This is a genomic window from Saccharopolyspora ipomoeae, from assembly GCF_029952525.1.
GTDB classification, from domain to species: Bacteria; Actinomycetota; Actinomycetes; order Mycobacteriales; family Pseudonocardiaceae; genus Saccharopolyspora; species Saccharopolyspora ipomoeae.
Map to the genome: position 1 here is coordinate 1 of NZ_JASAOF010000015.1, position 54,516 is coordinate 54,516.

The 54,516-nt window shown below is 68.7% G+C and carries 65 protein-coding genes and 1 tRNA gene (1 of these 66 only partly in view); 34 read left to right on the forward strand and 32 right to left on the reverse strand.

Annotation, left to right across the window (positions count from 1 at the left end; translation table 11 throughout):
• Positions 1–123: 123 nt before the first annotated feature.
• Positions 124–312, reverse strand: a complete 189-nt coding sequence (locus QFW96_RS20715; RefSeq protein WP_093419982.1) for a DUF3073 domain-containing protein — start codon at positions 310–312, stop codon at positions 124–126.
• Positions 313–558: 246 nt separating this feature from the next.
• Between QFW96_RS20715 and QFW96_RS20720 the strand changes: the two genes are divergently transcribed.
• Entirely contained in the window at positions 559–1,437 is an 879-nt protein-coding gene (locus tag QFW96_RS20720; RefSeq protein ID WP_281457356.1) for a DUF8083 family protein, read from the forward strand.
• A 191-nt stretch (positions 1,438–1,628) separates the two neighbouring features.
• Here QFW96_RS20720 and QFW96_RS20725 read toward each other — a convergent pair whose 3' ends face one another.
• The 5 genes from QFW96_RS20725 to QFW96_RS20745 form a co-directional block, all read right to left on the reverse strand.
• Positions 1,629–2,435, reverse strand: coding sequence for a methyltransferase domain-containing protein (locus QFW96_RS20725; RefSeq protein WP_281457357.1), 807 nt, complete (start codon positions 2,433–2,435; stop codon positions 1,629–1,631).
• A 165-nt stretch (positions 2,436–2,600) separates the two neighbouring features.
• A complete protein-coding gene (locus tag QFW96_RS20730) occupies positions 2,601–3,533 on the reverse strand; it encodes an asparaginase (RefSeq protein WP_281457358.1) in 933 nt (310 codons plus the stop codon).
• On the reverse strand, positions 3,530–4,090 hold the full coding sequence (locus QFW96_RS20735; protein ID WP_093419992.1) for an RsiG family protein: 561 nt from the start codon (positions 4,088–4,090) through the stop codon (positions 3,530–3,532). The genes QFW96_RS20730 and QFW96_RS20735 overlap by 4 nt, the downstream gene beginning before the upstream one ends.
• 212 nt (positions 4,091–4,302) lie before the next feature.
• The gene (gene ygfZ, locus QFW96_RS20740) at positions 4,303–5,445 is read right to left on the reverse strand and encodes a CAF17-like 4Fe-4S cluster assembly/insertion protein YgfZ (protein ID WP_281457359.1); all 1,143 of its coding nucleotides are present in this window, start codon (positions 5,443–5,445) and stop codon (positions 4,303–4,305) included.
• Between the two features lie 38 nt (positions 5,446–5,483).
• Positions 5,484–5,912 carry a Fur family transcriptional regulator gene (locus QFW96_RS20745; protein WP_281457360.1) on the reverse strand — a complete coding sequence of 143 codons (429 nt, stop codon included), beginning with the start codon at positions 5,910–5,912 and terminating at the stop codon, positions 5,484–5,486.
• A gap of 84 nt (positions 5,913–5,996) precedes the next feature.
• Between QFW96_RS20745 and QFW96_RS20750 the strand changes: the two genes are divergently transcribed.
• The gene (locus tag QFW96_RS20750; protein WP_281457361.1) at positions 5,997–6,851 is read left to right on the forward strand and encodes an aminodeoxychorismate lyase; all 855 of its coding nucleotides are present in this window, start codon (positions 5,997–5,999) and stop codon (positions 6,849–6,851) included.
• Positions 6,852–7,102: 251 nt separating this feature from the next.
• Here QFW96_RS20750 and QFW96_RS20755 read toward each other — a convergent pair whose 3' ends face one another.
• Positions 7,103–7,744 carry a heme-binding beta-barrel domain-containing protein gene (locus QFW96_RS20755; protein ID WP_281457362.1) on the reverse strand — a complete coding sequence of 214 codons (642 nt, stop codon included), beginning with the start codon at positions 7,742–7,744 and terminating at the stop codon, positions 7,103–7,105.
• A 257-nt stretch (positions 7,745–8,001) separates the two neighbouring features.
• Here QFW96_RS20755 and QFW96_RS20760 point away from each other — a divergent pair, with 257 nt between their 5' ends.
• Entirely contained in the window at positions 8,002–8,745 is a 744-nt protein-coding gene (locus QFW96_RS20760) for a class I SAM-dependent methyltransferase (RefSeq protein WP_281457363.1), read from the forward strand.
• Between the two features lie 112 nt (positions 8,746–8,857).
• Here QFW96_RS20760 and QFW96_RS20765 read toward each other — a convergent pair whose 3' ends face one another.
• The 7 genes from QFW96_RS20765 to QFW96_RS20790 all read right to left on the reverse strand — a co-directional run bounded on the left by QFW96_RS20765 (position 8,858) and on the right by QFW96_RS20790 (position 12,828).
• Positions 8,858–9,157 carry a DUF1416 domain-containing protein gene (locus QFW96_RS20765; RefSeq protein ID WP_281457364.1) on the reverse strand — a complete coding sequence of 100 codons (300 nt, stop codon included), beginning with the start codon at positions 9,155–9,157 and terminating at the stop codon, positions 8,858–8,860.
• A 33-nt stretch (positions 9,158–9,190) separates the two neighbouring features.
• Positions 9,191–10,030 (reverse strand): sulfurtransferase, encoded by an 840-nt coding sequence (locus QFW96_RS20770; RefSeq protein ID WP_281457365.1) that lies wholly within the window; start codon positions 10,028–10,030, stop codon positions 9,191–9,193.
• Positions 10,031–10,065: 35 nt separating this feature from the next.
• On the reverse strand, positions 10,066–10,509 hold the full coding sequence (locus QFW96_RS20775) for a DUF4395 domain-containing protein (protein WP_281457366.1): 444 nt from the start codon (positions 10,507–10,509) through the stop codon (positions 10,066–10,068).
• A gap of 132 nt (positions 10,510–10,641) precedes the next feature.
• Complete coding sequence (locus QFW96_RS30235; RefSeq protein WP_363786369.1) at positions 10,642–10,707, reverse strand: putative leader peptide; 66 nt, start codon at positions 10,705–10,707, stop codon at positions 10,642–10,644.
• Positions 10,708–10,797: 90 nt separating this feature from the next.
• Positions 10,798–11,235, reverse strand: coding sequence for a TlpA family protein disulfide reductase (locus QFW96_RS20780; protein ID WP_281457367.1), 438 nt, complete (start codon positions 11,233–11,235; stop codon positions 10,798–10,800).
• Positions 11,232–12,035, reverse strand: coding sequence for an LmeA family phospholipid-binding protein (locus QFW96_RS20785; RefSeq protein WP_281457368.1), 804 nt, complete (start codon positions 12,033–12,035; stop codon positions 11,232–11,234). Before QFW96_RS20785 ends, QFW96_RS20780 begins: the two co-directional genes overlap by 4 nt.
• 31 nt (positions 12,036–12,066) lie before the next feature.
• Positions 12,067–12,828, reverse strand: a complete 762-nt coding sequence (locus QFW96_RS20790; RefSeq protein WP_281457369.1) for an alpha/beta hydrolase — start codon at positions 12,826–12,828, stop codon at positions 12,067–12,069.
• 185 nt (positions 12,829–13,013) lie between these two features.
• Here QFW96_RS20790 and QFW96_RS20795 point away from each other — a divergent pair, with 185 nt between their 5' ends.
• The 6 genes from QFW96_RS20795 (at position 13,014) to pstB (ending at position 18,963) form a co-directional block, all read left to right on the forward strand.
• Positions 13,014–13,769 carry a winged helix-turn-helix transcriptional regulator gene (locus QFW96_RS20795; protein WP_281457370.1) on the forward strand — a complete coding sequence of 252 codons (756 nt, stop codon included), beginning with the start codon at positions 13,014–13,016 and terminating at the stop codon, positions 13,767–13,769.
• A gap of 79 nt (positions 13,770–13,848) precedes the next feature.
• A complete protein-coding gene (gene mshD, locus QFW96_RS20800) occupies positions 13,849–14,796 on the forward strand; it encodes a mycothiol synthase (RefSeq protein WP_281457501.1) in 948 nt (315 codons plus the stop codon).
• Positions 14,797–15,018: 222 nt separating this feature from the next.
• Complete coding sequence (gene pstS / locus QFW96_RS20805) at positions 15,019–16,134, forward strand: phosphate ABC transporter substrate-binding protein PstS (protein ID WP_281457371.1); 1,116 nt, start codon at positions 15,019–15,021, stop codon at positions 16,132–16,134.
• Between the two features lie 203 nt (positions 16,135–16,337).
• Positions 16,338–17,264, forward strand: coding sequence for a phosphate ABC transporter permease subunit PstC (pstC, locus tag QFW96_RS20810; RefSeq protein WP_281457372.1), 927 nt, complete (start codon positions 16,338–16,340; stop codon positions 17,262–17,264).
• Entirely contained in the window at positions 17,261–18,175 is a 915-nt protein-coding gene (gene pstA / locus QFW96_RS20815) for a phosphate ABC transporter permease PstA (protein WP_281457373.1), read from the forward strand. Before pstC ends, pstA begins: the two co-directional genes overlap by 4 nt.
• A gap of 11 nt (positions 18,176–18,186) precedes the next feature.
• On the forward strand, positions 18,187–18,963 hold the full coding sequence (pstB, locus tag QFW96_RS20820) for a phosphate ABC transporter ATP-binding protein PstB (RefSeq protein WP_281457374.1): 777 nt from the start codon (positions 18,187–18,189) through the stop codon (positions 18,961–18,963).
• 255 nt (positions 18,964–19,218) lie between these two features.
• On the opposite strand, the gene QFW96_RS20825 is transcribed toward pstB, so the two are convergent.
• The 7 genes from QFW96_RS20825 to QFW96_RS20855 form a co-directional block, all read right to left on the reverse strand.
• A complete protein-coding gene (locus QFW96_RS20825; protein ID WP_281457375.1) occupies positions 19,219–20,076 on the reverse strand; it encodes a helix-turn-helix domain-containing protein in 858 nt (285 codons plus the stop codon).
• A 133-nt stretch (positions 20,077–20,209) separates the two neighbouring features.
• Complete coding sequence (gene phoU / locus QFW96_RS20830; protein ID WP_281457376.1) at positions 20,210–20,857, reverse strand: phosphate signaling complex protein PhoU; 648 nt, start codon at positions 20,855–20,857, stop codon at positions 20,210–20,212.
• Positions 20,858–20,960: 103 nt separating this feature from the next.
• Complete coding sequence (locus QFW96_RS20835; protein WP_281457377.1) at positions 20,961–23,306, reverse strand: LCP family protein; 2,346 nt, start codon at positions 23,304–23,306, stop codon at positions 20,961–20,963.
• 253 nt (positions 23,307–23,559) lie between these two features.
• Positions 23,560–24,414, reverse strand: a complete 855-nt coding sequence (locus QFW96_RS20840; protein ID WP_406688472.1) for a GGDEF domain-containing protein — start codon at positions 24,412–24,414, stop codon at positions 23,560–23,562.
• A 320-nt stretch (positions 24,415–24,734) separates the two neighbouring features.
• Positions 24,735–25,136, reverse strand: coding sequence for a hypothetical protein (locus tag QFW96_RS20845; protein WP_281457378.1), 402 nt, complete (start codon positions 25,134–25,136; stop codon positions 24,735–24,737).
• Positions 25,137–25,139: 3 nt separating this feature from the next.
• Positions 25,140–26,294, reverse strand: coding sequence for a tRNA dihydrouridine synthase DusB (gene dusB / locus QFW96_RS20850; protein ID WP_281457379.1), 1,155 nt, complete (start codon positions 26,292–26,294; stop codon positions 25,140–25,142).
• Positions 26,295–26,416: 122 nt separating this feature from the next.
• Complete coding sequence (locus QFW96_RS20855) at positions 26,417–27,046, reverse strand: superoxide dismutase family protein (RefSeq protein WP_281457380.1); 630 nt, start codon at positions 27,044–27,046, stop codon at positions 26,417–26,419.
• Between the two features lie 427 nt (positions 27,047–27,473).
• On the opposite strand from QFW96_RS20855, the gene QFW96_RS20860 reads away from it, so the two are divergent.
• A complete protein-coding gene (locus QFW96_RS20860; protein ID WP_281457381.1) occupies positions 27,474–27,773 on the forward strand; it encodes a hypothetical protein in 300 nt (99 codons plus the stop codon).
• 2 nt (positions 27,774–27,775) lie between these two features.
• On the opposite strand, the gene QFW96_RS20865 is transcribed toward QFW96_RS20860, so the two are convergent.
• Together QFW96_RS20865 and QFW96_RS20870 are read right to left on the reverse strand one after the other, a co-directional pair.
• Positions 27,776–28,147 carry an ArsC/Spx/MgsR family protein gene (locus QFW96_RS20865; protein WP_281457503.1) on the reverse strand — a complete coding sequence of 124 codons (372 nt, stop codon included), beginning with the start codon at positions 28,145–28,147 and terminating at the stop codon, positions 27,776–27,778.
• Positions 28,148–28,429: 282 nt separating this feature from the next.
• A complete protein-coding gene (locus QFW96_RS20870) occupies positions 28,430–28,828 on the reverse strand; it encodes an NUDIX hydrolase (RefSeq protein WP_281457382.1) in 399 nt (132 codons plus the stop codon).
• A gap of 131 nt (positions 28,829–28,959) precedes the next feature.
• On the opposite strand from QFW96_RS20870, the gene QFW96_RS20875 reads away from it, so the two are divergent.
• The 8 genes from QFW96_RS20875 to QFW96_RS20910 all read left to right on the forward strand — a co-directional run bounded on the left by QFW96_RS20875 (position 28,960) and on the right by QFW96_RS20910 (position 35,637).
• A complete protein-coding gene (locus QFW96_RS20875) occupies positions 28,960–29,796 on the forward strand; it encodes an undecaprenyl-diphosphate phosphatase (RefSeq protein ID WP_281457383.1) in 837 nt (278 codons plus the stop codon).
• A gap of 42 nt (positions 29,797–29,838) precedes the next feature.
• Positions 29,839–30,702 (forward strand): dihydropteroate synthase, encoded by an 864-nt coding sequence (gene folP / locus QFW96_RS20880; protein WP_281457384.1) that lies wholly within the window; start codon positions 29,839–29,841, stop codon positions 30,700–30,702.
• Entirely contained in the window at positions 30,702–31,445 is a 744-nt protein-coding gene (locus QFW96_RS20885; protein WP_281457385.1) for a pyrimidine reductase family protein, read from the forward strand. The genes folP and QFW96_RS20885 overlap by 1 nt, the downstream gene beginning before the upstream one ends.
• A 210-nt stretch (positions 31,446–31,655) precedes the next feature.
• Complete coding sequence (locus tag QFW96_RS20890; protein ID WP_281457386.1) at positions 31,656–32,213, forward strand: hypothetical protein; 558 nt, start codon at positions 31,656–31,658, stop codon at positions 32,211–32,213.
• Between the two features lie 37 nt (positions 32,214–32,250).
• Positions 32,251–32,823: a hypothetical protein gene (locus QFW96_RS20895; RefSeq protein WP_281457387.1), complete on the forward strand. Its 573-nt coding sequence runs from the start codon at positions 32,251–32,253 to the stop codon at positions 32,821–32,823.
• 41 nt (positions 32,824–32,864) lie between these two features.
• Entirely contained in the window at positions 32,865–33,203 is a 339-nt protein-coding gene (locus QFW96_RS20900; protein WP_281457388.1) for a hypothetical protein, read from the forward strand.
• Positions 33,204–33,274: 71 nt separating this feature from the next.
• Positions 33,275–33,805, forward strand: a complete 531-nt coding sequence (locus QFW96_RS20905; RefSeq protein WP_281457389.1) for a hypothetical protein — start codon at positions 33,275–33,277, stop codon at positions 33,803–33,805.
• Between the two features lie 1,031 nt (positions 33,806–34,836).
• A complete protein-coding gene (locus QFW96_RS20910; protein WP_281457390.1) occupies positions 34,837–35,637 on the forward strand; it encodes a DUF4118 domain-containing protein in 801 nt (266 codons plus the stop codon).
• 591 nt (positions 35,638–36,228) lie between these two features.
• Here QFW96_RS20910 and QFW96_RS20915 read toward each other — a convergent pair.
• Positions 36,229–36,429, reverse strand: a complete 201-nt coding sequence (locus tag QFW96_RS20915) for a hypothetical protein (protein ID WP_093421299.1) — start codon at positions 36,427–36,429, stop codon at positions 36,229–36,231.
• Positions 36,430–36,524: 95 nt separating this feature from the next.
• Between QFW96_RS20915 and QFW96_RS20920 the strand changes: the two genes are divergently transcribed.
• Positions 36,525–36,716, forward strand: a complete 192-nt coding sequence (locus tag QFW96_RS20920) for a helix-turn-helix domain-containing protein (RefSeq protein WP_281457391.1) — start codon at positions 36,525–36,527, stop codon at positions 36,714–36,716.
• Between the two features lie 61 nt (positions 36,717–36,777).
• On the opposite strand, the gene QFW96_RS20925 is transcribed toward QFW96_RS20920, so the two are convergent.
• On the reverse strand, positions 36,778–37,683 hold the full coding sequence (locus QFW96_RS20925; protein ID WP_281457392.1) for a glycosyltransferase: 906 nt from the start codon (positions 37,681–37,683) through the stop codon (positions 36,778–36,780).
• Positions 37,680–38,531 carry a GntR family transcriptional regulator gene (locus tag QFW96_RS20930; protein ID WP_281457393.1) on the reverse strand — a complete coding sequence of 284 codons (852 nt, stop codon included), beginning with the start codon at positions 38,529–38,531 and terminating at the stop codon, positions 37,680–37,682. The genes QFW96_RS20925 and QFW96_RS20930 overlap by 4 nt, the downstream gene beginning before the upstream one ends.
• Positions 38,532–38,663: 132 nt before the next feature.
• Between QFW96_RS20930 and QFW96_RS20935 the strand changes: the two genes are divergently transcribed.
• The 10 genes from QFW96_RS20935 (at position 38,664) to QFW96_RS20980 (ending at position 45,652) form a co-directional block, all read left to right on the forward strand.
• Positions 38,664–39,023 (forward strand): hypothetical protein, encoded by a 360-nt coding sequence (locus QFW96_RS20935; RefSeq protein ID WP_281457394.1) that lies wholly within the window; start codon positions 38,664–38,666, stop codon positions 39,021–39,023.
• Positions 39,024–39,315: 292 nt separating this feature from the next.
• Entirely contained in the window at positions 39,316–39,549 is a 234-nt protein-coding gene (locus QFW96_RS20940) for a hypothetical protein (RefSeq protein WP_281457395.1), read from the forward strand.
• Positions 39,550–39,652: 103 nt separating this feature from the next.
• Positions 39,653–39,901, forward strand: a complete 249-nt coding sequence (locus tag QFW96_RS20945) for a hypothetical protein (protein ID WP_281457396.1) — start codon at positions 39,653–39,655, stop codon at positions 39,899–39,901.
• On the forward strand, positions 39,901–40,080 hold the full coding sequence (locus QFW96_RS20950; protein ID WP_281457397.1) for a hypothetical protein: 180 nt from the start codon (positions 39,901–39,903) through the stop codon (positions 40,078–40,080). Before QFW96_RS20945 ends, QFW96_RS20950 begins: the two co-directional genes overlap by 1 nt.
• An 81-nt stretch (positions 40,081–40,161) precedes the next feature.
• A complete protein-coding gene (locus QFW96_RS20955; RefSeq protein WP_281457398.1) occupies positions 40,162–41,637 on the forward strand; it encodes an FtsK/SpoIIIE domain-containing protein in 1,476 nt (491 codons plus the stop codon).
• A gap of 25 nt (positions 41,638–41,662) precedes the next feature.
• The gene (locus QFW96_RS20960; RefSeq protein WP_281457399.1) at positions 41,663–41,848 is read left to right on the forward strand and encodes a hypothetical protein; all 186 of its coding nucleotides are present in this window, start codon (positions 41,663–41,665) and stop codon (positions 41,846–41,848) included.
• Positions 41,849–41,856: 8 nt separating this feature from the next.
• Positions 41,857–42,783, forward strand: a complete 927-nt coding sequence (locus QFW96_RS20965) for a hypothetical protein (protein ID WP_281457400.1) — start codon at positions 41,857–41,859, stop codon at positions 42,781–42,783.
• A gap of 115 nt (positions 42,784–42,898) precedes the next feature.
• Entirely contained in the window at positions 42,899–44,272 is a 1,374-nt protein-coding gene (locus QFW96_RS20970; RefSeq protein ID WP_281457401.1) for a replication initiator, read from the forward strand.
• A gap of 2 nt (positions 44,273–44,274) precedes the next feature.
• The gene (locus QFW96_RS20975; protein ID WP_281457402.1) at positions 44,275–44,454 is read left to right on the forward strand and encodes a helix-turn-helix transcriptional regulator; all 180 of its coding nucleotides are present in this window, start codon (positions 44,275–44,277) and stop codon (positions 44,452–44,454) included.
• Between the two features lies 1 nt (position 44,455).
• On the forward strand, positions 44,456–45,652 hold the full coding sequence (locus tag QFW96_RS20980) for a tyrosine-type recombinase/integrase (protein ID WP_281457403.1): 1,197 nt from the start codon (positions 44,456–44,458) through the stop codon (positions 45,650–45,652).
• A 52-nt stretch (positions 45,653–45,704) separates the two neighbouring features.
• Here QFW96_RS20980 and QFW96_RS20985 read toward each other — a convergent pair.
• Positions 45,705–45,780, reverse strand: a tRNA-Lys gene (locus tag QFW96_RS20985).
• Positions 45,781–45,875: 95 nt separating this feature from the next.
• Between QFW96_RS20985 and QFW96_RS20990 the strand changes: the two genes are divergently transcribed.
• The 3 genes from QFW96_RS20990 (at position 45,876) to QFW96_RS21000 (ending at position 48,474) form a co-directional block, all read left to right on the forward strand.
• The gene (locus QFW96_RS20990) at positions 45,876–46,391 is read left to right on the forward strand and encodes a GNAT family N-acetyltransferase (RefSeq protein WP_281457404.1); all 516 of its coding nucleotides are present in this window, start codon (positions 45,876–45,878) and stop codon (positions 46,389–46,391) included.
• A 238-nt stretch (positions 46,392–46,629) separates the two neighbouring features.
• On the forward strand, positions 46,630–47,727 hold the full coding sequence (locus tag QFW96_RS20995; RefSeq protein ID WP_281457405.1) for a cobalamin-independent methionine synthase II family protein: 1,098 nt from the start codon (positions 46,630–46,632) through the stop codon (positions 47,725–47,727).
• Between the two features lie 60 nt (positions 47,728–47,787).
• Positions 47,788–48,474: a class I SAM-dependent methyltransferase gene (locus tag QFW96_RS21000; protein ID WP_281457406.1), complete on the forward strand. Its 687-nt coding sequence runs from the start codon at positions 47,788–47,790 to the stop codon at positions 48,472–48,474.
• A gap of 4 nt (positions 48,475–48,478) precedes the next feature.
• Here the strand turns inward: QFW96_RS21000 and QFW96_RS21005 are convergent, their stop codons facing one another.
• Positions 48,479–49,021 (reverse strand): chorismate mutase, encoded by a 543-nt coding sequence (locus tag QFW96_RS21005; RefSeq protein ID WP_281457407.1) that lies wholly within the window; start codon positions 49,019–49,021, stop codon positions 48,479–48,481.
• 192 nt (positions 49,022–49,213) lie between these two features.
• Here QFW96_RS21005 and QFW96_RS21010 point away from each other — a divergent pair, with 192 nt between their 5' ends.
• Positions 49,214–49,780: a phosphatase PAP2 family protein gene (locus QFW96_RS21010; protein WP_281457408.1), complete on the forward strand. Its 567-nt coding sequence runs from the start codon at positions 49,214–49,216 to the stop codon at positions 49,778–49,780.
• Positions 49,781–49,826: 46 nt separating this feature from the next.
• Here QFW96_RS21010 and QFW96_RS21015 read toward each other — a convergent pair whose 3' ends face one another.
• Both QFW96_RS21015 and QFW96_RS21020 read right to left on the reverse strand, forming a co-directional pair.
• Entirely contained in the window at positions 49,827–50,441 is a 615-nt protein-coding gene (locus QFW96_RS21015; RefSeq protein ID WP_281457409.1) for a YigZ family protein, read from the reverse strand.
• A 494-nt stretch (positions 50,442–50,935) separates the two neighbouring features.
• Positions 50,936–52,057, reverse strand: a complete 1,122-nt coding sequence (locus QFW96_RS21020) for a 5-methyltetrahydropteroyltriglutamate--homocysteine S-methyltransferase (RefSeq protein ID WP_281457410.1) — start codon at positions 52,055–52,057, stop codon at positions 50,936–50,938.
• Positions 52,058–52,236: 179 nt separating this feature from the next.
• Here QFW96_RS21020 and QFW96_RS21025 point away from each other — a divergent pair, with 179 nt between their 5' ends.
• Positions 52,237–53,388 (forward strand): FAD-dependent oxidoreductase, encoded by a 1,152-nt coding sequence (locus tag QFW96_RS21025; RefSeq protein WP_281457504.1) that lies wholly within the window; start codon positions 52,237–52,239, stop codon positions 53,386–53,388.
• A 59-nt stretch (positions 53,389–53,447) separates the two neighbouring features.
• On the opposite strand, the gene QFW96_RS21030 is transcribed toward QFW96_RS21025, so the two are convergent.
• Positions 53,448–54,272 carry an aldo/keto reductase gene (locus QFW96_RS21030; protein WP_281457411.1) on the reverse strand — a complete coding sequence of 275 codons (825 nt, stop codon included), beginning with the start codon at positions 54,270–54,272 and terminating at the stop codon, positions 53,448–53,450.
• A gap of 132 nt (positions 54,273–54,404) precedes the next feature.
• On the reverse strand, positions 54,405–54,516 hold the final stretch of the coding sequence (locus tag QFW96_RS21035; RefSeq protein WP_281457412.1) for an MFS transporter. Its footprint extends 1,106 nt past the window's final position; the window shows 112 of its 1,218 coding nt (coding positions 1,107–1,218); its start codon lies beyond the right edge, outside the window; its stop codon occupies positions 54,405–54,407.

Consider the following 54,516-nt stretch of genomic DNA (forward strand, 5'->3'; position numbering starts at 1 on the left):
CCGCCGGTTCATCACCGGCGGCGCCACTCACCTCGTGCTGCTCTGGTGGGTCCTGCGAGCTAAGCGACGCACTCCGCCCTCGAACGAACAGCGTTCAACCGCTGTTCTCGCTGGAGGAGTGAGTCAACGTCGACCGTAGTCGTAGTCGTCGTACCCGTCGTCGTGCGAGTCATCGCGGTCTTCGCTGGACCACTCGCCGGACTCCGAGGTCGACAGCTCGCGCTGCAGAGCCTCTATGTCCATGGACGGGGAACTGTACTTAAGCTCGCGGGCCACCTTCGTCTGCTTGGCCTTAGCCCGGCCGCGCCCCATGGCTCGACCCCCTCGCACAGGGTGTGCGGGGCGGACAGGGGAAAGCCGGCCCCGCATGATCTCGACAACTTTTCCTGTAACTACCGTACCGTGTCGAGGCGGTTGAACGCGACGTGGTGCCGTGAGTTGGCGGTCGTGTCTTGGGTGATGTGTCCCTCGCCCGTTTCGATCAACCTCCCGAGGCCCTCCGGAGGGGGCCGTGAGTCGCGCGAACCGGCTCGTCGCGGGCATGACACCATGCTCGCTGTGCCAGAGCCGTTCGTCGCCTACCTGAGGGTCTACGAGCCCCTGTCGTCGTTCGAGTCACCGCTGCGCGAGGAAGTCGAGGCGGCGGTGGACCGCGGGTCCGTGGACCCGTTCGACGCGGGGCTGTGGGAGCAGCACCTGTGGCTGCGCAGCCAGCTGGCCGCGCCTCCCCGGCTGCTCCCCGGGGAGAACGCCGACGGCGAGGTCCAGGGCGTGGGCGGAGTCCTCGTGCTGGACCCCAAGGAGGTCCCGACCGCCCCGGCTGCCACCGTCGGTCCCGGCCCGCTGGTGTGCCCGCTGGACGTGCGCGGGCGCGCCGCCGCGGCCCTGGTGGGATTCCTCGGCGACGCGGACGTCCCGCTGCGCACGGCGGCCCTGCCGGAGTCGGTGGAGAAGGCCCGCACGCGCGCGGGCGCGGTGGTCAGCGAGCTCGGCGGCGGAGCCGTGCACGTGCTGTCGTCGACCTGGACGGTCCCGCTGCCCTGGTTCGTCGTCGTGGACCCCACCGAGCGCTGCGTGTTCACCGAACCCGAGCGCCGCCGCGTCTGCTGGCGGGTCGCGATGGCCGACGCCCGGCGCCGGGTCGCCCGCGCCCACTCGGTGTCGCAGCAGTCGATCGGCGAGGACGGGCCGACCCGGATCCTCAAGGAGACCGGGCGCTGGCTGGAGCGGTTCCACCCGCACAGCGCCGTCGAGCTCGACTACGGTGGCCTCGTGCAGCTCATGACCCAGGACGACCTCGACGCCGACACCTCCGCCGAGGACGTCCACGCCATCGTCGACGCCATGGAAGCCGACGACGCCGAAGAGGTCGCCACCCGCTACGAGCAGCTCCGCGACTTCTGGTCCGAGTTCGCTTCAAGGGAACACCACAACTGACCGGACTCCGATCCGCCGACCCACGCGCACCCGCGCCCGAACCCGGATTACCGCAGTAATCGGGAACCTGATTCCGGCGGCAATCCGGGTTCGGCATCCGGTGGGCACCCTCGGAACTCGGAATACTGCCGTAATCCGTTCACCGAATACCGCCGTATTCCGTCATCTCCCGGGGCGGGGTGGGCCTGACGTCAGGGGTGGCAGCGGATCTCTCCGTTGAGGACGGCGAACCAGCCGTTGTCGGAGTCCCGCCAGGTGTGCCAGGCGGTGGCGAGGTCTTCGAGTTCGTCCTCGGCGGTCAGGCCGTAGGAGATCGCCTGGGTGGCGAAGGACGACCGGCGGATCCGGTCCGCCCAGAGGTCGCCCCACCAGGCGCGTTCCTCCGGCGTGTCGTAGCACCAGGCCGAGGCCGTGCACTCGACGTCGGTGAAACCCGCCTGCAGCGCCCAGGTCTTGAGGTGCTTGCCGCCGTCGGGGAAGGCGTCGTTGTGGCGGGCGACCTCGCGGTAGAGCTCCAGCCAGCGGTCCAGCCCCGGGTTGTCCGGGGACCAGCGCATCCCGCCGTAGTCGGCGTCGCGGACGGCGACGATCCCGCCGGGCCGGCACACCCGGCGCATCTCGCGCAGCGCGGCCACCGGGTCGGTGAGGTGCTGCAGGACCTGGTGGGCGTGCACCACGTCGAAGGAGTCGTCGGCGTGGGGCAGCCGGTAGACGTCGGCGGTCTCGAACTCGACGTTGCCCAGGCCGCGCTCCGCGGCGGCGGCGCGGGAGATGGTCAGCGGGTCCTCGACGTTGTCGATGCCCAGGACCCGGCCCGGTGCGACGCGCTCGGCGAAGTCCAGGGTGATCGTCCCCGGCCCGCAGCCCACGTCCAGCACCTCGACGCCGGGGCGGAGGTCGCCGAGCAGGTAGGCGGCGGAGTTCTCGGCCGTCCGCCACTGGTGCGACCGCAGCACGCTCTCGTGGTGCCCGTGCGTGTAGGTGTCCTGAGCGCTCATCACTCACCATCCCGATATCTGGGAATTTCGTTCCGAAATATGAGCATATCGCGAACGAGTCGCTGGTGAGAAGCCTTCAGGGGTGAACGATCCCGAACGCAGCAAAGATCAGGTCCCCGACTTCCGCTGAAATCGGGGACCTGACTTCCGTTGAAATCGCGCGAATCAGTCCAAGGCGCCGGGGATGAGCCGGACCGAGCCCACGGGCTCGCCGCCGCCCAGGACGGGGATCTCGGCGAGGTCGTCCAGATCCCCGATCCCCGATCCCTCGACGCCGAGGCGGGAGAGGAGGCCGACCGCGATGGGCAGGCGGGGGCGGTCGGCGCCGTCGGCGATCTTGATCGCGGCCGCGCGGCCGTCCGGCAGCGCGAACGCGAAGACGCCCTCCGCCCCGATCTTGCTGATCAGACCGGGGACCGCGCCCATCAGGCGGGTGTCCTCCCGGCCGGTGCCCGCCACCAGCCACGGGTGCTCGTGCATCGCGTCCCCGACCGGCGTGCCGACCAGGCGCTGGAACACCCGGGCCAGACCGGTCAGCGAGATCGCGAACAGCGGGGCGCCGCAGCCGTCCACCGCCGTGTTGGCCAGCGGCTCGCCCGCCAGGTCCACGACGGTCTCGGCGATCGCGACCTGCAGCGGGTGCTTCGGATCCAGGTAGTCGGCCGTCGACCAGCCGTTGATCACGCAGGTCGCCAGCATCGCGGCGTGCTTGCCGGAGCAGTTCATCGCGATCCGCCGCTCCACCGAGACGCCGCGGCGCGCCTCCGCGCCCAGCGGCAGGTCGGGCGGGCATCGCAGGTCGTCCTCGGTCAGCGAGTAGCGGGCCAGCAGCTCGCCGACGCGGCGCACGTGGTCGTCCTCGCCGCTGTGCGACGCGGTCGCCAGAGCCAGGTCGGCGGAGGGGAGTTCGAGCCCGCAGCGCAGCATCCCGGCCGCCTGAGCGGGTTTGAGCGAGGAACGCGGGTACATCGGAGCGGTCGCGTCACCCAGCGAGAGCAGGGGAGCACCGTCCGGGTCGATCATCACCACCGAACCGTGGTGCAGGCCTTCCCGAAGTCCACTTCGGACGATCTCGACGAGTGGAACAGGTTGGATCAACGCCGGTCTCGCTCCTCAGCCAGAAGGTCATCCACCGAAGCAGCGCCTTCCCGGTAGCGGCGGGCGATCTCGGCGTTGAGCCGATCCACGACCTGCTGGACCTCGCGGCGGCGCTGCGACACCGAGTCCTCCTCGGCGGTGTAGGCGCTCAGCGCCCGGTCCAGCTTCTCATCGGACAGCGACATGACGTCGGACAGGTCCACGTCCGAGACCAGCGCCTCCACGTGCCTGCGGTGCGCTTCGGCGCGCGAGGGCTCGGTGGTCTGGTAGCGGCCGGAGCCCATCGCAGGGCCGACCGCGTTGTCGGACAGGATGGCGACCAGCTGCTCGACCACCGACCGCGAACCGTCCTCGCGCCGGCGGCGCTGCTCCGCGCGCACGATGTCGATGCGGGCGTGCAGCACCCGCCGCAGGTAGGACAGGTCCGTCTCCTCCTGGGCGGCCTCGTCCCGCAGCGCGCGCACCTCGCCCAGCGCGTGCTGCTCGATGCCACTGGTGTAGTCCGGGGACAGGACCCTGTCGATGCGGCGCCGTCCACCCGGGCGGACTTCGATCACGTGGCCATCCTCCGGCAATTCGGTCGAGCTCGCCAACATTTCGGGTGATGTCATTACGACAACAGTGTGACGCCGAGCTTTCGATCAGCGTTCCTCGGTGGTCGCAACGACCCTGATCGGGTGATCGGCATGCCTCAAGGGATACCGGCCCTGTCAAATGGCGACGTCACTCCACGCGCAGAACTTGAGGACCGTTATCGAACCTAACCTCCTCAGCGCCCACGAAGCCGGTCCGCCGCCAGCCGACCGGGTGGCTCGCCGGTGTCCGGCGGCACCGAGTCCGGGTCGACCGCCGCGGCCACCGAACGCTCCTCCGCCGGGTCACCCGCCATCAGCTCCGCGTCCACCGGGGCCGAGCGCTTGAGCAGCGCCAACGCCACCGGACCGAGCTCGTGGTGCTGGACGACGCTGCCCACCCGGCCGACCTTCCGGTCGCCGTGCAGCACCGGGTCGCCGGTCTCCGGCGAGACCTCCACCGACCCGTCCAGGTGCAGCAGCACCATCCGGCGCGGCGGCTTGCCCACGTTGTGGACCTTCGCGACCGTCTCCTGACCCCGGTAGCAGCCCTTCGCGACGTGCGCGGCGAGGTGGATCCAGCCCAGCTCGTGCGGGATCGAGCGGTCATCGGTGTCCAGCCCGACCCGAGGCCGCAGCGCCTCCACGCGCAGCGCCTCGAACGCCATCGTCCCCGACGGCCGGATGCCGGCGTCGGTGAGCTTGAGCCACCAGTCCACCATCGACTCGCGCGGCACCAGCAGGTCGTAGGTCTGCAGGTTCCGGAACGGGACGTTGCGCACGAACCCGCCGCCCGGCAACCCGCGCACCTCGTAGGCGCCCGAGGGCACCTCGGTGAACCCGGCGAGGACGCCGCCCGCGTCCGGGCCCATCGCCGTCAGCACCGCGAACTCCGAGGTCGCGTCGCGCGGCTCCACCTTCGACCAGAACCGCATCGCGTCCAGGTACTGCAGCAGCGTCTGCCTGCCGTCCACGCCGATCGTCGGCAGCGCGCTCGTGGCCTCCGCGCCCGCGTCGGTGTCCAGGAACACCACGCCGTCGTGGTGGGCGACCATCATGTGGCTGTCCACCCGGCCGTGCGTGTCGAGCACCAGCGCCTCGGTGCCCTGCCCCTCCGGCAGCTCCGTGAGGTGCTGCGAGAGCACCAGGTGCAGCCAGCTCAGCCGCTCCTCGCCGGGCACCGCGATGACCTCGCGGTGCGAGCGGTCCACCAGCACCGCCGAGCGCGCCGCCGAGCGCTGCTCGGCGAACGGGTCCCCGAAGTGCCAGGGCACGCCGACGTCCACCGACTCCTCCGGCGCGGGCACCGCGCCCGGCAGATCCAGCAGGGGTGAAACCATCAGCGCTCCTTGAATCGCGTGCTCGTCCGACACCGGGTTCAGCCGATGTCGGCGTTCTGGCATTCTCGGCAGGTGCCGGACAGCGCCAGGTGCGTGGCGTCGAGGGCGAACCCGTGCTCGCGGCGCAGCTTGTCCGCCAGCTCGTCCATCGTCTCGATGGCCACCTCGTCGATCCGCCCGCAGCGGTGGCACGCCAGGTGGACGTGCTCGTGCTCCTCGGCGGAGTAGGTCGGCGCGCCGTGACCGAGATGGGTGTGCCGCACCAGCCCGAGCTGCTCCAGCAGGTCGAGCGCCCGGTAGATGGTGGTGATGTTGATCGTCGGCGCGGTTTCCTGCACCTTCTTGCACACCTGCTCGGGCGTGGCGTGCCCCAGCTCGCGCACGGCGTCGAGCACCAGCTGGCGCTGCGGCGTCATGCGCATGCCGCGTTGGTGCAAGGTGCTGCGCAGCGATCCCTGGTCGCTCAATGCCCGCTCCTGTGCTCGGCGCGAATCCCCCTCGATCGTAACCTCCGGGCGCACCGCCGGATCTGGACGCTCTACGCTCGCGGCATGCGCGTACTGGCACTTCTGGACGGGACCCTCGCCGACCCCGAGGCACCGCTGTTCCGGGCCGACGACCTCGGCGTGATGCGGGGCGACGGCTGCTTCGAGACGATCCTGGTCGTCGATCGGGAGCCGCGCGAGCTCGGCCCGCACCTGGACCGCATGGAGCGCTCGGCGCAGCTGATGCAGATGCCGCTGCCGGAGCGCGAGGCGTGGGAGCGAGCCGGTCAGGCCGTCATCGACGCCTGGCCGTGGGACGCCGAACCCGAGATGGGCCTGAAGTTCGTCTGCACCCGCGGCATCGACGGCGGCGACGGCACACCGCACGGCTTCGCGATGGGCATGGACGTCGGTCCGGACACCAAGCGCAAGCGCGACGGCGGCGTCGAGGTCGTGACCCTCGACCGCGGCTACCCGTCGGACCTGATGCAGCGCGCCCCCTGGCTGCTGCTCTCGGCCAAGACCCTGTCCTACGCGGTCAACATGGCGGCCCTCCGCGAAGCCGAGTCCCGCGGTGCCGACGAGGTCATCTTCACCGCCACCGACGGCGTCGTCCTCGAAGGACCGACCTCGACCGTCGTGCTCGCCCAGGGCCGGAAGCTGCTGACCACCCCGCCGACCTCGGGGGTTCTCAAGGGGACCACGCAGGGGGCTCTCTTCCGCGCCGCTGAGCAGGCCGGGTGGGAGACCGAGGTGGTCAACTTCCCCGTGTCGGCTCTGTTCGAGTCCGATGGGGTGTGGCTCGCGTCCAGCATTCGGAAGATCACGCAGGTGCGGGCGATCGATGGGACGTCGATCAAGGCCGACGAAGCCCTGCACACCGACATCGCTGGGTTGTACGAGTCGAACTACCGGGGTTGAGTCCCGGGGCCTTTTCGCCTGACGTGCCGGTGATCTGGGGTTTCGTCCACTGACACTACTCAGTGGTCCCTCTGCTTGGCGGTGCCAGAAGCGGAACCTCAGACGCCTTCTGGCTCCGGGATCCGAGGCTTATGTATGCCAATACACGACACGTCGGCTGTCCTCCCCAGAAGACGTCTGAGAACCCGCGGCGGTGCCGGTTGCTCAGGTGGGGTACTGAGAAACCGGCTTCGCCGGTTGCCTGACGTCTTTCAGCCGACGACGCGGTCGAGCTTTGCTGAGAGGCGGGGCTGGAGCTCGTGCTCGGAGGTGGCCCGCTCCTCGACGTAGGCGAGGGCTCCGTCCACGACGCCGTAGAGGCGGCTCGCGGCCGTGACGTCCTCGCCGCTCGGGGTGCGCAGCACGGCGTCCGAGCCGAACTCCCAGGTCGTGGTGTTGCGCGGGGTGCCGATGAGCAGCTCGGTCACGCCGGTCGAGTGCATCAGCATGAACTCGATCGTGTCGTCCGGCTGCGGGCGCAGGAAGCCCTGCTCGCGGAACGCCGGTCCGACGACGTTGCCGCCCTCGCCGTCCAGCTTCCAGGCGCGGCTCTCGTAGATCAGGAACGGGCGACCGTCGTGGGAGATCGTCACCTGCTGGATGAACCGGTAGGTCTCCTCCAGCGACGGGTGCGCGGCCTCGCCCTCGCCGCGCCACACGCCGACCAGCGGCAGCAGCGACAGGCATGCGTCATCCAGCGACGGGCCCATCCGCAGGTTCGCGGTGTCGCCCTCGCCGGGGAGGTCGTCGAACTCGGGGACGTTGAGTTCCCGGGTGATCTTGGCTCGTTCCGCCGCCGCGGCAACTGCGGCGTCGCCGCTGCCCGGCTGCGGTTCGTTCGGCGTTGCAGTCATCGCGTCGAGGCTACAACGAGGCGCTGATCAGTCGTTGAACAGGCGGTACACCACGTAGAAGGCGAACCAGATGGTCGCGACCGCAGCGAGTCCGACGAGCGTGACGAGGCCGTAGTGCATGAAGTCGAGGAGTTCCACGCGTGAAGGATAACCACGGCGCCGCCCCGGCGGAGTGTGGCGTGCGGCATGATCGGCGTGGTGCGCGGTCGCGACAGGCCGCTGAACACCAGGAACGTCAGAGCCGGGACGAGGATCACATGGACTTCGAGACGCTGCGCGAGCGCGCGCTGGCCTACCGCGAGGAGCTGCTGGCCCGCAAGGACAAGATCGCTCCGGCCGACTTCGGGTGGTACCCGTACGACACGATGGCCAACATCTTCCACCTGGACGCCCTGCTCAGCGGCGAGCACCGGCAGGTCTTCGACCGCATCGCGGGCACCCGCATCGCCGACATCGGCGCCGCCGACGGCGACTTCGGGTTCTTCCTGGAGGACGAGCTGGGCTGCGAGGTCGACCTGATCGACAACGCGCCCACCAACTTCAACGGCCTGCGCGGCGCCCGGCGCCTGGTGGCGGAGTTGCCGTCGCGCGCGCAGGTGCACGAGATCGACCTCGACGCCCAGTTCCGGCTGCCCGCCGAGCACTACGGCGCGGTGTTCTTCCTCGGCCTGCTCTACCACCTGAAGAACCCGTTCCTGGTGCTGGAGCGGCTGGCCGAGCGCGCCGAGCTGTGCTTCGTCTCGACCCGCATCGCCCAGGTCACCCCGGACGGCACCCGCATCGCCGACCAGCCGGTCGCCTACCTGCTGGACCCGGCTGAGGCCAACAACGACGCCACCAACTTCTGGATCTTCAGCGAGACCGGCCTGCGCCGCCTGTTCGACCGCACCGGCTGGGAGGTCGTCGACTTCACCACCGTCGGCTGCCGGGAGGACTCCGATCCCCGGACCCCCGACCGCGACGAGCGGGCCTTCGCGCTGCTGCGCTCGCGCAAGGCGTGAGACGACCGGCGCGGCCTGAGACGACCCAGCACTGCCTGAAACGACCCAGCACTGCCTGAAACGACGAAGGGCCGGCACCTCGGTGAGGTGCCGGCCCTTCGGGTCGATCAGGTCAGGCGACCGCGATGTCCACCGCGTGCACGCCAGCGCCGCTCGGGGAGACCTGGGACTCGCCCTTGCCGCTGCGGTGCAGCGCGCGGACGGTCCAGTCGCCGGGGGCGGCGTAGAACCGGAAGTCGCCCTCCTCGGAGGTGACGACCTCGGCGGTGAACTCACCGGAGGAGTCCAGCAGGCGGACGAAAGCCCCGCCGACGGGCGACTCCCCGGCTCGCACCTTGCCGGCCACGACGACCTGGTCAGTGGCCTCGTCGACCGCGGTTGCCGACTGCTGCGGCGCTCCGCATCCACTCATGACGCAAACTCCTTGCTCGGTGTTACCGGGTGATCAGGCCTCGGACGGGTTCTCGATCGGCACGCCGACCAGCGAGCCGTACTCGGTCCAGGAACCGTCGTAGTTCTTGACGTTCTGGTGGCCGAGCAGCTCGCGCAGCACGAACCAGGTGTGCGACGAGCGCTCGCCGATGCGGCAGTAGGCGATGGTGTCCTTGCCGGTGTCCAGCCCGGCCTCGCCGTAGATCTCCTTGAGCTCCTCGTCGGAGCGGAAGGTGCCGTCCTCGTTCGCGGCCTTGCTCCACGGCACGTTGATCGCGCTGGGGATGTGGCCACCGCGCTGCGCGGCCTCCTGCGGCAGGTGCGCCGGGGCCAGCAGCTTGCCGGAGAACTCGTCGGGCGAGCGCACGTCGACCAGGTTCTTGTTGCCGATGGCGTCCACGACCTCGTCCCGGAAGGCGCGGATCGAGGTGTCCGGTTCCTGGGCCTTGTAGGTGGTGGCGGCCTTGTTCGGCTCGTCCTTGGTCAGCTCGCGGCCGTCGAGCTCCCACTTCTTGCGGCCACCGTCGAGCAGCTTGACGTCGTCGTGGCCGTAGAGCTTGAAGTACCAGTAGGCGTAGGCGGCGAACCAGTTGTTGTTGCCGCCGTAGAGCACCACGGTGTCGTCGTTGCTGATGCCCTTGGCGGACAGCAGCTTCTCGAAGCCCTCGCGGTTGACGAAGTCACGACGGACGTGGTCCTGCAGGTCGTTCTTCCAGTCCAGCTTGATGGCCCCGGGGATGTGGCCGCCGTCGTAGGCGGTGGTGTCCTCGTCCACCTCAGCGAACACCACCCCGGCGGTGTTCAGGTTCTCCTCGGCCCACTCGGTGGAGACCAGGACGTCTGCGCGGCTCATCGAGCGACTCCTTCGTTGATCTTCGAACTGTGGTTTCAGTCTGCTGTGGACGCCCCGGCCGGCGCGAACCGGCGGAGCACCAGGTACATCTGGCATCCGAGGCAGTAGCCGAACACCGCGTTGAGCAGTGCCGCCACCAGGGCGAAGGCGTTGGCCACGATGCCGAGGGTGGTCAGGTCCGCCGCGTAGCCGATGGTGGCCACGAGAGCGAAGACGAAACCGACCCCTTGCGAGAAGCGGACAGGTGCGGGTTCCTCGCGGTCCTCCGGGGCGACCGGCGCCAACCTGGGCTGCACGGTGCTCCGGTAGAGAGCCCCCCACGGGTTGAGGCCCATCCCGATGAACGCGCACAGACCGAACAGAACCATCTGGGCCGCCATCACGCGCCAGCTCGTGGTGATCAGGCCCAGCGCGAGGATCGCGCTGGTGATCGCCGCGGTGAACCGGACACCTCGCGGGTCGAGCGTCGTGACAGACATCTTCGAAGGCCTCCTGACGATGTGGACTGGGTCTGCCGAGTCCGTCAGGCGGTCGAGGGCGCACGCCGGCGGGAGTCATGAGGGCATGACGAGGCCGTGCGGGGAGCGCGTACTACCGCCCGGTCAGTGCCATCAACACAGGCTGCTACCCACGCGGCAGAGATCAACCGCGCGCCTTCGGGTCAGCAGTACATGCACGACCCGGAGATTACCCGGATCGACCGATCGCCGGGAAGAACGTTCATACAGTGGGACGGATCTAACGGAGTTGCTCGACTCGTTGCCGGGTCAGAGGTGCGGCTCGATCGCCTCGGCGAGGGCCTGGGGGCGGGGGACGCCGCCGATGCGGAAGAGCTCGCGGCCCGCGCGGTCGAGGACCAATGTCGTGGGCGTGGTGTGCACGCGCAGCGGCGTGGACCACTCGGGGTGGTCGGTGAGGTCGACCTCGACGTGCCTGACCTGGTCGTTCTTGCCCGCGAAGTCCGCCAGCAGGATGCGGGTGTGCCGGCACGGCTGGCAGAACGTCGTCGACAGCTGCAGCAGCGTCACCTGCGCGTCCGGGTCCGGAGCGGCGTCGAGCCGCTGCTTGAGCCCGTCCGGGAAGTGGTCGGTCACGATCTCCTCGCCCCCGCTGCTGCGCACCTTGCCCTGCCGCGCCTGCCACACCAGGCCCAGCACCAGCGCCACCGGCACCACCACCAGCAGCGCGATCACACCCGGGCTCATCCGGTCGTCACCCCGCTGCCGCTGATCGTCACGTTCTCGGCGGTGCCCTCGACGACCATCGCGCCGCGCTCCGCCCGCACGGCCGTGGGCTGCACCTCGAACGGCAGCATCCCCGGGTCGAGGGTGGTGTTGAACTGCTTGAGCACCGACTGCTCGAAGATCGGCGGCAGCTCGATCTTGCCGAACGCGCTGTTGTTGAGCTCCAGCTTCCGCGGCTCGATCTCCATCTTGCCGTTGACCAGCGACATCACCGCGATCACCCGGACCTTGTTGTCCGAGCCCGCGATGTTGACCGTGCCGTCGAGCTGCACCAGCGCCCGCTGGTCCTCGCCGCCCTCGGCCAGCCGCTTGTCGGCCTCGCTGACGTTGCCGTCGTCGTCGGCCAGCGCGTCCGGGGCCGCCGGTTCGATCGTCAGGTCCTGGATGCCGATCAGCCGCGCCACGTCGGAGGCCCGCAGCTTCACCCGGCCGACCAGCTGGTCCACCGAGAGCTCGTCGGCGGTCCCGGCGATGACCTCGGATGTGGCGACCTTCGCGCCGTGCAGGTCGGCCTCGATGCCCACCTCGTTGAACGGGCCCACCGGCACCGCGTTGGCCACCAGCTGCACGTCGCGGTAGTCGCCGGCGGCGACCTGCGTCAGGAACGGGAAGCCGTTGATCGAGACTTCCGGGTTCTCCGGCAGCTTGAGCTGCTGGGCGACCTTCTTCGACACCTGGTACTCCGCGAACGCGGCCGACCCGAAGTCGGCGGCGACCAGGAGACCCAGGACGAGTACGAGGGTGATCGCGAGCTTCTTCACTCCGAGCGTTCCGTTTCTGTCGGGGCGCCGGTCACCCGACCGCGTGGGGATCGGGTGGCCTCACTGTAATCATCGCCCACGCGGCGATCCGGTCCACCAGCTCGGGAGTGGTCGAGCTCTCCGCGTGCCGCATGCCCTCCACCGGCCAGAACTCCGCGCCGCCCGCCTCCGCGAGCGCCAGTGCGTCGGCGAGCGGGAAGTAGTGGTCGTCGGTGCCGTGCACGATCAGCTGCGGGATCTCGATGCGGGTGGCGAGCTCGATCGGCGAGGTCGGAACCCGAGGCCACGGGCCCGCCAGCCGCACGCCGAGCAGCCGCGCGCTCGCCCGGCCGTGCGGCTGCTCCAGCAGCCAGTGCACCCGGCGCATCGCGGCCGTGTCGCGCACGAACCAGCGGGCCGGGCTGCTCACCGCGACCACCGCGTCCGGCGGCGTGCCGAGCGCGGCCTGGCGCAGGACCACGGATCCGCCCAGCGAAAACCCGAGTGTGACGACGCGCTCACATCCGGCGGCGCGCAGATGTGCGACGGCGGCGTCGACGTCCATCGCCTCGTTCGGGCCCACGGTGGTGCGACCACCGGAGCGGCCGTGGCCGCGGAAGTCGGTCGCCAGCACCGGCCCGTGCGTCGCCAGCCGCTCCAGCACCCCGCGCACGCTGGGCTTCCGGATGTGGTTGGTGAACCCGTGGCCGACCACGAACCCCAGCGGCGCGGGCAGTCCGGGACCGGGGTGCAGCACGCCCCGCAGACGCGTACCGTCCTCGGCGCGCAACGTGACGGGCCGGTCCGGAAACATGCCGGAAACACGGTGACGGTTTCCGTTCACAATTGTGATGCCCTCGGTTGGACCTGGGTTTTTCCGCCGCATGTCGGTTATTCTCCTTGCCATCCACAGGCAACGACGCCGAGTCATCCGCCCACTGCGGGTGATGACCACACAACATGGCTGTCGACTCTCGCGCCTGGAGATGGAGGCCCCAGATGAGCTCCGAGCTGCTCCTGCTGACCGGTGAGTCCGACTGCGATGCGGTCCTGCCGTCGCTGGCACTGCTGCCGCACCGCGTCCGAATCCTCCCCGCCGACCCCGGAGCCATCCTGTCCGGCGGTGCCCACGACGTCGTCATCGTCGACGCCCGCGCCGACCTGGCAGGCGCCCGCGACCTCTGCCGCCTGCTGTCCGCGGGTGACGTGCCCGTGATCGCGCTGGTCAACGAGGGCGGCCTGGTCACCGTCAGCGCCGAGTGGGGCGTGGACGACATCCTCCTGCCGACCACCGGCCCGGCCGAGATCGACGCCCGGCTGCGCCTGCTGGTCTCCCGCCGCAGCAGCGCTTCCAGCAGCGGCGACGGCTCGCTCAGCGTCGGCGACCTGGTGATCGAGGAGGCCACCTACACGGCCCGGCTGCGCGGCCGCGCGCTCGAACTGACCTACAAGGAGTTCGAGCTGCTGAAGTTCCTGGCCAACCACGCGGGCCGGGTGTTCACCCGCGCCCAGCTGCTGCAGGAGGTCTGGGGCTACGACTTCTTCGGCGGCACCCGCACGGTCGACGTCCACGTGCGGCGGCTGCGCGCCAAGCTCGGCCCCGAGCACGACTCGATGATCGGCACCGTGCGCAACGTCGGCTACAAGTTCGTCCGCCCGAACCGCGGCGGCTCGTCCTCGCCGCTGGCCACCGAGCTCACCGAGACCGAGACCGTCGAGATCACCGACGAGGACCTGCGCAGCCTCAACGCCTGACACCGAGATCAACCAGGAGCCCCCGATCACCGATCGGGGGCTCCTTCGCGTTCGGATCGGTAGGGTCATAAGCGTGCAGTTGACTTGGCGTAACGGACTGGATGACGCGGAGACCGCTGAGGTGATGGGTCTTCTCGACGAGGCGGAGAAGGCCGACGGCGTGGCGCCGGTGGGCGAGCACGTGATCCTGCGGCTGAAGGCCCACCGCGACGTGGTGCACCAGATCGAACCGGTGCAGGCCGACGTCCGCTCCGAGCACTTCATCCTCCGCGACTCCGGTGGGGTGCTGATCGGTTACGCCCACCTGGACACCGAGCACGAGCCGGGCGCCGGGCAGCTGGTGGCCGAGCTCGCCGTGCACCCCGAGCACCGCAGGCGGGGCGCGGGCGCCCGGCTCGTCGAGGCGCTGCTGGAGCGCGCCGAGCTGGGCACCGAGCCGGACGCCGACTCGGGTCGGCTGCGGATCTGGTCGCACGGCGAGCACCCGGGAGCGGTGCGGCTGGCCGAGCGCTACGGCCTGCACCGGCCGCGCGAGCTGTGGCGGATGGGTCGCGAGCTCGCCGAGCCGGAGCTGCCCGAGGTGACGCTGCCGGAGGGCGTGACGATCCGCGCGTTCGAGCCGGGCCGGGACGAGGCCGAGGTCGTGCGGGTGAACCACCGCGCGTTCGTCTGGCACCCCGAGCAGGGCGACATGACCGAGGACGACGTGCGCACCAAGGAGCGCGAGGACTGGTTCGACCCGCAGGGCTTCTTCCTCGCGGTCGACGCGGCGGGCGCGCTGCAGGGCTTCCACTGGACGAAGGTGCACCCGGACGGGACCGGTGAGGTCTACGTCGTCGGCGTCGACCCGCACGCGCAGGGCGGTGGCTTGGGCAAGTCACTGACAGTGGCCGGATTGCGGTACTTGCGGGACACTGGCCGTAGTCGCGTCATGCTCTACGTCGAGGCCGACAACGTCCCTGCGGTGAAGGTCTACCAGCGGTTGGGCTTCGCCAAGTGGGACAGCGATGTGCAATTCGGACGCTGACCCGCCGATGCGCTGAGTCACGGCGGGACCGGAACGCGGGTGTCCTCATCGCCCGTTCGAATGTGGCCCCGCTTACTCAGGGTGCCTTGTTCACTTCGCGTTCACTTGGATGGCGAGGGACGTCCACTCGGGCTGCTTAGCGTTCGGGCCAAGCGGCACAAAGCACGAGCGTCCGCGCTCGGCCGCGCCCCGCAAGTTTGTCCCCTTGGGTGGAGGAACGAAGTGAGAATCAAGCGGCACAGCGCTGCGTTGGCCGTCGTCGCCGCGGGCGCGCTCGTGCTCGCCGGCTGCGGATCGGACCAGAACGTCCCGCAGGGCGGCGGCAACCCGGCCCTCGACAGCGTCCAGGTCGAGTGCGGCACCAAGCCCGTCTCCGGTGAGGGCTCGTCGGCGCAGAAGAACGCCGTCGACGTCTTCGCCCGCGACTACGGCCTCAAGTGCGCCGGCCAGACCGTGAACTACACCAAGTCCGGTTCCGGCAAGGGCGTCGCCGCGTTCACCGCCGGCCAGATCGACTTCGGCGGCTCGGACTCCGCGCTCAAGGAGGAGAAGGGCGAGGTCGCCAAGGCCGCCGAGCGCTGCCAGGGCAACCCGGCCTGGAACATCCCGATGGTGTTCGGCCCCATCGCGATCTCCTACAACCTCCCGGGCGTCAGCGACCTCACCCTCAACCCGGACCTGATCCGCAAGATCTACATGGGTGAGATCAAGAAGTGGGACGACCCGGCGATCAAGGCCGCGAACCCCAACGCGCAGCTGCCCTCGATCGAGATCGTGCCGTTCTTCCGCTCGGACGAGTCGGGCACCACCGAGAACTTCCAGAAGTACCTGAAGACCGCCACCGGTGGCGCGTTCTCCGGTGAGGGCAAGACCTTCCAGGGCGGCCAGGGCGTCGGCCAGGGCCGCGACGGCTCCGACCAGGTGGCGCAGTCGGTCAAGGCGACCGAGGGCGGCTTCACCTACGTCGAGTGGTCCTTCCCGAAGAACCTGGGCCTGGGCATCGCCAAGATCGACAGCGGCGCCGGCCCGGTCGAGCTCAACACCGCCAACGTCGGCAAGGCCATCGAAGAGGCCAAGATCGAGGGCCAGGGCAACGACCTGCGCGTCGACCTGGAGTCGATCTACGGCAACAAGGCCCCGGGCGTCTACCCGATCGTCCTGAACACCTACGAGATCGTCTGCTCGAAGGGTTACGACCCGGAGACCGCCAAGGCGGTCAAGGCGTTCCTGAAGGTGGCCGCCAACGCCAACCCGCAGGAACTGGAGAAGGCGGGCTACGTCCCGCTGCCCGAGGCCTTCAAGACCAAGGTCCTGGGCGCCGTCGACGCCATCGCATGACCGTGTGACCGGGCCCGCCCGCGACCCGGGCGGGCCCCTGGTCCTGCGGAGAGGATGAGAGGCTGCGAGCAGCAGTGACCGACTCAACGAGAGCCGAGACGCGCCCCGCGGACACCACCGGTGCCCAGCGGGGCGCTTCGGCGCATTCCGGACCGGAGGCTCCCATTTCCGCTCCAGAGACGTCCGCGGGCAAGACCTCCCGCGTGGGCGACAAGGTGTTCTCCTCGCTCGCCACGGCGTCCGGGGCGTTCGTGGTGGCGGTGATCGCGGCGATCGCGATCTTCCTGCTCATCCGGGCGATCCCCGCGCTGCAGGTGAACCACGTGAACTTCCTGTTCAGCCGGGAGTGGGACACGCGGAACCCCGCAGACATGAGCTTCGGGATCCTGGACCTGGCCTGGATCACCGTGGCGAGCTCCGTGGTCGCGCTGGTGATCGCGATGCCGCTGTCCGGCGGGATCGCGCTGTTCCTCACCCGCTACGCGCCGCGCAGCCTGGCCCGCCCGTTCGCCTACATCGTCGACCTGCTGGCCGCGGTGCCCTCGGTCGTCTACGGCCTCTGGGGATTCCTGGTGCTGGGACCGGTCCTCAAGCCGGTGTCGACGTGGCTGAACGAGACGCTGGGCTGGATCCCGATCTTCGGCCAGGGCAACATCGCCCAGGTCGACTCCGGCGCGAACGTCTTCACCGCGGGCATCGTGCTCGCCGTGATGATCATCCCGACGATCACCGGCGTCACCCGGGAGGTCTTCGCGCGGACCCCGGACGCCCAGGTCGAGGGCGCGCTCGCGCTCGGCGCCACCAACTGGGAGGTCGTCAAGACCACGGTGTGGCCGTTCGGCCGCAACGGTTTCGTCGGCGGCTCGATGCTCGGCCTCGGCCGCGCGCTGGGCGAGACGATGGCCCTGACCATCATCCTGAGCGGCGCCACCGCCCCTCCCGGGTACAGCATCTTCGACAGCGGGGCGACCTTCGCCTCCAAGATCGCGCTCGGGTCGGCGGAGTTCAACAACAACCTGCAGGTCGGTGCCTACATCTCCGCAGGTCTGGTGCTGTTCGTCATCACCTTCGCAGTCAACGCGATCGCGCGCTGGATCGAGAGTGCGGCCGGCGCTAAGGGGAAGTCATGAGGACCGACGCTGCCGACGTGGAGCAGCTCGCAACCGCGCCGGCCTTCCAGAGCATCGGCTTCGGCCGGAAGTTCAAGAACAACCTGGCCACCGTGCTGTTCGCGGCCGCCTTCGTGGTCGCGGTCATCCCGCTGCTGTGGGTGCTGTGGACGCTGATCGAACGCGGCCTCAAGCCCATCCTCAGCGCCGACTGGTGGTCGCACTCCTTCAACGGCCTGCTGCCGACCGACGAGGGCGGCGGTGTCTACCACGCCCTGGTCGGCACCATCTTCGAAGGCCTGGTCTGCCTGGTCTTCGCGGTGCCGCTGGGCGTGATGGTCGCGGTCTACCTGGTCGAGTACGGGCAGAGCTCGAAGCTGGCCAAGGCCGCGACGTTCATGGTGGACATCCTCAGCGGCCTGCCCTCGATCGTGGCCGGCCTGTTCATCTACGCGCTGTGGATCACCACCTTCGGCATGACCCGCAGCGGTTTCGCGGTGGCGCTCGCGCTGCTGCTGCTGATGCTGCCGGTCGTCGTCCGGGTCACCGAGACGATGCTGCTGATCGTGCCGAACGAGCTCCGCGAGGCGGCCTACGCGCTGGGCCTGCCCAAGTGGAAGACCATCGTGCGGATCGTCCTGCCGACCGCGCTGTCGGGCATCGTCACCGGTGTCATGCTCGGCCTGGCGCGCGTGCTCGGTGAGACCGCACCGTTGCTGATCCTGGTCGGGTACTCGTCCTCGATCAACTTCGACCTGTTCAAGGGTGAGATGGCGTCGCTGCCGCTGACCATCTTCATGGAGCGCAGTACCGGAACCACGGCCGGTGACTACCGGATGTGGGGGGCCGCGCTCACCCTCGTGATCGTCATCATGCTGATCAACCTTGTCGCGACCGGTCTGTCCAAGATCTTCGCGATCAAGACGAAGTAGGGACTTTCGACATGGCCAAGCGTCTCGACATCAAAGACCTGAACCTGCACTACGGCAAGTTCCACGCCGTGCAGGACGTGACCCTGCAGGTCCCGGCCCGGAGCGTCACCGCGTTCATCGGCCCCTCCGGTTGCGGCAAGTCCACCGTCCTGCGGTCGCTGAACCGGATGCACGAGGTCATCCCGGGTGCCCGCGTCGACGGCAAGGTGATGCTCGACGGCGAGGACATCTACGCCGACGACGTCGACCCGGTGCAGGTCCGCAAGACCATCGGCATGGTCTTCCAGCGCGCCAACCCGTTCCCCACCATGTCCATCCGCGACAACGTGGTGGCCGGGCTGAAGCTGGCCGGTGAGAAGAACAAGTCGCACCTCGACGAGGTCGCCGAGAAGGCGCTTCGCGGCGCGAACCTGTGGGAAGAGGTCAAGGACCGGCTGAACAAGCCGGGCGGCGGCCTCTCCGGCGGTCAGCAGCAGCGGCTCTGCATCGCCCGCGCGATCGCGGTGCGGCCCGACGTGCTGCTCATGGACGAGCCCTGCTCGGCGCTGGACCCGATCTCGACGCTGGCGATCGAGGACCTGATCTCGCACCTCAAGCAGGACTACACGATCGTCATCGTCACCCACAACATGCAGCAGGCCGCTCGCGTCAGCGACCAGACCGCGTTCTTCAACCTTCGCGCGGTCGGGGAGCCCGGTCAGCTGGTGGAGATCGACGAGACCGGCAAGATCTTCTCGAACCCCACCCAGAAGGCCACCGAGGACTACATCTCCGGCCGCTTCGGCTGATCTTGATCTGAACTGATCCGTGGTCGTTTTGCTTGGCGGTGCGGGTAGCGGAACCTCAGACGCCTTCTGGCTCCGGGATCCGAGGCTTATGTATGCCAATACACGACACGTCGGCTGTCCTCCCCAGAAGACGTCTGAGAACCCGCGGCGGTGCGGGTTGCGAGGGTGGGGTACCGAGAAACCGGCTTCGCCGGTTGCCTGACGGGTGACGAAGGCGGGGCCTCCATCGAGGAGGCCCCGCCTTCTGTCGTCTGCTCAGGTGGGCAGTTCGTCCGCGACCGAGGAGATGAAGGCGCTGGAGTCCTTGGGGTTCAACGCGCTGGTGCAGACCTGCTCGAACGCCTTCAGGTAGTCGGAGGTGTCCGCGGCCTTGTCGAGGAAGCGGGAGTTGGCCGAGTCACCGAGGTGCACGACCTGCGGGTCCGCCTCGTTGGCGAAGGAGAAGACCGCGGCGCGGTCGCCCATCAGCGGGTGGCCGCCGACGCTGAACGGCAGGACCTGCAGCGTGACGTTGCGGCGGTAGCCCAGCAGGACCAGGTGCTCCAGCTGCTGGCGCATCACGGCCGGGCTGCCCACGCAGCGGCGCAGCGCGGACTCGTCGAGCACCGCCCACAGCTCCAGCGGCTGCTCGCCCAGCAGCCGCTGCTGGCGGGTCGAGACGACCTTGAGGCGCTCGGCGATCTCGTCGTCGGTGAACACCTGCGAGTCCGAGGCCAGCAGCGCGCGCGTGTAGTCGGTGGTCTGCAGCAGCTCGGGCAGCGGGTCGCTGCCGAAGCAGCTGACGGCCTTCGCGGACGTCTCCAGGCCCAGGTAGGTCTGCAGGCCCGGGCGCTGCGCGGTGCTCGGGTACTGCTGCCACCAGCCGCGCTGCTTGGAGTCCTGAGCGAGGTCGATGAGCGCGTCCAGCTGGTCGCCGGTGGCGCCGTAGAACTCGGCCATCAGCCGCACGTCCGAGGTCCGCACCGGGACCCGGCCGAGTTCGATCTGGCTGATCTTGCCCTGCGAGCAGTCCAGGTGGGCGGCGACCTCGCGGTGCGTGCGTCCGGCGATCTCGCGGAGGCGCCGCAGTTCACTGCCCAGTCGACGTCGGTGCACGGTCGGACTCTTACCCACCGCGCACCTCATCGGTACGAGTTCGGTCGCTTCTCACCCGAAAGAGGATGGCACACGATGATCGCAACATCGAGTGCTGAGATCGACTATTAATACTTTCCGCGGAAGTTCACACCTGACCAGCGGAAACGCATCAACGGGACGGCATCTTTCCGGTCACGATGAACTCGACCCGGCGGGCCACCGCGACCGCGTGGTCGGCGAAGCGCTCGTAGAAGCGGCCCAGCAGCGTCACGTCGACGGCCGTGGCCACGCCGTGCTCCCAGTCGGGGCTCATCATCACGGTGAACAGGTGCCGGTGCAGGTCGTCCATCTCGTCGTCGACCTCGTCGAGCAGCCGCGCCGCCTCGATGTCCTGGGTCCTGATGACGGTGCTGACCTGGTTGGCCAGCTTCACCGCGATGCGGCCCATCTCGGCGAAGTAGGCGGCGACGTCGTCGGGCAGCACCGCGTTCGGGTGCCTGCGGCGCGCGGCCTTGGCGACGTGCAGCGCGAGATCGCCCATCCGCTCCATGTCCTCGGCGGCGTGGATGGTGGCGATGACGCTGCGCAGGTCGCCGGCGACCGGGGCCTGCAGGGCCAGCAGCCCGAAGGCGTACTCTTCGGCGCGCGACCGCGCCTCGTCGACCAGCGAGTCCTCGTCGATGACCTGCTCGGCCAGGCTCAGGTCGGCTTCCAGGAGCGATTTGGTGGCGCGCTCCATCGCCGTCCCGACCATCGCCGACATGGAGGCGAGAACGTCGGTGAGCATGCCTAGTTGTTCCTGGTAGACCTCGCGCATGTCACCCAGCGTACTTCGCGGCGGAATCGGGCAGAATGACCTGTGGTGAACCACGGGTGAACAGGTCGTGATCCGCGCAACCGGAAACGGACGTTCCCGCTGGTCAGCCGCAGATGTCGTGGCCGGCATTAACGGTTGAGAGATCACCCGGCAGCGAGGGGTCCGCGGGCTGCTGGTGCAGCGTCCGGCCCACTCCTGCGGCCCCGCCGGAACCACCCGATCCGCCGATGGGCGCGCTCTGGGCGGCCTGCTGCGGAGCGGCGTCGGTGGTCACCGGAGCTCCGTCGATCATCGACTGGAACAGCGACTTCGCGGCGTCGTCCCGCAGGACCTCCATGCCCTCGTCGTTGGCGTAGCCGGTGGTCGGGACCGTCACGAAGGTGACCTTGCTCGGGTCCAGGCCCTGCAGCTGCTGGCCGAGGTCCATCAGCCGGTCGGCACCGATGTTGTCGCCGAAGGTGTTGGCGCTGACGGCCTTGACGAAGTCGCTGAGCTTGCGCGGGTCGAGCAGCACCTGGCTGGACATCGTCTTGCGCAGCAGCGACGACAGGAACATCTGCTGGCGCTGCATCCGGCCGTAGTCCGAGGTCGGGTCGCCCTTGACGTGGCGGGCGCGGACGTAGGTCAGCGCCTGGTCACCGGTCAGGTTGTGGCGACCGGCCTCCGGGATGACCGTGCCCAGCGTGGTGTCGATGACGGGCTTCTCGGTGCAGACCTCGACGCCGTGCACCGCGTCGACCATCGACTTGAAGCCGTTGAAGTCGATGCCCAGGAAGCTGTCCATCCGCAGGCCGGAGACCTGCTGGATGACCTTGGTGGTGCACAGCGGGCCGCCGACCGCGTAGGCCTCGTTGAGCCGCGCGCCCTGCTTGGCCGGGACGACCTCGTTGCTGTACTGGCCGGTCTTGGAGTCCCAGCGCTGGCAGGCGGGCATGTTCACCTGCAGGTCGCGCGGGAAGGACACCAGCACCACGCGGCTCCGGTCGGCCGGGATGTGCGCGATCATCGTGGTGTCCGAGCGCGCGCCCGGCTCGTCGGACTCGTTGCCGACCCCGTCCGCGGCGGTGGCCCCGGCGCGGGTGTCGGAACCGATCATGAGGAAGTTCTGGTCGCCGGCCTGACCGGCGGCGTCCTTGATGTCCTGCGAGTTCGGGTCCAGCGCCAGCACCGCCGGAGGGCCGAACAGGGTGGTGGCGCCCCAGGCGAAGCCCAGCGACAGGAACACCGTCAGCGAGGCCGCGACGGCCACGGCCATCACGATGAGGTTCGTGCGGCGCTTGCGCTGCTTCTTCTTCCACTCCATGCGCGACGCGCCGCCGCGGTCGTCGTGGAAGTCGAACGGCATGTCGCTGCCGAGCTCGGGTTCCTTCTTGTTGCCGGGCAGCCACGCGTAGCGCTTGCGGCGCTTGGCCTCCTCGGCGGCGATCTCGTCGTGCACCGCGGAGAAGCGGGCGAGCGTGAGGTCGATCTGCTCGATGTCGTTCTTGCGGTCGCCGTCGCCGTCCAGGTCGTCGTCGACGACCTCGGCCTCGTCGTCGAACTCGTCGAGCTCGGAGTAGCCGTCGGCGGGCTGGACGATCGCCGTCTCCTCGGCCCGCTCGACCGGGGGAGGCGCGGGCTTGGCGGGCTGCCCGTTCTGCGCCGCGGGTTTCTGGGCTGCCTGGGGCGGCTGCTGGGGAGCGGCCGGGACGCGGGGGTGCTGCGTGGTCGCGTCCATGTCCGCCTGCGGGGCCGCGGGCGGTGCGGGGCGCGGGTTGCGGCCGGACGGCGGCGAGACGCGCTGCGGGGCGTCGGTGCTCAACGCCTGGCTGATCCGGGTGGCCTCCTCGCCGGGCGGCTCGGGGTTGCGCCGGGCGGGACGGGCGGCGGCGCCACCGGCGAACGCGGCGGCGGCGCCCGGGGCCGAGGGCGGAGGCGGGGTGGGCCGCTGGTTGCGGCCGGACGGCGGGGAGACCGGCCCTGCGGGCGGCTGCTGCACCGGTCGGGGGCCGGTGCCGGGGGCCGTCCAGCCCGCCGGGGGTGCCGGGTTGATCGGCGGCGCGGGCGGGTTGGGCATCGGGCGGCTCGGCGGCGCCTGCCGGGGGCGGCGGCCGGGCGGTTCGGGGTTCGTCCAGGCCTGCGCCGGTTCCGGCGGTGCCTGCGGAGCGGCCCGGCGGGGGCCGGTCTGCGGGGGCTGGGGCGCGGCCGGTGGCTGGCTGACCGGCGGCGGGGAGCTCGGGGGTTGGCTCGCGGGCGGCTGGGGTTCAGCCGCGCGGCGGTGGCCTGAGGTGTTCGGACCCTTGCCGTGCTTGGACAGCAGGTCGATCACTCGAGTGCCGCCCGTGCCGTCCTCGGACAGCGCGCGTCGGCGACGTCCGGAACCACCACTCGCCGAACCGGTGGCATCGGCGTCCTCGTCGGGGCGGGTACGCCGGTGCCCGAAGTCGCCATGCCGGGGGTCTTGCGGCACGCGTGTTCCCTCCCAACCTGCCTCAGTCATCGTTCTGCGAATCGTCCTGGCGCGTCGACACTCCCCGACATGCATCGCGTGGCGCCTAGAAGATAGTACGGCGGATCGCCCGAACTGACGATAGCGCCGACAGTTTCTTCACAATCAGTGCACGATCCTACCGCGCGGCTCGTCTATTGCGACGAGCCGTGCTAAGCCAGATGACCGATAAGTTCACAATTCGAATGGACCCTGCGTTTTCGCGTGATCGCCATCAGTAGCCGGCGGCTCTTCTCCCCGTTTCGGTGACCCGCTCGGAAGCGGCACCCGCCAACCGGACTTCGGCGCCTTTTCGGTAGGCGACGGCATTCCGACCGGCACGCTTCGCCGCGTACAGCAGGGCGTCGGCCGAGATCAACTGCTGCTCGCCCGAGACGTGCCCGCCGGTGCCCTGCTCGTGCGCGACGCCGATGCTGATCGTCACACCGAGGCCGGGCGCCATCGTCTCCCACTGGAAGTGCTCCACCCGCTGCCGGGCCGCCTCGCAGACCTGCACCGCCGAGTTGGGCAGGATGTGCGGCAGCACCAGCACGAACTCCTCGCCGCCGTAGCGGGCGCAGAACGCCCCGTCCGGCAGGGCCTCCTGCAGCAGGTCCACGACCCGCTGCAGCACCCGGTCTCCGAACAGGTGCCCGTAGGTGTCGTTGACCACCTTGAACCAGTCCAGGTCGATCAGCGCCACGGCCAGGCCCTCGCCCGTCATGGCGTTCTCGGCGACCAGGTCCGCGAGCCGTTCGTCGAGGTAGCGACGGTTGTAGCTGGCGGTGAGGCTGTCCCGGAGGCTCTCCTCGCGGGCCTTGGCGTGCTCCCGGCGCAGCAGCTCGACCTCGCTGCGCAGCTGCTCGGGCACCGCCGGCTTGTCCGAGGACATCATGTCCAGCGCTGATCGCAGGTGGTGGTAGGCCTGCCGCCACTGACCCCGGGAGGCCAGCAGTCGCGCTATGGACTCGTGCAGTTCCGCCATGCCCGTGCCGTTGGCGACTTCCTCACGGCTGCGGGGCGTGGGCGGTTGCGGCACGTCTCCTCCGCTGGGGTGCGGGTCCTGCCCGGTGAATCCGTTGCGGATCATGTCGGCCACCTCCCGTCCGCGCTGTCGTTCGGTCTGACGGAACGATCATGCCGTTTCGACTCGACCGGTGCCTCGGTTCGCGCGATCGAGTGACAACTTCGGCGATTCCGAGACCGAGCCATCGGCTCCTAGGTGTGTACCGGGCGGAGGGGTGGATGTGGAAGCGAATCGGGACGGACCCACCCGCACGGACGAGCAAACCAGTGTCAGTTTCGCATCACCGCCCCGCAAGCCGATCGAGGTGATCTTGGCCGCAGATTCCGGGTTTTCGGGTCCTGGCTCATCGAGGAGCCACTGCTTTCATCGAGGACCCGCTGCTGTCATTGAGGACAGGGTGCGAAGCCGAACGTCCGCCCGTCGAGCACCACGAGGTGTTGTGACCCGATTTGATGACCGGTGGTGCTGCCGCCCGTTCGGGTGGTGACCTCGACGCCGATGACCCAGATCTGCCCGTGCGGGACGACGCCGTCGGCGGTGAAACCGGGATCGGGCCGCAGCGTGCTCCACGCCGGGTCGAGCCGGACGGTGAGGTCGCCGAGCTCGCACGTGTTGGCGGTGAAGTCGGGGTGCTGCGTTCGGTTGAAGAACTCCTGCTGCGCCGCCGGTCCCGCCGCGGCCGCCGCGTTGTTGTCGGCGAAGTAGCCGCGGAAGTCCGGCTGTTGCGGCGTCGAGGCGCAGCCGGTCAGGCACAGCGCGGCGAGCAGCAGCGGCCAGGCCCGCACCGCTCAGCCGCCGCTGGAGTCGACCTCGGCACCGGCCGGGACGGTCGCGTCGTCGGGGTCGTCGAGCCAGCCCTCCGGCAGCACGACCTTGCCCGCCGACCCCTGGCGCCCGCGCGGTCCCTCGGCGTCGGTCGGGAACGGCACGTTCGGGTCGAGCTGGGCCAGCAGGTCGTCGAGCTGCGCGAGGCTGGACACGAGCCCGAAGCCGTGCCGCAGGTCGGAGCCGACGGGGAAGCCGCGCAGGTACTGGGACATGTGCTTGCGCAGGTCGCGCAGGCCCTTCTCCTCGCCCATGTGGTCGGCGAGCAGCTCGGCGTGCCGCCGCAGGACGCGCGAGACCTCGCCGAGGTCCGGGCCCTCCGGGATCGGCTGCCCGGTGAAGGCGGCCTGCAGGTCGCGGAACAGCCAGGGGCGGCCGAGGCAGCCGCGCCCGACGACCACGCCGTCGCAGCCGGTCTCGTCGACCATCCGCAGCGCGTCGTCGGCGCTGAAGATGTCGCCGTTGCCCAGCACCGGGATCGACGTGACGTGCTGCTTGAGGGTGCGGATCGCCGACCAGTCGGCGGTGCCGGAGTAGCGCTGCGAGGCGGTCCTGCCGTGCAGCGCGACGGCCGCGGCGCCCTCCTCCTCGGCGATGCTCCCGGCGTCGAGGTAGGTGATGTGCTCGTCGTCGATGCCGATGCGGAACTTCACGGTCACCGGGATGCCCGCCGGTGAAGCGGCGGTGACGGCCGCGCGCACGATGTCGCGGAACAGCCGCCGCTTGTACGGCAGCGCCGAACCGCCGCCCTTGCGGGTCACCTTGGGCACCGGGCAGCCGAAGTTCATGTCGACGTGATCGGCGAGGTCCTCCTCGACGATCATCCGGACGGCCTGCCCCATGGTGACCGGGTCGACGCCGTAGAGCTGCATCGAGCGCGGGCTCTCGTCGGCGTCGAAGGTGATCATCTCGAGCGTCTTCGGGTGCCGTTCCACCAGCGCCCGGCTGGTGATCATCTCGCACACGTACAGCCCGGCGCCGTACTCCCGGCACAGCCGTCGGAACGCCACGTTCGTGATTCCCGCCATCGGGGCGAGCACCACCGGCGGATCGACCTCGTGAGGTCCGATCCGCAGCGTCTTGGCACCCGTCGGGGCGGGCAGGTCCAGAGCGGTCATCAAGCCCATTGTCCCCGACCCCGAACCTCGATCACCCGTGACCTGCGTCAAAGTCGTTCCGGTGGGAAAAGCGAGGAGGGCACCCGCCTGCGCGGCGGGTGCCCTCCCGGTGGTTCAGCGGATCAGAAGTCCGCGGTGATGCAGCCCAGGCGCGAGCCCGCCGAGCCGGCCTTGCCGGGCTCGGAGTGGGTGTGGGTCTCGTGCAGGACGACCGACTGCGCGTCGTCGCGGGTGGCCAGCGACCAGGCGCCCTCGGCGGTGGCGGTGCCGTTGCCCTGCGCGTCGGTGTGGAAGTCCAGCCACACCTCGTTCTGCGGGTTGGCGTAGGCCGGGTCGACCGACGGCTTCACCGGGTCGGCCTTCTCCTGGTAGTGGGAGCCCGCGTCCTCGCCGGTCGCACCGCACGGCTTGACGTGCACGTGGGCGCCGTAGGGGCGGTTCGGCTGCAGGCCCTTGACCTCGACGGTCACCTTGCTCTTGCCGTCGGCGGAGGAGGAGTTGACGGTGATCTGCCCGCCCGCCGGGACCTCCTCCGGCTTGTACGTGATGGCCTTGGCGGTCGGCGAGAAGTTCTCGAAGGTGCCCGAGGTCTGCTTGCCCGCAGCGGACTGGCCCTCGGCGGGCGTCTGCGGCGCGGGCTGGTGCTGCGCGTGCTCGGCCTCCTGGGCCCCGCCGCCGCAGCCTGCGAGGAGTGCGCCGGCGGTGCACAGGCCCACGATCGAACCGAACAGTCGGGTCCGCTGCTGAAGCATGTGTATCTGTCCTTAGTGGTCGCCGAGGTCTCGGCTGTTGACGCTGCCCGCATAAACGTTTTTGGCATATTCAGGGTTTCGCCTGATCAGCGGCCGCGCGGGCATTCCCTTCCCTGGGGGATTGATCCTAAGTACCCAAGGTTGCGTTCCGGCATCGTCGGGGCCACGCGGACGTGCATCATCCGAAAGCGCGAAGGGGTCGTCGCTGCTCATGACGATCCAGCGCGCAGGTCGAGCGATCCTCATCACCCGGGTGCAATCGTGATCTTCATTCGTCCCCTGTGGACGGACGTGTTGATCAGCGCCGCTTATCGGTCGAGAAGCGCGATCGATCCCGAACGAGCCCCGGCATTGCGCGCGCGCCGCGATCTCCTTAAGGTGTTACTTGAAGTAACAGGTTCGCTCGGTATCCTCGGAGGAGGTCGCGATGCCGGTTCCTGAGGCGTTCTCCAAGCTGGTCGACACGACCGTCGCGCAGACGGCGAAGTTCTACGAGCAGGTCCGCCAGGACGGCTCCGAGCACATCGCGCGCTTCTCCGGCCGCGCCGCCAGCTGGGCGGATCAGGCGGGCGCGGCCACGGCCGAGTTCACCGAGGACGCCGCGACCAAGGCCGCCGCGGTGAGCCGCACGGCGGCCGACCGGGTCGCCGCCGCGACCAGCGGCCTCGCCGAGAACGTCGGCGAGCGCATCATCCGGGTCGGCGAGAAGCTCACCCGCCGGGACTGACCTCAGGCGTTCCGCTCGGCGTCGATGACGCGGCCCACCGAATCGGGGTCGCGGCCGACGACGGTGGTGCTGTCGGAGGCGGTGATGATCGGGCGCTGGATCAGCTTCGGGTTCTCGCTCATCAGGCGCAGCCAGTCGCCCCGGTGCTCGGCGTCCTTCGGCACCTCGCGGAGTCCGACCTCCGCGGCGACGGCCTCACCGGTCCGCGCGATGTCCCACGGTTCCAACCCGAGCCGCTCCAGAACGGCCTCCAGCTCGGCGACCGTCGGCGGCTCCTCCAGGTACCGCCGCACGGTGTACTCGGCCCCCGCCGCGTCCAGCTCGCTCACCGCGGACCGGCACTTCGAGCACGCCGGGTTCACCCAAATCTCCATCACGACCCCAGACTACTGCCCCGAGAAGGCGGATGTCCTTTGTAGGCGGTCAAAACCTCGTCCACGGACCCCCTCATCCGAACCACCCCCTCGTCCATCCAGACAACGACCGCGACCGCGAGTCGGCACCGGATCACTTGGCCAGTCGGGCGGAACGCACCGCGGTGATGGTCTTGGGTTACTTGGGTTCGGGGGCTTGAGCGGGGCGGTTTTCGCCGGAATCGCCCGGGATTTCACAGTGAAACCCCGGGCGGTTCTGGGAAAAACCGCCCCTGGTGGGGATCACACGAGCAGGGAGCGCTCGTGGAGGTGGTCGAAGATGATCTGGTCCACCGGTGAGACGCGGTCGCGGTCGGCGTAGCCGAGCCAGATGAGCTCGGCGATCTCGCTGCTCGCGGCCGGGGTGCCCTCGTGGGCCGCGGTGTAGCAGGTCATGCGGACCAGGACGTCGGCGTTCTGGCCGTGCGCCTCGGCTTCGAAGGTGCCGATGTGGGTGGCGCTGTCCCGGTCGATGGTGACCGCCAGCTCCTCGGTGATCTCGCGGGCGAGGGTGTCCAGATCGGACTCGCCGGGTTCCCGCTTGCCGCCCGGGAAGTAGTAGACGTCCTTGCCGTGCGACCGGGTGCTGAGGACCTTGCCGTCCCGCAGCTCGATCCACGCGATCTTGTCGATGACCTTCACGAGTCCTCCCCATCAGCTCCTGCTCCGCAAGGATGACTCGGCTGCGACGCCCGCACGCGGCGGGGTGTCGGTCGCCCGCCCGGGGCCCGCGAGTTCGCTACGGTGCGGCTGCCGCGAGGAGAGGGGACGTCGTGGGGTGGTTCGAAGCGATCGTGCTGGGGCTGGTGCAGGGGCTCACCGAGTTCCTGCCGATCTCCTCCAGCGCGCACGTCCGCGTCGTGGCGGCGTTCGCCGGGTGGGACGACCCGGGGGCGGCGTTCACCGCGGTCATCCAGATCGGCACCGAGCTGGCGATCGTCGCGTACTTCGCGAGGAAGATCGGTTCGATCCTGCGGAACTGGTTCCGCTCGCTGCACGACCGCGACCACCGGCATCACCCCGACGCCCGGATGGGGTGGCTCATCATCGTCGGCACCCTCCCGGTGGTGGTGCTGGGCGTGCTGTTCGAGGACGCGATCGACTCGGTGTTCCGGGACCTGCGGCTGACCGCCGTAGTGCTGATCGGCTTCGGCCTGCTGCTGGGCTGGGCCGACCGGTTCGGCCGCAAGCAGCGCACCCTCGACGACCTGACCGTGCCGCACGGCCTCGCCTACGGGTGCGCGCAGGCGCTCGCCCTGATCCCCGGCGTCTCCCGCTCGGGCGGCACCACGACCGCCGGTCTGCTGATGGGCTACCGGCGTCCGGACGCCGCCGAGTACTCGTTCCTGCTGGCGGCCCCGGCGGTGTTCGGCTCCGGGATCTACAAGCTCACCGACATCGGCGACGGCACCGCGCCCGCCTGGGGCCCGACGCTGGTCGCGACCGTCGTGTCGTTCGCGGTCGGCTACGCCGTCGTCGCGTGGTTGATGGCCTACATCAAGCGCGGCACCTTCGTTCCGTTCGTGATCTACCGCGTCGTGCTGGGCGTTGTGCTGCTGGTGCTGGTGTTCGCGGGCGTGCTCGACCCGGCGGCCGGTCCGAGCACGTAGTCTCGGCTGCGGATGACGTGCTGCGCGGCGAGGAGACACTGCATGCCTGAGCTGGCCTTTCGGGGTCGAACCGTGGTCAGCGATCGTGCCTTGATCATGGCGATCGTGAACCGGACGCCGGATTCGTTCTACGACCACGGCGCCACGTTCGAGGAGGACCGGGCTCGGGCGGCCATCGCGCACGCCGTCGCCGAGGGGGCCGACGTCCTGGACATCGGCGGGATCCCGGCGAGCCCGGGGCCGGAGGTCACGGTGGACGAGGAACTCCACCGCGTCCTGCCGACCCTGGAGTGGACGCGCTCGGAGTTCCCGGACCTGATCATCAGCATCGACACCTACCGGCACGAGGTCGCCGACGTCGTGTGCCGGGCGGGCGCGGACCTGCTCAACGACACGTGGCAGGGCTACGACCCGAAGATGCTGGAGGTCGCCGCGAAGTACGGGGCCGGTTACGTCTGCTCGCACACCGGCGGCCTGGAGCCGCGCACCGATCCCACCAGCCCGCAGTACGACGACGTCGTCGCGGACGTCATCGCCGAGACCACGAGCCTCGCCGAGAAGGCCGTCGCTCTCGGCGTTCCGCGCGAGGGCGTGCTGATCGACCCCGCGATCGACTTCGGCAAGAACACCTACCAGTCGCTGGAGATCCTCGGACGGCTCCAGGAGATGATCGACACCGGGTGGCCGGTGCTGATGGCGATGAGCAACAAGAACGTCGTGGGCGAGACCCTCGGCGTCGAGCTGGACGACCGGGTCACCGGGACGCTCGCCGCGACCGCCCTGGCGGCGCAGGCAGGTGCGGCGATGTTCCGCGCGCACCAGGTCCGCGAGACCCGGCACACCCTGGAGATGGTCGCGAGCATCGGCGGCGAGCGGAAGCCGTCGCGGGTGGTGAGGTACCTGTGATGCGGCGCGTGTGGCCGCCGGACGAGGCGGGAAGCGTGGACCGCGCCGAGCTGGAGCGCCTGTACGGCTATCCCGAGGACCGGTCCCAGTGGCTCGCGATGAACTTCGTGAGCAGCGTCGACGGCGCGGTCGAGGTGGCGGGCCGCTCGCGCGGCCTGAGCAACGAGGCCGACCGCGAGGTGTACCCGCTGGGCAGCAGCCTGGCTGACGTGATCCTGGTGGGGGCGAGCACCGCGATCATCGAGGAGTTCCGCGGCGTCGAACCGGACGAGCAGCAGGCCGAGCTGCGCGCCCGCCACGGGCTCGCCCCGGTTCCGCGCATCGCGGTCGTCACCTCCGGTCGGTCGCTCCCGGCCGACGCGCCCGTGATCACCGACGTGCAGGTCCCCACGATCGTGATCACCTGCCGCTCCGCACCCGCCGCGCTGCGCGAGGAGTGGGAAGCGGCGGGCGCCGAGGTCCTCGTGGCGGGCGACGGCTCGGTCGACTTCGCCGCAGCGACAAGCGCTTTGGCGCAGCGCGGCCTCAAGCGGATCCACTGCGACGGCGGCCCGCGCCTGTTCGGCTCGCTGCTGGAAGCAGGCGTCGTCGACGAACTCCGCCTGACGCTCTCCCCGATGCTGGTCTCCGGCACGGCGGAGCGCATCGCCGCCGGCACGGGCATCGACCCCGCCCACCTCACCCTGGCCTCGGTCCTGGCCCAGGACGACACCCTGCTCCTCCGCTACCTGATCAACCGCTGACCGGCTGATCGGTTGGTCATCTCGACCGTCGCGGAGCCATCCCCCGGGGGGCGTTCGCCGGGGACACATCGCATTCGCGGGCGTCGGCGATGGGTCCGATCAACCATCGGCTCCGGCGACCGTTCGCGCCACCTCTCGCTGCCTGGCACGTGCGAGTGAACCGGAGGCACGTAGTCGTGCGAGGTCACTTCCTCTTGACAATCATGGCCGGTGTTGCGTGATGTGAGGAAGGGGCGGGAGATGCGAAGAGTTGTACTCGGGACGACGGCCGCGCTGTTGGTCGTCGGTGCAACGCCTGCGTACGCGGTGGACACCGCTGTCACCTTTACGGTGCAGGGTGCTGCGTTGACCGTGGCGGGGCCGGCCAACGCGTCGTTGCCGAGCGCGAGCATCGGGGCTCCCACTTCGGGTCCGTTGGGGACGGTCACGGTCAGCGATCAGCGTGGTGTTGTGCCCGCGCCGTGGACCTCGACGGTGAACTCGACCGATTTCGTGACGGGTGCGAGCGGGCCGTCCGAGACGATCCCCAACGGCAACATCTCCTACGCTTCGGGCCCAGCGACGTCCACCGCCGGGGCCGGGACGTTCACCCCCGGACAGCCGACCACTGGCGATGCCGTGCCATTGGACACCGCGAAAACGGCGTTCAGCCACGTCGGGGGCGGCGGCGCCAACACCGCCGGGTGGAATCCCAGGCTGACGGTCAACGTGCCACCCACCGCCGCACAAGGAACCTACACGGGAACGGTCACACACTCAGTTGCTTGACTCATGGCTCCGGTCCAGCGTGCTCGTGCTGACTCTCGTGGCCGTGGTGATGGGGGCGGGCGGACCTTCCACAGCCGCTGCGGAGTCTGATCCATCTGCGCCGGTCACGTTCGGGATCAAGCTGCTCGACGCCCCGTTGGAGCGGCAGGCGGATCCGCGTGCCAACACTTACATCGTTGATCATCTGCCGCCGGGATCGACGATTCAGCGGCGGGTTCAGGTCACGAACGAGACCAACCGCCCCCAGCGCTTCGAGCTGTACCCCGGTGCGGCCTCGGTCGACGGGGGTGTGTTCGCCTTCGGTCAGGGACGCCAGGTCAACGAACTCGCGACGTGGGTTCGCCTGGACCGGCCGGTCCTGGATCTTCCACCGCACGGCGTTGAGCAGGTGCTGGCCACGATCACCATTCCTCGTGATGCTTCGCGAGGCGAGCGCTACGGCGTCATCTGGGCCGAGCACACGACTCCTCCCACCCCGGAGGCCAACGTCGGTTTCGTCAACCGCGTGGCGTTCGCATGTATCTCGACGTCGGTCCCGGCGGCGAACCGCCCACGGATTTCCAGATCAGCGGGATCACCCCTGAACGAGATCCCGAGGGGCGGCCGTTGATCCGCGCTCACGTCCGCAACACCGGGGGACGTGCCGTGGACATGAGCGGAACGATGTCCCTGTCCAACGGGCCCGGGGGACTCAACGCCGGCCCCTATCCCGTGGAGCTTGGAACGACCGTTGCCCCCGGACAGAGCTCCACGGCCACAACAATCCTGGACGAGCGACTTCCCGAAGGGCCGTGGACCGTCCACCTCACCCTGCGCAGCGGGCTCGTCGAACGCACCGGAACCGCCACGATCACCCTGCCCCGGTCGGGCGCCGGGCCACTGGTCGGCCTCACCTCCGGAACCTGGTCAGGCACAGCGGCCGCGCTCGTGCTCGTGCCCGCCGTCGTCATCATCCTGTTCGGCGCCCGTCTGCTCCGGCGACGCCGGTAGGAGAAACGCCCAGCACGCAGGAGATCACCGCGCAACGAACACGAGTAGCTACTATCCGTCAGGTGATTCCCATGCCGTCGCCTGCCCGCCGCATGGCATTGGTGATGAGCACCTGCGTACTCGCGTGGTGCAGCGGCGGGTCGGCAGCCACAGCTCAGACCGAACCGCCGCAGCCACGTGCCCTCACCATCACCGCCCCGACCACCGCCAATCTCGGATCCGCGGGGATCGGTGACACGGTCACCGGCCAGCTGGGCACGGTCACGGCGAGCGACACCACGGGCGTCCCCACCCTCACCTGGACCGCAACGGTCACCTCCACGAACTTCGTCACCGGAGCAGGCACCTCGCCCCAAACGATCCCCACCACGGCTGTGCGCTACTGGTCGGGCCCCGCCACCTCGACCAGCGGGATCGGAACCTTCACCCCCGGCCAGCCGACCCAGGCCAACGCGGTCACGCTCAACTCCCCCCGCACCGCGTTCAGCCGGATCGGTACCGGGTATTCCACCGCCAGTTGGAACCCCACCATCCAGATCACCATCCCCTCAACCGCAGCGGCCGGTACCTACAGCGGCACCATCACCCACTCCCTGGCGTAGGAGAACTCGGACTCCCGGCTGACTCGCTGCACCCCTCAGCGGGCTGCGGTCGATCTGCTCACGCCCTGGCCATCGCCGACCGCCACCGCGCGCCACGAAAACACCGCTACGCCAACGACGAAGACGGAGCACTAGCGAGTGGGCGCTGCCGGCCCCTCCTGGGCGGTCGAGGTGCTGCGTCGCCGGTGCACCGAGGCGCATTCCACGGCAAAAGCACGGCGGCGATCTTGAAAAGAAGAACCCCAGGCCTTGTGACCTGGGGTTTTGGTGGGCCGCCAGGGGATCGAACCCTGAACCCGCGGATTGTCGATCCATGATGGACAGTGCTTGTCGTTGTCTGACGGCACCTTTGGTGAGCTGCGTGGATGGCGATTTGGAAGTTCGCCTTGCCTGGCGTCATTTGCCGTCATCTGCGGGTGGTTCTTGGCAATTAATCGGCGACTTCTGCTGTCCCTTGCCGTGGTTTGACGGCCTTCGCGGGGACAAGTTGCGTGACCACCAGGCCGGGCTTGGCGGAGCGGTTCGTGAGTTCGAAGGTGGCGAGCGCCCACCAGTCGCCCACGCAGGTCTGGTGCCAAGCTAGCAGGATGCCGGGGACGGTGGCTGAGATGTCGATGCCGCCCGCTCGTACGCGGAGCGGGGTGTTGCCGTAGCCGACGTCGCGTTGAGGTGGGAGGGCCTGTACCAGGTGGCCCCAGATGGGTTGCGGGGTGTCCGGCCGTCGCCGTGTGCCCTGCCAGCCATCGTCACCCTCGCTCGCCACCTGGTGCCCGCCCCGACGTGAAGTTTGGTCGGGTCGGCCAGAGAGGTGCAGCGGCCGACCCGCGCCGAGCTTTCTGGATCTTCCCCATCCTTCAGTCCGACGCCCCGAGAGTAGAACACACGTGCGAATGATCGCCAGTCCGTAAAGCTCGCAGGAGGCGCAGCCGCCACACGAATAATGGTCGGACTTCAGGGGCGAGCTACATGGGCTACACGGTGTCAGCGCGAGCAGCTGCAAGGCTGGGGCAAGGGCGAGCACACTGGCAGCCATGGACATGCCTCGTGGGCGCTCATTTGCGTGGCTGGTGACGCACCGACCGCTTGTTGTCGGCGTTGCGGTGCTGCTCCCACTCGCGGCGTGTGCGGTGCTCAGCGTCTTCCGCGACAGCGTTCCGAACACTAGTTCCGCCCTGGGCCTAGTTCTGCTCATCGTCGCAGCGGCCTCCACTGGTATCAGATCGGCGGGCCTGCTCGCGGCGTTGTCGAGCGCGGTCTGGTTCGACTTCTTCCTCACCGAGCCGTACAACCGGTTCGCCATCACTGACCAGGCCGACATCGAAACCGCTGCTCTGCTCATGCTCGTCGGGGCTGCGGTCAGCGAGATAGCACTGTGGGGTCGACGCCAACAAGCCCGTGCAAGCCTCGAGCAGGGCTACCTGGACGGCGTGCTCAGGACCGCTGCGGCGGTAAGCGCTGGCCAGTCCTCCACTGAATCGCTGATCGAGCACGTCTGCGGACAGATCGTTGAGCTCTTGCAAATCGATCGCTGCCGGTTCGATCCCGGCGACGGCCCCGTGCTTGCCACGATCGAGGCCGACGGAACCGTCAAATACAACGCCCACCCGCTAAATGTCAGGCGTCTGGGCCTCCCGACCGACACGGAGATCGAGCTCGTGGTCCAAAGCCACGGCGCCATTCACGGCCGATTTCTACTCACTGCCGCCACCAGCGTCGTCAGGCCATCACAGCAGCAGCTGCGCGTCGCGGTCACCCTCGCCAACCAGGTGGGTGTCGCGCTCGCAACCAACACCGACGACGGCAACGAGGGCCAGCCGAGCACCAGCTCATGAACGGTAGTCCGCACCCAGGAAACCCACTGCGGTTCGAACGCCGTCCGCACGCAAAGCAGCGGCGCAATTGAAGACACCCGAGATTGTCGCCACCGCCGTGATCAGGTTTCCGAGCCATTGCCATTGAGGTCCCATGATCGGCAACCTAGCGGTGACCACAAGCCGGTGAGCACCTTCGCGGCCGACACTTTCGTACTCGCTGGAGCGGTAAGGCGACCACCTCGCGAGCGCGCCCAGCACTGTTCCTTGAGTTTGCCCAGGTGAGCGATGGCCTGCGGCAGGGAAGCCGCGGTTGGCTTGGTCGGCTTCGGGCGTGCTCCTGCGGGGCCGCCTGCCACCGCTGGCGTCAGGGTGCGGCTGCCGACCTTTCCGCTTGCGCCCGGTCGCGGCGTTGGCCTGCCGGGACCGGTGAGCGCAGCGAGCCGCACGCCCGGCCGGCCAACGACCGCTTGACCGGGCTCGCATACAGGAAGGTCGGCAGCTCCACCCTGGCTCGCATACAGCGGTAGGCGGCCCCGCAGGGGCCGCCCTTGATGAAGTAGAGAAAGTTTAAACACGCGGACCAGAACCGCAGGCCAGAAGGCTGCGGGTTCAGTTGACGACGCCGTAGCAGAAGACTCGAAGGTGAGCGTGCTCGACGTGCCATTCCATGCAGTCGATGCCCGTTGATCCGAGGTCCGCGAGAACCCTCCCGCACGCCTCGCCTCCGATGGGGCACGTCCACCAGGTGCGCTCGTCGATGACGACCACGCCGAGGTCCAGTCGCAGGCTCCCCACTTTGATCTCCGCCACGCGACAATCGTACGTAAACGCGACATACGCGGGTATAGGTAGGTAGCCGCGACATTCGACTGGCTTAGCGTCGAAGTGCGGGCGAACGTAGGCGAGTGGCCTCAAACTACGTCTCGACTGGCGAAGCGGCGAAAGCGATCGGCGTGGACCGACGCACGCTGCAGCGGTGGGCGGCTGAGGGGGCCGTTGAACCGGCCTTGGTGACGAACGGTGGTCACCAGCGGTGGGATGTCGAAGACCTGAAGGAACAGCTGCGCCAGAAGCGTCGTTCCGACAAGGGCCAGTAGCCCGGATAGCAGAAACGGCGCCGCTCGGTAGCGAACGACGCCGTCTCAGGTTGGTGCTCGGTCAGGTTGCGTTGTTTCCGTCGATGCAGCGACGCAGTTCATCGAGAGACCTCTTCAGGAGCGCACGTTCGAAGTCCTGCGGGTCGTCCTCGTCCGGCCGGTACTCGGCCATCTTCTCGTGGACGTTGTCGTACCACTGCCGCAACTTGCTTGCGCCATCCTCGGCCAATCGCCCGTCGGCCAATGCGTGCTGGATGACCACTTCGAGCTCCTGCGCCATCAGGTCCGGCTTAGGGCGCTGCGGGTTGACCCAGTCGTCGGCCAGTACCGGGCGAAGTCGAGCTGCTTGCCGATTCCAGTGGAACAGCAGCTCCAGGTCCACCGTGAAGTCATCGGGCAGCTCGGTCGGCCAAAGCTCCCGCACTGCAGCACGTTGCCCTGACCACGGGGTCGAGCCGACGCGAGGGAGGATCTCGGGGAACAAGGCTCCGGCCACCGGCGCGAAGAAGCCGTGGAGCCAGAGCTGCGGGTACAACGGGCGCCAGTAGAGATCGGAGACCACCGCGTCCGCGAGACCCTGCAGTACGGGCTGAGCGAGAAGCGCGACGAGCGGGGGATTCCCGAAGTACTGCAAGTCGCCATCGATCAGGCAGATGACGTCGCCGTCGGTGGCCGGGACGCCGCTTGAGATGGCGGCACCCTTCCCTGCGGGCGACTCGACGACCTTCGCACCGGCCTTCGCCGCGAGGTCCGCGGTTTGGTCGGTACACCCACTCGCGCTGACGGTGACGTCTCCGTCGACGCCGAGCACCTCAAGGCCAGCGAACGAGTCGGCCACGACCTGCGCGATGGTCTCTTCTTCGTTGTGCGCAGGGATCAAGACACTCACGCTCATGTCGCGCTTCGACAGCGTCCGCTCCTCGACGAGCTCGATTCCGAGCGCCGGGTCGATCGAAGGTCGATTCATGCGTCACCTGCCGCGTTCAGCTGCTCAGACGTCCAAGGCCGCAGCTCCTCGGTGACCGTGATTTCGGTGGTGTCAGCCGGATACCGGGCCTCGGAGTACTCCACCACGCGGTCCTGAGTATCGATCGACCGGCTCAGGACGTGCAGCATGGGAGTTCCGGGGTTCATGCCCCATGCCGCCCGTTCGCTGGGCGTGGGCTGGGCGGAGAACACCGTCCGCGTGAAGCGGGCGAGCTCGATGCCGACCGTGTAGAGCTGGTGCTGATGGCCGCCGGGCCACGGCTCGTTGTTCTGGTCGAGCAACGCGGGATTGCCCTCGATGAGGGCGCGCGGGATGTAGGAAACGCTCCAGGAGCACCGCAGTCCGGTTGACTTGTGGACCATCTCGTACACGCGCTGAACCAGCGGAGTGCCTGGCTCGACACCCAAGATCTCCGCCTGCTCCGCATCGGCCGGGGTCTCCGTGTAGATGGAGCTGGAGTCGGTGTCGTCGATCGAGATGCCGGCCGTTAGCTCGATGGCACCGGTCTCCCTGCGCTCTGCTTCAGGTCGGAGGACCAGGTCCTTCTGCTGCTGGGTCCATCCGTCCGAGAGGTAGATGTTGTGCCGCTTCTTTGGCGCCTGAACGGTCGCGGGCTTACCGCGCCCGCCGGGCACAACCAGGCCCTCGTCGCGCAGGAGCGCGAGCGCGCCCTCAGCCGTCGCCTTGGCCACCTCCCACTCTGCCGAGATCACGCTGAGGCTCGGCAACGCGTCGCCCGGCTTGAGCTCTCCTGACGCGATCGCCTCCCGTAGGTGGTTGGCAATCCGGTCCCTCACCGGGACAAAACCGCTGGTCTCTGGGGTCATACGGCCATTAGACCACATCGCTTCCTAGTTTCCTAGGAAACCCCCTTGCGGATCGTTCGTCGGTCGGGTTAGAGTGATCCCAACATTCCTAGGAAACTAGGAACCTAGGAACCATCTAGCGGAGGTAAGACAGTGCGGAACATCCCGGTCAACCTGCAGGGTCACAAGCTCATGATCACCGAGGCGCCGACGCTGAAGATGTTCGAGAACGACCACGGCGTTCAGGAGGTCGTGACCGACCGGCAGGGGGTTCAGCAGTTCGTGGTCTCGCTGTTCGTCAAGCGCAAGGCCCAGCCCGGCGAGTACGCGGGCAAGGGTGAGGAGATCAAGGTGACCCTGACCGCCGACCCCGGCGAGGGCTTCGAGGAGGGCACCTACGTCGAGCTGATCGACGCGACGGTCAGCTACTGGGAGCGCAACGGTCGCTCGGGTCTGTCCTTCCGGGCCAACGGCATGACCCCGCTCGGCGCGACGGTCTCGGCCGCAGCCTGATCGAGCCACCCATTCCGACCGTTTCTTTCTGATTCTTTTAAGCCGAATCCGGCTGCTTGTTGTTTGAGAATTCCATAGTGGGCCGAGCTATGCCCAAAACCGGCGGAATGTGTCGTCGGTTGGGCTTTATTGACCCCCGGCCGTCTGCGGATGTTCCGGGGGTCTTTATGGCCTTCGGGAAAGGAGATTTGGAAATGTCGCTCAAGTACTGCCCGGCGTGCCACTGCGACAAGTGGCGCTACCAGCACACGCACGACCAGTACTGCTTGGACCGAGAGTGGGTGGTGTTCCTGTGAACACGCTGCAGCGGGACCAGGCGCTGGAGGACCTTCGTCGGCTGTCCACAGAGCTCACGGAGGCATTCGCGACCGCAGGTGATGCGGCGTACTCGGTGGATGTGCCCGGTGGCCCGACCGCGTGCGGGGCGGACATGCGCGAGGTGACGGGCCAGCTGCTGGCGTCGCTTCAGATCGTAGTGACCGTCATTCGCAGGGTTGAAGAGCAGGAGGACGAGTCCGATGAATGACCTGTTCGATTCCTCGTTCGGTTTCCACGGTTCGGGCTGCCTCGGCGGCCGGTGATCAGATCTTCCCGGGATTTCCTCGGGCGAAAAGGAAAGGTGGTTGCAGGTGGAGGTTACGAAGCAGCTGTTCCGGCGCAATTCGCGCGGAGTCAAGCGGCTGTCGACGATCGGTTCGCTGATGGATCAGCTGAACCAGGACGTGAACAAGGTCGAGTTCCTCGACGGCGAGTTCGTCGAGGACCGGCACTACGCGGAGGCCCAGGAGCTGGCCGCTGCGGTGGCGAAGGCGGCGGACGCGGTGCGTGAGGGCATCGCCGAGCACGGTGGATCGAGTGTTGCGAAGGAGTACAAGTAATGGCCAATGCAGACGGTGTGACCGGCACGGTTCGCGAGATCGACGCGACCATGCTGGAGCTGACCAAGACGGTGACCAACTTCGGCGTTCCGAAGGGCCTCGGTGGTCCGCTGAACCAGCTGAAGCGGGCGGTGGGCGACCTGGTGGCCCACCTGGAGATGTCGCAGCGCAGAAGCTAACCGCACAACCCCAAGCACGGCAGGGCGTCGGATTCCCAGAACGGGAGTCCGACGCCCTTTTTCATGAAAGGGCAGGCAGTCATGCGAGACACGCGAGTGGGCACGGAACGGACTCCGGCGCGGGTGGTCGGCGGCTGGATGCTGCGGCACCCCCGGACGATGGGCAGCACGACGGCGGTGGGCACGGCGGGCGTGACGCTCGGCTACCAGACCGTTCTGTGGGCTGCGGGGATCGCGGTGTTGGCCGGTGCCTCGTGGAGGCTGCTGGACGCCCCGACCTTCGACCGCTTCGCCGGACGGCTCGTGCGGGCCTGGTGGAGACGCTGGGTCATCTACCAGCGCCAATGGATGCGCGTGGTTGCCTCCTGCGGGTTGGTCACTTCCGACCACCGCGGTGATCAGCTGGTACCGAAGCTGGTCGCGGTCCGCTCGAACTGGGTGTGGGATTCGCTGCACATCCGCATGGCCAAAGGCCAGGAGCCCGAGGACTACGGGCAGGCGCTCGACCGGCTGGCGAACTCCTTCAAGGCGCAGGCCGCGTCGATGCGCATCCTCAAGCCCGGCAAGATCGCCCTGGACTTCCAGCGGCGCGAGCCGTTCAACGAGATGGTGATCCCGCTTCCCGCGATGCCGGAATCGGTGGACGCGGTGGACCTGCGCAAGCTGGAGATCGGCCGGACCGAATTCGGCCGGCCTTTCCACCTCGACTTGGTCAAGCGGGACATCCACGTGCTGTTGGCGGGCGAGACCGGCGCGGGCAAGGGCTCGTGGCTGTGGGGCATCCAGCGCGCTCTGGCACCGATGATCCGGGCCGGTCATGTCCGGCTGTGGGTGATCGACCCCAAGGGCGGCATGGAACTCGGCGGCGGCCGGGAGATGTATCACCGCTTCGCCGACTCCGACCGCGCCGGACTGGCGCTGATGCGGGAGTACGTCCAGACGCTGGACGAGCGCAAGTTCGAACTCGGCCGCCAGGGCATCCGCAACGCGTCCCCGTCCCGGGAAACCCCGCTTGACGTGCTGATCTGCGACGAGCTGGCCGCGATGACCGCCTACACCGACCGGGACATCCGCATGGAGTTCCACCAGCTGCTGTCCAAGGGACTCACGCAGTTCCGCGCGGTCGGCGGACGGATCATCGCCGCGACACAGGAGCCCACCAAGGACGTCGTCCCGATGCGTGGGCTGTTCCCCACCAAGATCGCGCTCCGGGTCGATTCCGCCTCGTACGTGGACATGTGCCTCGGCGAAGGGATGCGGGACCTCGGCGCGTTCGCCGACAAGATCCCCACCTACCTCGCCGGAGTGGCCTACGCCAAGAACGACGGGCGCAAAGAACCCCAGCGCGTCCGGGCCGCTTTCAGCACCGATGACGACATCGCCGAGCTGGTGGCCTTCTGCACCGAGCTCAACAACGTGACCCCGATCCGCAAGGAGGTCGAGCTGCCGGACGGCACGGTCACCAACCCCTACGACGTCGACTTCGAGGAGTTCGAGGACGACGAGCTCGAAGAGATCGAGCACTTCGAGGGCGAAGACGACGAAGAGATCGCCTGACCATTCACAGTAAGGAGATTCACCCATGCACATCGTCCACGTTGAACTGTCCGGTAAGGGCGTGCTGATCAGCATCGGCGTCCTGGCCTTCGTGCTGGCCGTGCTGGCCCTGGTCTGGCTGGTGCTGAACCCGGCCGTCGCGATCGGCATCGGGATCGGCCTGGTGCTGCTCGTGCGGGGTCTGATCGTGCTGTTCAGCCCGGCGAAGTAGGAGGCATCGTGTCCGAACACGACCAGCCCGAGGCCACCGGCAACGACGGGCGGACGCGGCGGGTGCGCAAGCTCGGAGACCGGATCTCCGAGGCCCGCCGCCTGCGGGGCCTGATCCGTGACCCTGATCTTCAGGCCGTGGAGATGGAGCGCAACGGACGGCGCACCCTCGCCGGGCTGTGGTTCTTCCTGGCGCTGGGCCTGGTGTTCACCACCACCGGTGTGCAGCAGTTCCTCGCCGGGAAGACCACACCCGCCGATCCCCTGTGGTGGGCCGCGTGGACCGTGGAACCGATGTTCGCCGGGTTGTTGATCGTGTTGCTCAACTTCGAGGCGGTCATCCTCTCCCACGGAGTCGAGCCCGATCACCACTGGTGGTCCCGCCTCAAAAGGGTGTTGCTGACCTCGACGCTGCTGATGAACGTCATCCCGCAACTGCTCCCGCTGCTGACGGGACGATGGGCGGACTTCAACGCGGGCTCGGCGGTCGTGCATGCGATCATCCCGGTCATCGTCTACGGCATCGCCGAAGTCATCCCGGTCATCCAAGCCCGGCAACGGCAGGTCATCTTGGCCGCCTACGCCGCCGCCGATCCACCCGCACCGGAACAACCGGTGGATCCGGGACCGGCCGAAGTGCCGGAACGACCGGAGGTCTCGGAGCTGCCGGAAAGGCCGGCCACCGCGTCCACTGAACGTCCGCGACCGGCGGAACGACCGGACACCACCTCGGTCATCGGGAAATCGATGAACCTCCCGGCTGGCGTCCTGCAGGGCATTTCCGACGCCTGGGAGCTGGCGAATGCCGAAGGCCGGGAGTTCACCGCGGCTGATGTCCGCCAGGTTGTCCGCCTGCCGGAACCGGTGGCCGCGCAGATCGTCGCCGATCTCAACGCCGCCGAAAAGCCCGTCACCAACGGCCACCCCGTGGCCTGATGTGACGACATCCCACAACTGAAGATCGCGAGTTCAACCCCTGCTCGGCGGGCATCCACCGAGCACGGGAACGACCTCCGTGGGTGCTCCGCCGAGCCCTCTTCTGGGAGGTCACATGGCATTGCCCGAAGTCCCGGCGGTGGACCGCCTCGCCCGGCGGCTCCAGTCCCCGGACTACCAGCAGTGGCGCTCGATGGTGGAAGCTACCGGCGGATGCGCCCACCCGGTCCGGCTGACCGGACACTGGATGCTCACCGACAAGACCACCGGCGCGCTGCTGTCCAAGCCCGACGGCACCCCGGCCCTGAAGTCCGGGCACCTGTTCGCCCCTTGCGGCAACCGCCGCGAGTCGGTCTGCCCCGCGTGCTCGGACCGCTACGCTGCCGACGCCTTCCACCTCGTGCGTGCCGGGATGTCCGGTGGCTCCAAGGGCGTGCCGGTCACCGTGGCCGACAAACCGCGGTTGTTCGTCACCCTGACCGCACCCTCGTTCGGGCCGGTCCACAACCGCCGGACCTCGGCCAACGGCAAGCGCGTGCCGTGCCGATGCGGTCGCTTCCACCACGAACACGACCCGGCCATCGGCCAGCCCGTCGACCCGAGCGGCTACGACTACACCGGCCACGTCCTCTGGCAGGCCCACGCCGGGAAGCTGTGGAACCGCTTCACCATCTACCTCCGGCGACACATCGCCCGTGCGGCCGGCATCCCGGTGAAGAGCCTCAAGGACCACGCCCGGCTGTCGTACGCCAAGGTCGCCGAGTTCCAGAAGCGCGGCGTCATCCACTTCCACGCGATGATCCGCCTCGACGGCCCGGAGGGCGCGGCCGACGCGACTCCGTCCTGGGCCACCGCTGATCTGCTCACCGACGCCGTTCACGCCGCACACGCCGCGACCGGCGTCGAAGCGCCCGAGATCGACAGCACCACGCGGCTGCTGACTTGGGGAGAGCAGATCGACGTCCGACCGATCCGGGCAGTGGACGCCCACCAGGTCGAAGACGACCAGGGCGCCATCACCGATGACCGGCTGGCCTCCTACGTCGCCAAGTACGCCACCAAGGGCACCGGGAAGTCCGAAGCCGCCGATCGGCCGATCCGATCCCGCGAACACATCGAGCTCCTGGAAGCCAGCGAGCACCACCGGCAGATCATGCGCACCGCGTGGGACCTTGGCGGGCTGGAGGACCTCGACGGTCTCAACCTGCGGCGCTGGTGCCACATGCTCGCGTTCCGCGGGCACTTCCTGTCCAAGTCCCAGCGCTACTCCACCACGTTCAAGCGCATCCGGGGCGACCGCCAGATCTGGCGGCTGGAGCAGAACCTCGACGAACTCGGCGTCACCGCCGACTCGGTGGCCGTGGTCAACCACTGGGAGATGACCAGCATCGGCCACCGCGATCCCGAGGAGCAGGAACTCGCCCTCGCCATCGCCGACCGCAAGCGCCAAGCCCGAAAAGACCGCTACGCCAACGAAAGGAAGGACTGACTATGCGCAACCTGTGGGGAATCGACGACGTTGCCAGCTACCTCGGTGTGCCGGTCGGCACCCTCTACCAGTGGCGTAGCCGGGGATATGGTCCGACCGGACGCAAGATCGGAAAGTACGTCCGGTTCAAGCCCGAGGACGTCGAGAACTGGTTCGAGTCTCAGGCTGCGGGGGTGATCTGAGATGGCAGGTCGTCTGCCGCTTCCGCTGGGCACGATGGGTGAGATCTCGGTCAAGCACGTCGGGAAGTCCTGGTCGGCAAGAGCCTGGTACCGGCGTGAAGACGGAACATATGCCGACGTGCGTCGTCGCGGCCGGACCAAGGAGCTGGCTCGGCAGGCTGTCCGGGATGCGGTCAAGGACTTGGTCCCGGTGTCCGACGGCACCGATCTCACTGCCACATCGCTGTTCGCCGACGCTGCCCAAGCGTGGCTCGACCAGTTCAGGAAGGACGCTGAGAACGGTACGTACTCCCTGACCTCACTGGACACCTACGAGAACGTGTACGAGAACCACATCAAGCCAGGTCTCGGTGAGCTGCGGCTGTATGAGGTGAAGACGCCGGTGGTCAACAAGATCTGCCAGGCCAAGCTCAAGGACAACAGCTTGACCTTGGCCAAGCTCGTCAAGGCCGTGATCAGCAACATCATGACCTTTGCGATTCAAGCTGGGGCGGTTGAGACCAACCCGACGAAGGGCATCGCCGCCCTCTCCGAGCGTAGAGCCAAGATCAAGCGGAAGAAGCCTAGGGCCCTGACCAAGGACGAACTGAGCGATCTGCTCAAGATCCTTGACCAAGATGAGAAGGCGAAGAAGCGGGACCTGCCGGACCTGGTGCGTTTCTTCATCGCGACGGGTGAGCGAGCGGGTGAGGCTCTGGGTGCTCACTGGGAGGACTTCGATCCTGAGGCGAAAAAGCTGCGGATGAGCGGGAACCTGATCCGTGCACGTGGCAAGGGTGCCTTGCGCAACGACGGGAAGACCGACGGCTCGGCGCGGGACATCGCGCTCCCTGACTGGGCGGTGAACATGCTCCGGGAGCGCGCCGAGCAACTGGGTGAGGTTGATCCAGGCAAGCCGATCTTCGTCAACACGAAGGGTGGGTACCTCAACGCGTCGAACGTCTACAACCGGACGTGGGCACCGTTCCGGACCCGCGCTGGCTACGAGTGGGTGACCTTCCACACGCTGCGCAAGACGGTCGCCACGCTGCTGGACGAAGCGGGCCTGACGGCTCGCCAGGTGGCGGACCTGCTGGGCCACTCGCGGGTGTCGATGACCCAAGACGTGTACTTCGGCCGGGGGCAGCAGTCCCGTGCCAGTGCCGAAGCCCTGGCCTTCGTGGTACCCATCGAGGGTCCGGGGAAAGTTGGCAATTAATTGGCAATCGGGCCTCGGCAACAAAGAACCCCAGGCCTGTGACCTGGGGTTTTGGTGGGCCGCCAGGGGATCGAACCCTGAACCCGCGGATTAAAAGTCCGCTGCTCTGCCAGTTGAGCTAACGGCCCGCGTGCCCAGGCTACAAGGTCCGGATGATCTCCGTGGCCCGTGGTCGCGGCAATTCGGACCGAAGTCACACCACACCGACCGAGGAGGGCGACTCGTGACCTACCTGTACCGGCTCGCGACGCGCGCGGACTTGCCCGCGATCGTCGGCATCTACAACTCGGTGATCCCGGACCGCTCGGCGACCTGCGACCTCGACCCGGTCACCGTCGAATCGCGCGAGGACTGGTTCGCCAAGTCGGATCCCCAGCGCTACCCGGTCTGGGTGGGGCACGAGCCGCCAAACCCGGATGTCGTGACCGGGTACGTGTCTCTGGAGCCGTTCCTCAACGGTCGTCCCGGCTACGACGTCACCGCCGACCTCGCGCTCTACCTGCATGCCGATCACCGCGGCAGCGGCCAAGGCGCGTGCCTGCTGCGCCATGCGATCGCGCAAGCCCCCGAACTCGGCTTCCGGAACATCGCGACCACGATCTTCGCCTCGAACCAGCGCAGTCTCCGCCTCTTCCGCGCTCACGGCTTCCAGGAGTGGGGACGGCTCCCGGCCGTCGCCGATCTCGACGGCCGCTCCGAAGACGTCGTCTTCGTCGGCCTCCCGCTGGCTCAGGCGTGACCCGCGGTCGGGAACCTGCGGTATTCGCCCCGACGGTTCCCGTGGGATTCGTCGGTCGGGTTGTTGACCTCGACTTCGTCCTGGAGAAGGGTCGGGGGTGCGGTCTCGGCGGCCGTGTTCTTCAGGGTTTGTCGACATGGGGAGAGCTGTGAGCGGGATCCTTGCGACGCACACCGGAAGTCTGATCCGTCCGAGCGAGTTGTTGTCGTTCCTGTCCGCGAAGGCCGGGGGTGCCGACGTGGATGAGGAAGCCTATGGGGCGTGTCTGGTCAAGTCCGTCGACCACGTCGTGCGCAGGCAGGTGGAGGCGGGCATCGACGTCGTCGACGACGGTGAGATGGGCAAGGCCAGCTGGATCACCTACCTCTACGAGCGCATCAGTGGCCTGGAATCCCGGCCGATCGAGCTCGACGGTCCGAGCATGCTGCCGCCGAGCCGCGACCGGCAGGCGTTCCCCGGCGCCTACGCCGAGCTCGACGCGCTCGACGAGGCAGCCACCCGCAAGAGCAACTCGCAGGCCGACGAGCGGGAACCAGCGGCGTGGTTCTGCACCGGCCCGCTGCGCTACGACCGGACCGCCATCGATCGCGACATCGCGAACCTGAAAGCCGCTGTGGCGCAGCACGAAGGAGTCGAGGGCTTCCTGCCGGTCGTCGCTCCTGCCAGCGCCTACTGGCTGACCGACGAGCACTACGACTCCGACGAGGAGTTCGTGTTCGCGCTGGCCGACGCGCTCAAGGAGGAGTACCGGGCGATCGTCGACAGCGGCCTGATGCTGCAGGTCGACGACGCGGTGCTGATGCACGAGTGCGACACGATCCTGGCCCGAGGTGGCACCTACGACGACTACCGGCGGTGGGCGGAGCTGCGCGTCCGCGCGCTCAACCACGCGCTGGAAGGACTTCCGGAGGAACGCGTCCGGTATCACGTGTGCTTCGGCAGCTGGCACGGTCCGCACGCGTTCGACCCGCCGCTGCGCGACGTCGTCGACCTGATCCTGCAGGTCAACGCCGGTGCCTACGCGATGGAGCAGGCCAACCCGCGGCACGAGCACGAGTGGCGGGTGTGGGAGGACGTGCAGCTGCCGGACGGCAAGAAGCTCATCCCGGGCGTGGTCACGCACCACACCAACGTCGTCGAGCACCCGGAACTGGTGGCGCAGCGGCTGATCCGGCTCGCCGGGGTCGTGGGGCGGGACAACGTGCTGGCCGGGACCGACTGCGGGTTCGCGCAGGGCGCGTTCGTGCACCGGGTGCACGAGGAGATCCAGTGGGCGAAGCTCTCGGCGCTCGCCGAGGGCGCGCGGCTGGCCTCGGAACACCTCTGGAGCCGCTGATAATGAGCGGATGATCGGTAAATGCCGTTGTGCCGCTTGGTTTTTCGGTAGGATGGCGTGATGTCGAGATCAGTGCGCGACGTCGACGGTCTGCTGCGGATGCTGGACGAGATCTTCCCGTCACCCCAACCTTTCTGGGACGGCTTCTACGCGGATCGCGACCGCGACGTCCCGTTCTTCGTCACCAAACCCGATGAGAACCTCGTGTCCTACGTGGACGACGGCGTGCTGAAGTCGGGCCGCGCGCTGGACCTCGGGTGCGGCCCCGGCCGCAACGCGATGCACCTGGCCGCAACGGGTTTCGACGTCGACGCCGTCGACCTGTCGGCCACCGCCATCGCGTGGGCCCGCGAACGAGCACCGGAAATCCGCTTCCGGCACGGCGATGCGTTCACCCTCGACCTCGCCGGGCCCTACGACCTGATCTACGACTCGGGCTGCTTCCACCACCTGCCGCCGCACCGCCGCATCAGCTACCTCGACCTCGTCGACCGGCTGCTGGCCCCCGGCGGTCATCTGGCCATGACCTGCTTCGTCACCGGCGCCGAGAACACCGGAACCGAGCTGCCCGACGCCGACCTCTACCGCCTGGGCGACCTGCGCGGCGGCCTCGCCTACGGCCCCGACGAGCTGCGCGCGATCTTCGCCGACCTCAGCCCGGTCGAGATCCGCCCGATGCGCGCCCAGCCGCCGGAGTCACCGACCTTCGGCGCGGACTTCCTCCAGGCCGCGCTGTTCCGCCGCTGAGCCGTCAGGCGCAGATCGACGGGGTCGCCCGGCCCAGGGCGGCCTGGTGGAGGGCGTCGAGATCGCGGGCGGTGTGCGCGTAGGCGCTGACCAGGTGGCCCGTGCAGGACGGGCCGTCGCGGAGCTCGTCGGTGTCGCGCAGCTGCACCAGGATCGCCTCGCCCAGCCGGTCCAGCTCCGGGCGGATCTCGCCGAGATCGGGGCGTTCGGTCGGCTGCTCGTCGGGGTGCGCGGTCCAGCGGGCGTGCAGCCCGCGCTGCACGAGCTTGCTGGCCTCGATCTGGTCGCGGAAGACCCGCGTGGCCTCCTCCGGGTCGAGCCCGAGCTCCACCGCCCGCGCGGCGACTCCGTCGAGCACCTCCTGCTCGCGCTCGGGGTCCTCGATCGGCGAGTCCGTCCCCCACTTCGCGGCGGCGACCTGGTCGGACAGCACCACCCGCTCGGCGGCGGACCCCACCAGCGGATCCAGCGCGCCCTCGGCCTGCGCCGGGGCCCCGAGCCCCAGCACCGCGGCGACCACGGCACCCCCGACGACCAACGACCTCATCGCAGAACCTCCCCAGGATGATCAGGTGTTCCCAGTCATACACCCGAATCCCGCCCCGGTCGACACGATTTCAACGGAAGTCGGGTCCCCGATTTCAATGGAAATCCGGGACCCGACTTCCGTTGAAATCGTGAATCCCCTGCTCGGCCGTGGCCGGAGCCGGGTGCTGGGAGTCCGGTTAGTGTGGAGGAGGTGGACTACAGCACCGACTTGTTCTTGATCATCTCGGGCTGGGGCGCCGCCTCGCCCGGCTGGCTGCAGGCCGTCGCCCTGGTGCTGACCCATGCGCTGCTGCTCGGGTTCATCCCCGTCGCCGGGTACGTGTGGTGGCGGGTGGACCGGCGGGCGCGGGCCGCGCTGGCGATCCTGATCTCCGGTGGTGCGGCCTGGGTGCTCACCGACCCGGTCAAGGACGTCGTCCGGCAGCTGCGGCCGTGCCGGACTTTCCCGGTGCGCACGGTCGAGCACTGCAGCGAGGTCGGTGTCTTCTCCTTCCCCAGCGGGCACTCGGCCACGGCGGCGGCCTTCGCGGTGACGGTGGCCGTGCTGTGGCGGCGGGCCGCCGCGATCGTGGCGGTGGTGGCCGTGCTGGAGGCGTTCCTGCGGATCTACCTGGGCGTGCACTACCCGCACGACGTGCTCGCGGGCCTCCTGTTCGGCGCCATCATCGGTGCGATCGCGGCCGTCGCGAGCAAGCCGAGCGCGAAACGACCGCCGACCGTCCTCGCTGACGAGACCGCTGCTGCCCAGAAGTGTTGAAAGAGTGCGGCGGCACCGACGCGCAGAGCAACCACGTGAACGGTTCTCAGAGCTCCGCGTGGACCAGCTCGCCCTCGGTGGCCTGGGCTGATCCCCCGGTGTTCTCCGCCAGCCAGGCGTGGAAGGTCTCGACGTCCTCGACCGGGACGTGGACGTGGAAGCGGACCACGGCGTCGTAGGAGGTGTCGGCCACCTGGTAACCGGCCGACCGCAGATCGTTGTCGAGCCGGCCCGCCAGCACGTAGTCGGCCTCCACCTCCAGCACCCGCACCGGACGCCGCTCCAGCGTCCCGACGTGCTCCAACGCCTCGGACACCGCGCCGCCGTAGGCGCGGACCAAGCCGCCCGCGCCCAGCAGCACCCCGCCGAAGTAGCGGGTGACCACGGCGACGGTGTTGGTGATCTCGTTGCGGCGCAGCACTTCCAGCATCGGCACCCCGGCCGTGCCCGCGGGTTCGCCGTCATCGCTGGACTTCTGGATCTCCCCGGAGTCGCCGAGGACGAACGCCGAGCAGTGGTGCCGGGCGTCGTGGTGCGCCTTGCGCTGCAGCTGGATGAACTCCCGCGCCTCGGCTTCGGAGGTCACCCGCAGCAGCGAGCAGATGAACCGGGACTTGCGCACCTCGATCTCGTGCTCGCCCGACCGCTTGATCGTCCGCATGCGACCTCCCCACCGCCATCCTCCCACCTGGGGGTTCACCGATCGGCGTGTGGGGATTTTCATGGAAAGGGCGGGCGATTCCGGGCCTGTCGGTACCGCCCCGTACCGTCCACCCTCATGGAGCAGTCATCGAGCCCGTTTGAACCAGGCGTGCGTGTGCGTGCCACGTTCGGCCGGTTCCGTGATCAGGAGGGCACGGTGGTGGAGACCGCCACCGGTCTCCCGCAGGTCTTCGAGGGCCCGGTCCTCTGGGTCAGATTCGACGGCGCCGAAGAACCCGGCCTCGTAGCGGGCCGCTTCCTGGAAGAGGCGGCGTGATTTCTTGAATCCCGTGGTCACCTCGCTCGGCGGTGCCGGTGGCAGATCCCGAGCGGCTCCGTGGACTGCGGGTGCGGCCGTCCTAGCCACGAAGCCGCTCAGAACCTGCGGCGGTGCGGGTTGCTCAGGTGGGGCTGACCAGCCCCAGAACCCCTGATCAGCCCCAGACCTCCTGATCAGCCCCAGACCTCCTGGGCCGTTTCGACGACCAGGCGGAGCTTGGCGACCTCTTCCTCGTAGGTCAGCGCGTTGCCGTCCTTGGTCGAGGCGAAGCCGCACTGCGGCGACAGGCACAGCTGGTCGAGGTCGACGTACTTGGCGGCCTCGTCGATGCGGCGCTTGAGCTCGTCCTTGGACTCCAGCTCACCGCGCTTGGTCGTGACCAGGCCCAGCACCACGTACTTGCCCCGGGGCACGTGCCGCAGCGGGGCGAAGCCGCCCGAGCGCTCGTCGTCGAACTCCATGAAGAAGCCGTCGACCTCCAGCTCGTTGAACAGGGCCTCGGCGACGAAGTCGTAGCCGCCCTCGGCCACCCACGACGACCGGAAGTTGCCCCGGCACATGTGGGTGGTCACCGTGAGCGTGTCCGGACGTCCGCGCAGCGACTCGTTGATCAGCCGGATGTCCTTGATGTGCGCGTTCTCGCCGTCCTCGCCCCGCGCGTTGAGCATCTCCCGCTGCTTGGGGTCGTTGAGGTAGGCCAGGCTGGTGTCGTCGAGCTGCAGGTAGTGGCAGCCCAGGTCGGCCAGCGCCCGCACCTCCGCCCGGTAGGCGGCGGCCAGGTCGGCGCGGAACTGCTCCATGTCCGGGTAGACCTCGGAGTCCACGGCCGCAGGTCCGCCCCGGTAGGTGAGCATGCCGGGCGACGGGATGGTCAGCTTCGGCGTGTTCTTGGTGGTCCGGGACGCCAGGTACTTGAAGGCGTCGGCGAAGATCGTGCCCGAGAGCTTGATCTTGTCGGTGACCTTCAGGTCCGGGGTGATGAACTCGATGTCGCCCTGGGCGTTGTGGAACTGGACCTTGAGGTTGTTGTCGTCGACGCGTTCGACGCCGTCCAGCTGGTACAGGAAGTCCATGTGCCAGGAGCTGCGGCGGAACTCGCCGTCCGTGGCGCTCTGCAGGCCGACGTCCTCCTGCATCTTCACGACCTGAGCGATCGCCTCGTCCTCGATGCCGCGCAGCTCGGCGTCGTCGATGCGGCCGGCCGCGTGCGAGTCACGGGCTTCCAGCAGGCGTTCGGGGCGGAGCAGGCTGCCGACGTGGTCGGCCCGGAACGGTGGTGCAACACGTGGGCTCATGGGACGCAAGATAGTTCTCGGGCCAGGGCGTGCCTAGGTGAGTTTTCATTTTCCGAAAACCCGTCCCCTTCCGGGTGCCGGTTGACTCGTTCACGGCGTGTGACCAAGGACAATTCGGTACATACGGTCGAGTGGATAAAATTGTGGAGCAGCACTGTCGGGGATGACGGATGGAGACGATGCGAGTTCTCGTGATCGGAGCCGGAGTCGGAGGACTCGCAATCGCCAACGGATTGCTCCGCCGCGGCTATGACGTGCAGGTTTACGAACACCACGACGCGCTGAGGACATCGGGCGCCGGCATCACGGTGTGGAGCAACGGCACCGCCGCGCTGCGCGAGCTGGGCGTGGACATCAGCGATCGCGGGCACCAGCTCGACAGCCTCCGGTCACTCACCGAATCCGGGCGGTTGCTCTGGGAAGCCGATCTCGACGAGGTCACCGAACGGCTCGGCTCCCCGACCGTGCAGATCCCGCGCCGCCGGCTCATCGCCGAGATGGCCGGGGCGCTGCCCGCAGGGGCGCTCCAGTTCGGCCGCCGCTGCGTCGCCATCACCGAGCACCCCGACCACGTGCGAGTGGACTTCGCCGACGGCTCCAGCGCCACCGGCGACCTGCTCATCGGCGCCGACGGCCAGCGGTCGGTGGTGCGGCAGCAGGTCATCGGCGGCGAACCCGCCAAGCCCACCGGCTGGGCCAGCTGGCAGGGCCTGACCCGCAGCGACCTGCCGGTGGCCGAGGGCAGGCAGACGCTCAACATCGCCGGGCGCAACGCGCACTGCGGGCTCATCCCCACCGGCGACGGGCTGCTGCACTGGTGGTTCGACATGCCGTGGCGCGCGGGCGACCCGGTGCACGCGGTCGCCGAGCTCCGCGAGCTGTTCCGCGGCTGGCCGGAGCCGGTGGAGGCGCTGCTGGACTCGGTCACCGACGACGACCTGGGGTTCTTCCCGCACATCCGGCACAAGGTCCCGCAGGTGTGGGGCGGTGCCCGCAGCACGCTGCTCGGCGACGCCGTGCACGCGATGCCGCCCGCGGTCGCCCAGGCCGCCAACCAGACCCTCGAAGACGCCTGGCTGCTCACCGAGTACCTGGCCGACGGCGAGGGCTCCCTCGCCGACCGGCTGCGCGCCTACGAGTTCGAACGCCGCCCCCGGGTCCTCAAGGTGTCCCGCACGGCGGCCCTGACCTCGGCCCAGCGGCGCACCCCGATCCAGCGCCTCGCGCGCTTCCCCGGCTGGCTCGCCACCCACAGCCAGGTCGTGTCGCTGCGCTCCGGCAGCAACGTCCTGCGCTCGTTGGCGGCCAAACCGGCGCTGCGCGCGGCCTGAGCAGCGAGAAGGGCCCTCGACCTGATCAGGTCGAGGGCCCTTCTCCGTTCAGTTCCGGATCACATGTCGTCCGGGTTCGGGCCGACGCGGACGCCGTTCTCCAGGGCCGTGAGGGCCTTGATGTCGTCCTGGGCGAGCTCGAAGTCGAAGACCTCGATGTTCTCCTGGATGCGGGACGGCGTGACCGACTTCGGGATGGTCACGTTGCCCAGCTCGATGTGCCAGCGCAGCACGATCTGGGCCGGGGTCTTGCCGTACTTCTCCGCCAGGTTGGCGACCGTGGCGCTGTCGAGCAGACCGTTGTTGCGGCCCAGCGGGCTCCACGCCTCCGTCAGGATGCCGTGCTCGGCGTGGAAGGCGCGCAGCTCGGCCTGCGGCAGGTTCGGGTGCAGCTCGATCTGGTTCAGCGCGGGCACGACGTCGGTCTCGTCGAACAGGCGCTTGAGGTGCGCGATCTGGAAGTTCGAGACGCCGATCGCCTTGGCGCGGCCGCTCTTGCTGATCTCCTCGAACGCCTTCCAGGTCTCCACGTACTTGTCCTGGCTCGGAACGGGCCAGTGGATCAGGTACAGGTCGACGTAGTCCAGACCGAGGCGGGCCATGCTCGCGTCGAAGGCCTTGAGCGTGCTGTCGTAGCCCTGGTCGTCGTTCCACAGCTTGGTGGTGACGAACAGGTCCTCCCGCTCGACGCCGGACTCGGCGATGGCCTTGCCGACGCCTTCCTCGTTGCCGTACACCTTCGCGGTGTCGATGCTGCGGTACCCGGCGTCGAGCGCTGCGCGAACCGGGGCGATGACCTCGTCGGCCGGAACCTGGAAGACGCCGTAGCCCAGCTGGGGCATCGAAGCACCGGTGTTCAGCGTGACGTTCGGAACCTGAGTCATGTGGGTGTTTCCTCCACCGAGTTCGGGATTGTCTGGCCGCAGTTCGGAATTGGTACAGGGCCCCCGTCCGGCTGGAACCGATTCAGGGGCACCTGCATTCCAGAGCACTCGTGTGAGCTGAGCAACCGCAGATCAGGCGGTGAGCTCGGATTCCGCCGACGCGGTCTGCTGCGAGGACTGGTGCGAGACCACGACCCCGCGCCGGTTCGGGCGGGTGCCCAAGCGGCCGGACAGCACCGCGAAG

Excerpts from the sequence above, each read along its gene's own strand:
- QFW96_RS20715 (WP_093419982.1), bottom strand. The coding sequence starts at position 312 with ATGGGGCGCGGCCGGGCTAAGGCCAAGCAGACGAAGGTGGCCCGCGAG.
- QFW96_RS20725 (WP_281457357.1), bottom strand. The coding sequence starts at position 2,435 with ATGAGCGCTCAGGACACCTACACGCACGGGCACCACGAGAGCGTGCTG.
- ygfZ (WP_281457359.1), bottom strand. The coding sequence starts at position 5,445 with ATGGTTTCACCCCTGCTGGATCTGCCGGGCGCGGTGCCCGCGCCGGAG.
- QFW96_RS20750 (WP_281457361.1), top strand. The coding sequence starts at position 5,997 with ATGCGCGTACTGGCACTTCTGGACGGGACCCTCGCCGACCCCGAGGCA.
- QFW96_RS20755 (WP_281457362.1), bottom strand. The coding sequence starts at position 7,744 with ATGACTGCAACGCCGAACGAACCGCAGCCGGGCAGCGGCGACGCCGCA.
- QFW96_RS20760 (WP_281457363.1), top strand. The coding sequence starts at position 8,002 with ATGGACTTCGAGACGCTGCGCGAGCGCGCGCTGGCCTACCGCGAGGAG.
- QFW96_RS20765 (WP_281457364.1), bottom strand. The coding sequence starts at position 9,157 with ATGAGTGGATGCGGAGCGCCGCAGCAGTCGGCAACCGCGGTCGACGAG.
- QFW96_RS20770 (WP_281457365.1), bottom strand. The coding sequence starts at position 10,030 with ATGAGCCGCGCAGACGTCCTGGTCTCCACCGAGTGGGCCGAGGAGAAC.
- QFW96_RS20775 (WP_281457366.1), bottom strand. The coding sequence starts at position 10,509 with ATGTCTGTCACGACGCTCGACCCGCGAGGTGTCCGGTTCACCGCGGCG.
- QFW96_RS20780 (WP_281457367.1), bottom strand. The coding sequence starts at position 11,235 with ATGAGCCCGGGTGTGATCGCGCTGCTGGTGGTGGTGCCGGTGGCGCTG.
- QFW96_RS20790 (WP_281457369.1), bottom strand. The coding sequence starts at position 12,828 with ATGTTTCCGGACCGGCCCGTCACGTTGCGCGCCGAGGACGGTACGCGT.
- QFW96_RS20795 (WP_281457370.1), top strand. The coding sequence starts at position 13,014 with ATGAGCTCCGAGCTGCTCCTGCTGACCGGTGAGTCCGACTGCGATGCG.
- pstA (WP_281457373.1), top strand. The coding sequence starts at position 17,261 with ATGAGGACCGACGCTGCCGACGTGGAGCAGCTCGCAACCGCGCCGGCC.
- pstB (WP_281457374.1), top strand. The coding sequence starts at position 18,187 with ATGGCCAAGCGTCTCGACATCAAAGACCTGAACCTGCACTACGGCAAG.
- phoU (WP_281457376.1), bottom strand. The coding sequence starts at position 20,857 with ATGCGCGAGGTCTACCAGGAACAACTAGGCATGCTCACCGACGTTCTC.
- QFW96_RS20840 (WP_406688472.1), bottom strand. The coding sequence starts at position 24,414 with ATGATCCGCAACGGATTCACCGGGCAGGACCCGCACCCCAGCGGAGGA.
- dusB (WP_281457379.1), bottom strand. The coding sequence starts at position 26,294 with ATGACCGCTCTGGACCTGCCCGCCCCGACGGGTGCCAAGACGCTGCGG.
- QFW96_RS20855 (WP_281457380.1), bottom strand. The coding sequence starts at position 27,046 with ATGCTTCAGCAGCGGACCCGACTGTTCGGTTCGATCGTGGGCCTGTGC.
- QFW96_RS20860 (WP_281457381.1), top strand. The coding sequence starts at position 27,474 with ATGCCGGTTCCTGAGGCGTTCTCCAAGCTGGTCGACACGACCGTCGCG.
- QFW96_RS20865 (WP_281457503.1), bottom strand. The coding sequence starts at position 28,147 with ATGGAGATTTGGGTGAACCCGGCGTGCTCGAAGTGCCGGTCCGCGGTG.
- folP (WP_281457384.1), top strand. The coding sequence starts at position 29,839 with ATGCCTGAGCTGGCCTTTCGGGGTCGAACCGTGGTCAGCGATCGTGCC.
- QFW96_RS20885 (WP_281457385.1), top strand. The coding sequence starts at position 30,702 with ATGCGGCGCGTGTGGCCGCCGGACGAGGCGGGAAGCGTGGACCGCGCC.
- QFW96_RS20900 (WP_281457388.1), top strand. The coding sequence starts at position 32,865 with ATGAGCGGAACGATGTCCCTGTCCAACGGGCCCGGGGGACTCAACGCC.
- QFW96_RS20905 (WP_281457389.1), top strand. The coding sequence starts at position 33,275 with ATGCCGTCGCCTGCCCGCCGCATGGCATTGGTGATGAGCACCTGCGTA.
- QFW96_RS20910 (WP_281457390.1), top strand. The coding sequence starts at position 34,837 with ATGGACATGCCTCGTGGGCGCTCATTTGCGTGGCTGGTGACGCACCGA.
- QFW96_RS20925 (WP_281457392.1), bottom strand. The coding sequence starts at position 37,683 with ATGAATCGACCTTCGATCGACCCGGCGCTCGGAATCGAGCTCGTCGAG.
- QFW96_RS20930 (WP_281457393.1), bottom strand. The coding sequence starts at position 38,531 with ATGACCCCAGAGACCAGCGGTTTTGTCCCGGTGAGGGACCGGATTGCC.
- QFW96_RS20950 (WP_281457397.1), top strand. The coding sequence starts at position 39,901 with ATGGCCAATGCAGACGGTGTGACCGGCACGGTTCGCGAGATCGACGCG.
- QFW96_RS20955 (WP_281457398.1), top strand. The coding sequence starts at position 40,162 with ATGCGAGACACGCGAGTGGGCACGGAACGGACTCCGGCGCGGGTGGTC.
- QFW96_RS20960 (WP_281457399.1), top strand. The coding sequence starts at position 41,663 with ATGCACATCGTCCACGTTGAACTGTCCGGTAAGGGCGTGCTGATCAGC.
- QFW96_RS20970 (WP_281457401.1), top strand. The coding sequence starts at position 42,899 with ATGGCATTGCCCGAAGTCCCGGCGGTGGACCGCCTCGCCCGGCGGCTC.
- QFW96_RS20975 (WP_281457402.1), top strand. The coding sequence starts at position 44,275 with ATGCGCAACCTGTGGGGAATCGACGACGTTGCCAGCTACCTCGGTGTG.
- QFW96_RS20980 (WP_281457403.1), top strand. The coding sequence starts at position 44,456 with ATGGCAGGTCGTCTGCCGCTTCCGCTGGGCACGATGGGTGAGATCTCG.
- QFW96_RS21000 (WP_281457406.1), top strand. The coding sequence starts at position 47,788 with ATGTCGAGATCAGTGCGCGACGTCGACGGTCTGCTGCGGATGCTGGAC.
- QFW96_RS21005 (WP_281457407.1), bottom strand. The coding sequence starts at position 49,021 with ATGAGGTCGTTGGTCGTCGGGGGTGCCGTGGTCGCCGCGGTGCTGGGG.
- QFW96_RS21015 (WP_281457409.1), bottom strand. The coding sequence starts at position 50,441 with ATGCGGACGATCAAGCGGTCGGGCGAGCACGAGATCGAGGTGCGCAAG.
- QFW96_RS21020 (WP_281457410.1), bottom strand. The coding sequence starts at position 52,057 with ATGAGCCCACGTGTTGCACCACCGTTCCGGGCCGACCACGTCGGCAGC.
- QFW96_RS21025 (WP_281457504.1), top strand. The coding sequence starts at position 52,237 with ATGCGAGTTCTCGTGATCGGAGCCGGAGTCGGAGGACTCGCAATCGCC.
- QFW96_RS21030 (WP_281457411.1), bottom strand. The coding sequence starts at position 54,272 with ATGACTCAGGTTCCGAACGTCACGCTGAACACCGGTGCTTCGATGCCC.